The organism is Streptomyces sp. NK08204 (assembly GCF_020400585.1).
Classification (GTDB): Bacteria; Actinomycetota; Actinomycetes; order Streptomycetales; family Streptomycetaceae; genus Streptomyces.
In genome coordinates, this window is the sequence record NZ_JAINVF010000016.1 from 1 (window position 1) to 55,937 (window position 55,937).

General features: G+C 71.3%; 54 protein-coding genes and 2 pseudogenes. 28 read left to right on the forward strand and 28 right to left on the reverse strand.

Annotated features, from left to right (window positions below):
* Nucleotides 1-119 precede the first annotated feature (119 nt).
* Nucleotides 120-326: pseudogene (locus K7G59_RS22735) on the forward strand (transposase); the annotation flags it as partial.
* 71 nt (nt 327-397) lie between these two features.
* Here the strand turns inward: K7G59_RS22735 and K7G59_RS22745 are convergent.
* Nucleotides 398-613 carry a Scr1 family TA system antitoxin-like transcriptional regulator gene (locus K7G59_RS22745; protein ID WP_374114260.1) on the reverse strand — a complete coding sequence of 72 codons (216 nt, stop codon included), beginning with the start codon at nt 611-613 and terminating at the stop codon, nt 398-400.
* A gap of 277 nt (nt 614-890) precedes the next feature.
* On the opposite strand from K7G59_RS22745, the gene K7G59_RS22750 reads away from it, so the two are divergent.
* A complete protein-coding gene (locus tag K7G59_RS22750; protein WP_225837331.1) occupies nt 891-2,705 on the forward strand; it encodes a serine/threonine-protein kinase in 1,815 nt (604 codons plus the stop codon).
* A gap of 7 nt (nt 2,706-2,712) precedes the next feature.
* Here the strand turns inward: K7G59_RS22750 and K7G59_RS22755 are convergent, their stop codons facing one another.
* On the reverse strand, nt 2,713-3,369 hold the full coding sequence (locus tag K7G59_RS22755) for a class I SAM-dependent methyltransferase (protein WP_225837082.1): 657 nt from the start codon (nt 3,367-3,369) through the stop codon (nt 2,713-2,715).
* 351 nt (nt 3,370-3,720) lie between these two features.
* On the opposite strand from K7G59_RS22755, the gene K7G59_RS22760 reads away from it, so the two are divergent.
* From K7G59_RS22760 to K7G59_RS22795, 8 genes and pseudogenes are all read left to right on the forward strand, one after another.
* Nucleotides 3,721-4,956: a M20 family metallopeptidase gene (locus tag K7G59_RS22760; RefSeq protein WP_225837084.1), complete on the forward strand. Its 1,236-nt coding sequence runs from the start codon at nt 3,721-3,723 to the stop codon at nt 4,954-4,956.
* A gap of 319 nt (nt 4,957-5,275) precedes the next feature.
* The gene (locus K7G59_RS22765) at nt 5,276-6,334 is read left to right on the forward strand and encodes a BMP family protein (RefSeq protein ID WP_225837086.1); all 1,059 of its coding nucleotides are present in this window, start codon (nt 5,276-5,278) and stop codon (nt 6,332-6,334) included.
* Between the two features lie 200 nt (nt 6,335-6,534).
* Complete coding sequence (locus tag K7G59_RS22770; RefSeq protein WP_225837333.1) at nt 6,535-8,061, forward strand: ABC transporter ATP-binding protein; 1,527 nt, start codon at nt 6,535-6,537, stop codon at nt 8,059-8,061.
* The gene (locus K7G59_RS22775) at nt 8,058-9,185 is read left to right on the forward strand and encodes an ABC transporter permease (RefSeq protein WP_225837088.1); all 1,128 of its coding nucleotides are present in this window, start codon (nt 8,058-8,060) and stop codon (nt 9,183-9,185) included. Before K7G59_RS22770 ends, K7G59_RS22775 begins: the two co-directional genes overlap by 4 nt.
* Nucleotides 9,185-10,471, forward strand: coding sequence for an ABC transporter permease (locus K7G59_RS22780; RefSeq protein WP_225837090.1), 1,287 nt, complete (start codon nt 9,185-9,187; stop codon nt 10,469-10,471). Before K7G59_RS22775 ends, K7G59_RS22780 begins: the two co-directional genes overlap by 1 nt.
* Entirely contained in the window at nt 10,468-10,872 is a 405-nt protein-coding gene (locus K7G59_RS22785; protein ID WP_225837092.1) for a cytidine deaminase, read from the forward strand. The genes K7G59_RS22780 and K7G59_RS22785 overlap by 4 nt, the downstream gene beginning before the upstream one ends.
* Nucleotides 10,873-10,952: 80 nt before the next feature.
* Nucleotides 10,953-12,230, forward strand: coding sequence for a thymidine phosphorylase (locus K7G59_RS22790; RefSeq protein ID WP_225837335.1), 1,278 nt, complete (start codon nt 10,953-10,955; stop codon nt 12,228-12,230).
* A 96-nt stretch (nt 12,231-12,326) separates the two neighbouring features.
* A pseudogene (locus tag K7G59_RS22795) lies at nt 12,327-12,816 on the forward strand (Uma2 family endonuclease).
* Nucleotides 12,817-12,823: 7 nt separating this feature from the next.
* Here the strand turns inward: K7G59_RS22795 and K7G59_RS22800 are convergent.
* Both K7G59_RS22800 and K7G59_RS22805 read right to left on the reverse strand, forming a co-directional pair.
* Entirely contained in the window at nt 12,824-13,744 is a 921-nt protein-coding gene (locus K7G59_RS22800) for an AEC family transporter (protein WP_225837093.1), read from the reverse strand.
* Nucleotides 13,745-13,778: 34 nt separating this feature from the next.
* Entirely contained in the window at nt 13,779-14,489 is a 711-nt protein-coding gene (locus tag K7G59_RS22805) for a hypothetical protein (protein WP_225837096.1), read from the reverse strand.
* Nucleotides 14,490-14,565: 76 nt separating this feature from the next.
* Here K7G59_RS22805 and K7G59_RS22810 point away from each other — a divergent pair, with 76 nt between their 5' ends.
* The gene (locus K7G59_RS22810) at nt 14,566-14,952 is read left to right on the forward strand and encodes an STAS domain-containing protein (protein WP_225837098.1); all 387 of its coding nucleotides are present in this window, start codon (nt 14,566-14,568) and stop codon (nt 14,950-14,952) included.
* On the opposite strand, the gene K7G59_RS22815 is transcribed toward K7G59_RS22810, so the two are convergent.
* From K7G59_RS22815 to K7G59_RS22825, 3 genes are all read right to left on the reverse strand, one after another.
* Nucleotides 14,836-15,849 carry a sigma-70 family RNA polymerase sigma factor gene (locus K7G59_RS22815; protein WP_225837100.1) on the reverse strand — a complete coding sequence of 338 codons (1,014 nt, stop codon included), beginning with the start codon at nt 15,847-15,849 and terminating at the stop codon, nt 14,836-14,838. The two genes, K7G59_RS22810 and K7G59_RS22815, sit on opposite strands and share 117 nt — an antisense overlap.
* A gap of 104 nt (nt 15,850-15,953) precedes the next feature.
* Entirely contained in the window at nt 15,954-17,069 is a 1,116-nt protein-coding gene (gene dnaN, locus K7G59_RS22820) for a DNA polymerase III subunit beta (RefSeq protein WP_225837102.1), read from the reverse strand.
* A 112-nt stretch (nt 17,070-17,181) separates the two neighbouring features.
* Nucleotides 17,182-18,459, reverse strand: coding sequence for an MFS transporter (locus K7G59_RS22825; protein WP_225837104.1), 1,278 nt, complete (start codon nt 18,457-18,459; stop codon nt 17,182-17,184).
* Nucleotides 18,460-18,522: 63 nt separating this feature from the next.
* Here K7G59_RS22825 and K7G59_RS22830 point away from each other — a divergent pair, with 63 nt between their 5' ends.
* On the forward strand, nt 18,523-19,482 hold the full coding sequence (locus K7G59_RS22830) for a LysR family transcriptional regulator (RefSeq protein ID WP_225837106.1): 960 nt from the start codon (nt 18,523-18,525) through the stop codon (nt 19,480-19,482).
* A 118-nt stretch (nt 19,483-19,600) separates the two neighbouring features.
* Here the strand turns inward: K7G59_RS22830 and K7G59_RS22835 are convergent, their stop codons facing one another.
* Nucleotides 19,601-20,383: an alpha/beta hydrolase gene (locus K7G59_RS22835; protein ID WP_225837108.1), complete on the reverse strand. Its 783-nt coding sequence runs from the start codon at nt 20,381-20,383 to the stop codon at nt 19,601-19,603.
* Between the two features lie 134 nt (nt 20,384-20,517).
* On the opposite strand from K7G59_RS22835, the gene K7G59_RS22840 reads away from it, so the two are divergent.
* Together K7G59_RS22840 and K7G59_RS22845 are read left to right on the forward strand one after the other, a co-directional pair.
* Nucleotides 20,518-21,693 carry an adenosine deaminase gene (locus K7G59_RS22840; protein WP_225837110.1) on the forward strand — a complete coding sequence of 392 codons (1,176 nt, stop codon included), beginning with the start codon at nt 20,518-20,520 and terminating at the stop codon, nt 21,691-21,693.
* A gap of 149 nt (nt 21,694-21,842) precedes the next feature.
* A complete protein-coding gene (locus K7G59_RS22845; RefSeq protein ID WP_225837112.1) occupies nt 21,843-22,199 on the forward strand; it encodes an ATP-binding protein in 357 nt (118 codons plus the stop codon).
* Nucleotides 22,200-22,291: 92 nt separating this feature from the next.
* Here the strand turns inward: K7G59_RS22845 and K7G59_RS22850 are convergent, their stop codons facing one another.
* The 5 genes from K7G59_RS22850 to afsQ1 form a co-directional block, all read right to left on the reverse strand.
* Nucleotides 22,292-22,492 (reverse strand): PspC domain-containing protein, encoded by a 201-nt coding sequence (locus tag K7G59_RS22850; RefSeq protein ID WP_225837113.1) that lies wholly within the window; start codon nt 22,490-22,492, stop codon nt 22,292-22,294.
* A gap of 112 nt (nt 22,493-22,604) precedes the next feature.
* Nucleotides 22,605-23,177, reverse strand: coding sequence for a VanZ family protein (locus tag K7G59_RS22855; RefSeq protein ID WP_225837116.1), 573 nt, complete (start codon nt 23,175-23,177; stop codon nt 22,605-22,607).
* 164 nt (nt 23,178-23,341) lie between these two features.
* Nucleotides 23,342-23,989: a hypothetical protein gene (locus tag K7G59_RS22860; RefSeq protein WP_225837117.1), complete on the reverse strand. Its 648-nt coding sequence runs from the start codon at nt 23,987-23,989 to the stop codon at nt 23,342-23,344.
* Nucleotides 23,989-25,608, reverse strand: a complete 1,620-nt coding sequence (locus K7G59_RS22865; RefSeq protein WP_225837120.1) for a HAMP domain-containing sensor histidine kinase — start codon at nt 25,606-25,608, stop codon at nt 23,989-23,991. Before K7G59_RS22865 ends, K7G59_RS22860 begins: the two co-directional genes overlap by 1 nt.
* Nucleotides 25,605-26,282, reverse strand: a complete 678-nt coding sequence (gene afsQ1 / locus K7G59_RS22870) for a two-component system response regulator AfsQ1 (protein ID WP_106980762.1) — start codon at nt 26,280-26,282, stop codon at nt 25,605-25,607. Before afsQ1 ends, K7G59_RS22865 begins: the two co-directional genes overlap by 4 nt.
* Before the next feature lie 366 nt (nt 26,283-26,648).
* Between afsQ1 and K7G59_RS22875 the strand changes: the two genes are divergently transcribed.
* The gene (locus K7G59_RS22875) at nt 26,649-27,386 is read left to right on the forward strand and encodes a SigE family RNA polymerase sigma factor (RefSeq protein ID WP_225837122.1); all 738 of its coding nucleotides are present in this window, start codon (nt 26,649-26,651) and stop codon (nt 27,384-27,386) included.
* Nucleotides 27,387-27,557: 171 nt separating this feature from the next.
* Here the strand turns inward: K7G59_RS22875 and K7G59_RS22880 are convergent, their stop codons facing one another.
* Nucleotides 27,558-28,202, reverse strand: a complete 645-nt coding sequence (locus K7G59_RS22880) for a uridine kinase (RefSeq protein WP_374114261.1) — start codon at nt 28,200-28,202, stop codon at nt 27,558-27,560.
* Nucleotides 28,203-28,417: 215 nt separating this feature from the next.
* Here K7G59_RS22880 and K7G59_RS22885 point away from each other — a divergent pair, with 215 nt between their 5' ends.
* The gene (locus tag K7G59_RS22885) at nt 28,418-28,753 is read left to right on the forward strand and encodes a hypothetical protein (protein WP_225837124.1); all 336 of its coding nucleotides are present in this window, start codon (nt 28,418-28,420) and stop codon (nt 28,751-28,753) included.
* 90 nt (nt 28,754-28,843) lie between these two features.
* On the opposite strand, the gene K7G59_RS22890 is transcribed toward K7G59_RS22885, so the two are convergent.
* Genes K7G59_RS22890 through deoC form a run of 3 tightly spaced genes read right to left on the reverse strand, consistent with a single transcriptional unit; the run spans nt 28,844 to nt 32,143 of the window.
* Nucleotides 28,844-29,749 (reverse strand): aldehyde dehydrogenase family protein, encoded by a 906-nt coding sequence (locus tag K7G59_RS22890; protein ID WP_225837126.1) that lies wholly within the window; start codon nt 29,747-29,749, stop codon nt 28,844-28,846.
* A complete protein-coding gene (locus tag K7G59_RS22895) occupies nt 29,742-31,178 on the reverse strand; it encodes an aldehyde dehydrogenase family protein (RefSeq protein ID WP_225837128.1) in 1,437 nt (478 codons plus the stop codon). The genes K7G59_RS22890 and K7G59_RS22895 overlap by 8 nt, the downstream gene beginning before the upstream one ends.
* Nucleotides 31,179-31,183: 5 nt before the next feature.
* On the reverse strand, nt 31,184-32,143 hold the full coding sequence (gene deoC / locus K7G59_RS22900) for a deoxyribose-phosphate aldolase (protein WP_225837340.1): 960 nt from the start codon (nt 32,141-32,143) through the stop codon (nt 31,184-31,186).
* Nucleotides 32,144-32,255: 112 nt separating this feature from the next.
* Between deoC and K7G59_RS22905 the strand changes: the two genes are divergently transcribed.
* Nucleotides 32,256-32,945 (forward strand): PH domain-containing protein, encoded by a 690-nt coding sequence (locus tag K7G59_RS22905; RefSeq protein WP_225837130.1) that lies wholly within the window; start codon nt 32,256-32,258, stop codon nt 32,943-32,945.
* Between the two features lie 160 nt (nt 32,946-33,105).
* Here the strand turns inward: K7G59_RS22905 and K7G59_RS22910 are convergent, their stop codons facing one another.
* From K7G59_RS22910 to K7G59_RS22920, 3 genes are all read right to left on the reverse strand, one after another.
* Nucleotides 33,106-34,752 (reverse strand): phospho-sugar mutase, encoded by a 1,647-nt coding sequence (locus K7G59_RS22910; RefSeq protein ID WP_225837132.1) that lies wholly within the window; start codon nt 34,750-34,752, stop codon nt 33,106-33,108.
* A 65-nt stretch (nt 34,753-34,817) separates the two neighbouring features.
* On the reverse strand, nt 34,818-35,642 hold the full coding sequence (locus K7G59_RS22915; protein WP_225837134.1) for a purine-nucleoside phosphorylase: 825 nt from the start codon (nt 35,640-35,642) through the stop codon (nt 34,818-34,820).
* Nucleotides 35,643-35,834: 192 nt separating this feature from the next.
* Nucleotides 35,835-36,272 (reverse strand): gamma-glutamylcyclotransferase, encoded by a 438-nt coding sequence (locus tag K7G59_RS22920; RefSeq protein WP_225837136.1) that lies wholly within the window; start codon nt 36,270-36,272, stop codon nt 35,835-35,837.
* Nucleotides 36,273-36,357: 85 nt separating this feature from the next.
* Between K7G59_RS22920 and K7G59_RS22925 the strand changes: the two genes are divergently transcribed.
* Both K7G59_RS22925 and K7G59_RS22930 read left to right on the forward strand, forming a co-directional pair.
* Nucleotides 36,358-37,806: an NAD(P)H-quinone dehydrogenase gene (locus K7G59_RS22925; protein WP_225837137.1), complete on the forward strand. Its 1,449-nt coding sequence runs from the start codon at nt 36,358-36,360 to the stop codon at nt 37,804-37,806.
* Between the two features lie 613 nt (nt 37,807-38,419).
* Nucleotides 38,420-39,358: a DeoR/GlpR family DNA-binding transcription regulator gene (locus K7G59_RS22930; protein WP_225837139.1), complete on the forward strand. Its 939-nt coding sequence runs from the start codon at nt 38,420-38,422 to the stop codon at nt 39,356-39,358.
* Nucleotides 39,359-39,525: 167 nt separating this feature from the next.
* Here the strand turns inward: K7G59_RS22930 and K7G59_RS22935 are convergent, their stop codons facing one another.
* Nucleotides 39,526-41,298, reverse strand: a complete 1,773-nt coding sequence (locus K7G59_RS22935; protein WP_225837142.1) for a biotin carboxylase N-terminal domain-containing protein — start codon at nt 41,296-41,298, stop codon at nt 39,526-39,528.
* A 402-nt stretch (nt 41,299-41,700) separates the two neighbouring features.
* Between K7G59_RS22935 and K7G59_RS22940 the strand changes: the two genes are divergently transcribed.
* Complete coding sequence (locus K7G59_RS22940; protein WP_374114262.1) at nt 41,701-42,312, forward strand: hypothetical protein; 612 nt, start codon at nt 41,701-41,703, stop codon at nt 42,310-42,312.
* Here the strand turns inward: K7G59_RS22940 and K7G59_RS22945 are convergent.
* The 4 genes from K7G59_RS22945 to K7G59_RS22955 all read right to left on the reverse strand — a co-directional run bounded on the left by K7G59_RS22945 (nt 42,284) and on the right by K7G59_RS22955 (nt 45,210).
* Nucleotides 42,284-42,901: a nucleoside triphosphate pyrophosphatase gene (locus tag K7G59_RS22945; RefSeq protein ID WP_225837148.1), complete on the reverse strand. Its 618-nt coding sequence runs from the start codon at nt 42,899-42,901 to the stop codon at nt 42,284-42,286. The genes K7G59_RS22940 and K7G59_RS22945 overlap by 29 nt on opposite strands.
* 265 nt (nt 42,902-43,166) lie before the next feature.
* Nucleotides 43,167-43,301, reverse strand: coding sequence for a morphogenic membrane protein MmpB (mmpB, locus tag K7G59_RS34760; protein WP_263976653.1), 135 nt, complete (start codon nt 43,299-43,301; stop codon nt 43,167-43,169).
* Between the two features lie 71 nt (nt 43,302-43,372).
* Complete coding sequence (locus tag K7G59_RS22950) at nt 43,373-43,582, reverse strand: acyl-CoA carboxylase epsilon subunit (RefSeq protein ID WP_225837149.1); 210 nt, start codon at nt 43,580-43,582, stop codon at nt 43,373-43,375.
* A gap of 32 nt (nt 43,583-43,614) precedes the next feature.
* Entirely contained in the window at nt 43,615-45,210 is a 1,596-nt protein-coding gene (locus K7G59_RS22955) for an acyl-CoA carboxylase subunit beta (protein ID WP_225837152.1), read from the reverse strand.
* Between the two features lie 111 nt (nt 45,211-45,321).
* Here K7G59_RS22955 and K7G59_RS22960 point away from each other — a divergent pair, with 111 nt between their 5' ends.
* Both K7G59_RS22960 and K7G59_RS22965 read left to right on the forward strand, forming a co-directional pair.
* On the forward strand, nt 45,322-46,182 hold the full coding sequence (locus K7G59_RS22960; protein ID WP_225837154.1) for a biotin--[acetyl-CoA-carboxylase] ligase: 861 nt from the start codon (nt 45,322-45,324) through the stop codon (nt 46,180-46,182).
* A gap of 534 nt (nt 46,183-46,716) precedes the next feature.
* Nucleotides 46,717-47,823 carry an adenylate/guanylate cyclase domain-containing protein gene (locus tag K7G59_RS22965; protein ID WP_225837156.1) on the forward strand — a complete coding sequence of 369 codons (1,107 nt, stop codon included), beginning with the start codon at nt 46,717-46,719 and terminating at the stop codon, nt 47,821-47,823.
* A 15-nt stretch (nt 47,824-47,838) separates the two neighbouring features.
* Here K7G59_RS22965 and K7G59_RS22970 read toward each other — a convergent pair whose 3' ends face one another.
* Nucleotides 47,839-48,453 (reverse strand): hypothetical protein, encoded by a 615-nt coding sequence (locus K7G59_RS22970; RefSeq protein WP_225837158.1) that lies wholly within the window; start codon nt 48,451-48,453, stop codon nt 47,839-47,841.
* 202 nt (nt 48,454-48,655) lie between these two features.
* On the opposite strand from K7G59_RS22970, the gene K7G59_RS22975 reads away from it, so the two are divergent.
* The 4 genes from K7G59_RS22975 to K7G59_RS22990 all read left to right on the forward strand — a co-directional run bounded on the left by K7G59_RS22975 (nt 48,656) and on the right by K7G59_RS22990 (nt 52,792).
* A complete protein-coding gene (locus K7G59_RS22975; protein ID WP_225837160.1) occupies nt 48,656-49,450 on the forward strand; it encodes an enoyl-CoA hydratase/isomerase family protein in 795 nt (264 codons plus the stop codon).
* A gap of 91 nt (nt 49,451-49,541) precedes the next feature.
* On the forward strand, nt 49,542-50,684 hold the full coding sequence (locus K7G59_RS22980; protein ID WP_225837162.1) for a GGDEF domain-containing protein: 1,143 nt from the start codon (nt 49,542-49,544) through the stop codon (nt 50,682-50,684).
* Nucleotides 50,685-50,772: 88 nt separating this feature from the next.
* On the forward strand, nt 50,773-52,311 hold the full coding sequence (hutH, locus tag K7G59_RS22985) for a histidine ammonia-lyase (RefSeq protein WP_225837342.1): 1,539 nt from the start codon (nt 50,773-50,775) through the stop codon (nt 52,309-52,311).
* 94 nt (nt 52,312-52,405) lie between these two features.
* Entirely contained in the window at nt 52,406-52,792 is a 387-nt protein-coding gene (locus K7G59_RS22990) for a hypothetical protein (protein ID WP_225837164.1), read from the forward strand.
* Here the strand turns inward: K7G59_RS22990 and K7G59_RS22995 are convergent.
* Nucleotides 52,741-53,538 carry a hypothetical protein gene (locus tag K7G59_RS22995; protein ID WP_225837166.1) on the reverse strand — a complete coding sequence of 266 codons (798 nt, stop codon included), beginning with the start codon at nt 53,536-53,538 and terminating at the stop codon, nt 52,741-52,743. The two genes, K7G59_RS22990 and K7G59_RS22995, sit on opposite strands and share 52 nt — an antisense overlap.
* A gap of 52 nt (nt 53,539-53,590) precedes the next feature.
* Nucleotides 53,591-53,917 carry a hypothetical protein gene (locus tag K7G59_RS23000; RefSeq protein WP_225837168.1) on the reverse strand — a complete coding sequence of 109 codons (327 nt, stop codon included), beginning with the start codon at nt 53,915-53,917 and terminating at the stop codon, nt 53,591-53,593.
* Between the two features lie 109 nt (nt 53,918-54,026).
* Between K7G59_RS23000 and K7G59_RS23005 the strand changes: the two genes are divergently transcribed.
* Nucleotides 54,027-54,374: a hypothetical protein gene (locus K7G59_RS23005; protein ID WP_225837170.1), complete on the forward strand. Its 348-nt coding sequence runs from the start codon at nt 54,027-54,029 to the stop codon at nt 54,372-54,374.
* 227 nt (nt 54,375-54,601) lie between these two features.
* Nucleotides 54,602-55,849, forward strand: a complete 1,248-nt coding sequence (locus K7G59_RS23010; protein ID WP_225837172.1) for an Ig-like domain-containing protein — start codon at nt 54,602-54,604, stop codon at nt 55,847-55,849.
* Nucleotides 55,850-55,937: the final 88 nt, after the last annotated feature.

A 55,937-nucleotide genomic window follows, 5' to 3' on the forward strand; every position in this document is an offset into this window, starting at 1 on the left:
TGTCGCCCGTCCACGTCGTCCGCCCGAAGGGCGGGCCCCGCGGGCGGCGATGGGGGTGCCCCCACGCGAGCGTGTGCGAGCGTGGGGGAGTAGTCACGTGGGCGCTCCGGGCGGCGCGGCTGGCGGAGCTGTTCCAGCGGGTAGAGGCCCCATTGCGGCATCAGAGGTGGCCGGCGTCGACATGGTGACCGGAGGTGCTGGCGGCGAAGGTGTTCGTCGCCACCTCGGGCTGCACGTGGCAGCAGTTGCCGTCCGCATCGTGCGGGCCGCCGGGGGCAACGGCTCACCGGCCCTTCGCCGAGTGGACGAAGGTTAGGGTCTGGGCCGCCCGCCAAGCTCCCTGCAGACAAGGGCTACGACTACGCCCACCTGCGTAGACGGTCACGTCAGTGCGCCATCAAGCACCGCATCGCCCGCCTCCGGCATACGTCATGGCGCTTGCGGCACCAGCGAACCCCTCCAGGTGGAAGGGGATGACGCGTACGGTGACGTCCACTGCTTCAGAGCGCTGCACCAGGTGTGCACGTTGGGCCCGCGAGGCGGTGCGGTCGCTGACCGTGATGCGCAGCTCTCGGCGCGGTTCGGGAACCGGGGGAAGTTCGTGTGGTGCCAACTTCTTGCTGCGTAGCTCGTTGCATCCTTGGATGGCGTGCCGTCCCGGTGCCCGATGACGTCCGCGAGCGGGTAATGGCCTGCACGGATCTGGACCAGCTGGATGTCTGGGCCCAGCGCGAGGTGCACGCCACGGACGCGGCGGAGCTGTTCACCGAGGGGTGAGGGACCGGCGTCGGGGGCGTGGTCCGGCGTCTTCTGACTTGATCTGGTCGCCGCGTTAAGATCCCTGCGCCACAGATGAGTTGATCGACGGGGGAACAGTGAACGGCGACGCCATGCCCGAGGGGGCCTTCCAGTCGCTGGGCGAGGACGATCCGCGGGTGATCGGCGGGTACCGGATCGCCGCGCGACTCGGGGCCGGCGGGATGGGGAAGGTGTATCTGTCCCACACGCCGGGCGGCAGGCCCGTCGCCATCAAGGTGATCCGGCCGGAGTTCGCCGAAGACCCCGAGTTCCGGCGGCGGTTCGCGCAGGAGGTACGGGCGGCCGAACGGGTCCAGGGGCTCTACACCGCTCCGGTGATCGACAGTGACACCGAGGGACCGCGGCCCTGGCTGGCCACCGCCTACGTCTCCGGGCCCTCGCTCGCCGCGGCCGTCGCCGAGCACGGGCCGCTGCCCACGTCCACGGTGCTGCTGCTCGCCGCGGGGGTGGCCGAGGCCCTCCAGGTGGTGCACGGCGCGGGCATCGTGCACCGGGACCTGAAACCGTCCAATGTGCTGCTCGCCGCCGACGGACCCCGAGTGATCGACTTCGGTATCGCCCGCGCCGCCGACACCACCGCGCTGACCGGCAGCGGGGTCACGGTCGGCACTCCCGCCTTCATGTCGCCGGAGCAGGCGGCGGGGCGGGCCGTGGGGCCGAAGTCCGACGTGTTCGCGCTCGGGCAGGTGGCCGCGTTCGCGGCGCTGGGCCGGTCGGCCCACGGGGACGGGCCGTCCCACGCCGTGCTCTACCGGATCGTGCACGAGGAGGCGGACCTCACCGGACTGCCCGCCGAGCTCACCGAACTCGTACGCCGGTGCCTCGCGAAGGACCCGGACGCGCGCCCGGAACTGAGCGAGGTGCTCGCCCTGTGCAGCGCGGCATCCGGCGACACCCAGCTGCGCCGCCCAGAGGACTGGCTGCCGGGCGCGGTCACCACGGCCATCGCCGACCGCTACCGGGCGCCGATGCCAGGTCAGGCGCCGGGACCGGTTCCGCCCCAGCACCCGCCTACGGCCGTGGCCGACGCCGCCCCGCAGCAGCCGGCCGCACCCCCGCAGCCCGGATACGCGCCGACCCAGATGGCTCAGTCCGTGCAGTGGGCACAGTCGGCGTACGCGCCGACCCAGATGGCTCAGCCCGTGCATTCGGCACAGTCGGCGTACGCGCCGACCCAGATGGCTCAACCCCTTCAGACCGCTCAGCCCTTCCCGTCCGCGACCCCGTACCCCGGTCCGCCGCCCGTGGTCGTGGGACAGCCCGGCCGGCCCGGTCGGCGCCGGCGGACGGGGCTCGTCCTGGGGTGTGTGACGGGGGCCCTCCTGCTCGGTCTCGGTGTCATCGGCTATGTGACCGACAACAGCGTCGACAGCAGCGGCACGACGAGCACCGGCACGGCGAAACCCTCCGGCGGGAAGAACGGCGGTGCACGACCCTCGGGCGGGACGACCGCGAGCAGGCAGCCCGGCGCCTCCGCGAGCAGCAGCCCCACGCCCACGGTCTACAAGAACTTCAACCTGACCGACGGCTACCACGTCCAGTTCGGCGACCAGCCCCTGACACCGCACCGGGACAGCAACGACGACCTGTACCTGATCTGCCCCGACGTCACTTCGTGCGACTTCGGGTCCTACAACGACAAGCTCGTCCTGCTCGACCAGGGCGAGACGGGCTCGCTGGACACCTGCAAGCAGGACACCCGGTACCTGCCCCAGGAGGTCTCCCTGAACCGGTTCTCCAGGGGCAGGCAGCTGTGCGTGACCACCGACGACGGCACCGTCGCCCTGGTGACCTTCCAGGGCCAGTCGCCCAGTACCAGTGCCAGCCGTTACGTCACCCTGGACATCAGCATCTGGCGCGACGCGATACCGGCGACACAGGACTAGACACGGCTCAGCCGGGCCGCCGGGCCAGCAGGAACGCCCGTGGGCGGGTCTCCTCCCCGGCCGGTTCCCGCAGCACCGTCGCCACCTGCTCCAGGCCCGCCCGGTTGAGCAGCGTGTTGACCTGCGCCGGCGTACGCCAGTGGTAGTCGAGGGCGATCTCGTGGCCGAAGCGTTCGGTCAGGTGCAGTCCGCCGGGCTCGGCGCCGGACTGGAAGGCCAGCAGGACGGGAGCGCCGGGGGCCAGGGTGCGGTGGAATTCCGCGAACGCCGTCGGCAGGTGCTCGTCCGGAACGTGGATCGTCGAGTACAGGGCCAGGATGCCGCCGAGGGCCGTGTCCGGGAGGTCCAGGGACGTCATCGAGCCCACGTGGAATCGGAGCTGCGGGTGGGCCTCGCGGGCCAGGGACACCATCGCGGGCGAGAGGTCTACTCCGAAGGCCGGGACGCCGAGGCCGTGCAGCAGGGCGGTGACGTGGCCGGGGCCGCTGCCGAGGTCGGCCACGGGGGCCGGGCCGTTTGCCTTGACCAGTTCGGCGAAGGCGGTGACCAGGGAGCGGTCCAGGGGGTGGGAGAGGCCGGACGGGTAGCGGGCCGTGTAGTCCTCGGCGATCGCGTCGTAGGACGTGCGGGTGGTCCGGAGGAAGGCCGGGGTCGAATCGCTCACGGCCGGGCACCCTAGCGGCCCACGCTCGTGCTCCCCTGGTGGCTCAGATCCGTGTCCTCCCAGCGGACACCGCTTGTGTCCTCCCAGCGGCTCGGACCTGCGCCCTCCCAGCGGATCACACCTGTGCCACCTAGCGGATCCCGACCCGCGCCGGGTCCCGGCGCGTGGACAAATCGAGCGTGACTGTGGTGCGGCGTGGTATCCGTGGAAGGGAAAGAAGTGTTTTACCCAGCAGAGTCCTCCGTCAAGCGTCCGCCGGTCGGATTTTCTTCCCCTAACGGGCTGAACTTTTGTTGATCGAGGGGTAGTTGATCAGTCAGGCGTCCTACCCTTCAGAGGGTGAACCAATTGATGTCCCTTGAGTCCGAGGCCGATCTCCCCGTAGATGTGCTCCCTGGCGTGCTCAGTGAGAGCTTGCATGCCGAACTCGTCGCCTTCCGCCGCGACTTGCACATGCACCCCGAGCTGGGCAACCAGGAGTTCCGCACGACCGCCGCGATCAAGGAGCGGCTCCAGCAGGCCGGTCTGCGCCCCCGCGTCCTGTCCACCGGAACCGGACTCGTGTGCGACATCGGACTCCAGGAGGGGGAGCGGCCTGCCGTACCGCTGCTCGCGCTGCGTGCGGACATCGACGCACTGCCCATCCCGGACACGAAGACCGAGTGCCCGTACCGGTCCACCGTGCCGGACCGCGCCCACGCCTGCGGGCATGACGTGCACACCACCGTCGTCCTCGGCGCCGGCCTCGTCTTCGCCGAGCTGCACGCGCTCGGCCTGCTCCCGCGCCCCGTGCGGCTGATCTTCCAGCCCGCCGAGGAGGTGCTGCCCGGCGGCGCCCTGGACGCCATCGAGGACGGGGTGCTGGCCGGCGTCGGCCGGATCCTCGCCGTGCACTGCGACCCCAGGGTCGACGCGGGGAAGGTCGGGCTGCGGCACGGGCCCATCACGAGTGCGTGCGACCGGCTGGAGATCGCACTGGACGGGCCCGGCGGCCACACCGCCCGGCCCCACCTGACGACCGACATGGTCACCGCCGCCGCCCGCGTCGCCGTCGACGTGCCCGCGCTGATCGCCCGCCGGGTCGACACCCGGGCCGGTCTCGTCGTGACCTGGGGTCGGATCGAGTCGGGGCACGCCCCGAACGTGATCCCGCAGCACGCCGAGCTGTCCGGGACCGTACGCTGCCTGGACCTGGACGCCTGGCGGCAGGCGCCGGACATCGTGCACGCGGCGATCGACGAGGTCGCGACCCTGCACCGGGCCAAGTCCGAGATCAACTACGTGCGGGGCGTGCCGCCCGTCGTCAACGAACGGGAGTCCATCGATCTGCTGCGCCGCTCGATGGTCGCCCGGCGCGGCATGGCCTCCGTCGAGAGCACCGAGCAGAGCCTTGGGGGCGAGGACTTCTCCTGGTACCTGGAGCACGTTCCGGGCGCGATGGCCCGGCTCGGCGTGCGGCGGCCCGGCGAGCGGACCGTACGCGATCTGCACCAGGGTGACTTCGACGCCGACGAGCACGCGATCACGGTCGGTGTGGAGATGTTCACCGCGGCGGCCCTCCTGGACGCGAACTCGACGGAGCTGTGAGCGGAGCGGCCCAGCGGGGCCGCTCCCCGGTCAGCCCCCGTGTTCTTCCCCTGTCCGGCGTAACGCACCCGGTCCGGCGCAACAGACCCGCAAGCCATTCGTGCATTGAGCGCAACAGTGCCGTAGCAGGCCCAAGATCCCGAGTTCAGACACTGTTTGCCTCGAATCGATAACGGCTTCGCGAGAGGTGTTTTTCTGACATCTACGCGCGTTACGATGCCGCGAAGCCGACGCCGCCGGGGCGTCTCGGCTGGAGCACTGGCATGGTGCTCACATCAAGCGCCGACATGGCGCTCAGGTCAGGTGAAGGAGCCTTCCCGTGCGCCGGGTAGCCAAGCTTTCCGCTGCGTGTATCGCGACCGCAGCTCTCGCCGTGACTGCCACTGCCTGTGGCAGCACCTCCTCGGACAACAACTCCAGCTCGTCCGCCTCCTCGGGCGGCGGCAAGGGTGTCAAGATCGGCCTGGCCTTCGACGTCGGCGGCCGTGGCGACCGGTCCTTCAACGACTCCGCCGCGCGCGGTGCCGACAAGGCCAAGAGCGAGTTCGGCGGCGACATCAAGGAGCTGACCGCCAAGACCTCGGACACCGAGGCCGACCGCGAGCAGCGCCTGTCGGACCTGGCGGACGCCGGCTACAACCCCGTCATCGGTGTCGGCTTCTCCTACGCCGCCTCCATGACCAAGGTCGCCGCGAAGTACCCGAAGACCAGCTTCGGCATCGTCGACTCGGTCGTGGACGCCAAGAACGTCGACAGCATCACCTTCACCGAGGAGCAGGGCTCCTACCTGGCCGGTGTCGCCGCGGCGCTGAAGTCCAAGGACCACCACGTCGGCTTCATCGGCGGTGTCGACGTTCCGCTGATCAAGAAGTTCGAGGCGGGTTACGTCCAGGGCGCCAAGGCCACCGACAAGAAGATCAAGGTCGACGTCCAGTACCTGTCCCACGGCTCGGACATGTCCGGCTTCGCCAGCCCCGACAAGGGCAAGGAAGCCGCGCAGGGCATGCTGGACAACGGCGCGGACGTCATCTACACGGCGGCCGGCTCCTCCGGCAACGGCGCGATCGAGGCCGTCAGCGGCAAGAAGGGCGCCTGGGCCATCGGCGTCGACTCGGACCAGTACAACATCCCGGGTCTCGCCAAGTACAAGAACGCGATCCTGACCTCGATGGTCAAGAACGTCGATGTCGGTGTCTACGACTTCATCAAGTCCGTCCACGACGGCAAGCCGCTGACCGGCGTCAACGCCTACTCGCTCGCCAAGGGCGGTGTGTCGCTCGCCACGAGTGGTGGCTTCATCGACGACATCCAGGGCAAGCTGGATGCGGCGAAGAAGCAGATCGTCGACGGCACCATCAAGGTCAAGACCACCCCGTGACCTGATGGGTCCAGCTCGGACCCCGGCTCGGCGCGGGGGCTACCGCAGCCCCCCGCCGAGCCATAACAATGTGTCAACTCTACGCGTGTAGCGCGGAGTTGCCGCGCTAGCGTCGCCGACGCCCAAGCCCTCCCCTACGCAGCCCCTTTCCCCGAGGAGAGTGCGCCATCAACGCGTCCAGCCCTCCCGCTGCCGTCGAACTGCGCGGCATCACCAAGCGTTTCCCCGGCGTCGTCGCCAACCGCGACATCAATCTCACGGTCCGTACCGGCACGGTGCACGCCCTGTGCGGCGAGAACGGCGCCGGCAAGTCCACCCTGATGAAGATCCTCTACGGCATGCAGCAGCCGGACGAGGGCACCATCACCGTGAACGGCGAGCAGGTCACGTTCCACAACCCCGGCGACGCCATCGCGCGCGGCATCGGCATGGTGCACCAGCACTTCATGCTGGCCGACAACCTCACCGTCCTGGAGAACGTCGTCCTCGGCGCGGAGAAGCTGTACGGCATCGGCGCCAAGGCCCGCGCGAAGATCAAGGAGATCTCCGACGCGTACGGGCTGAACGTCCGGCCCGACGTCCTCGTCGAGCAGCTCGGCGTCGCCGACCGCCAGCGCGTGGAGATCCTCAAGGTCCTCTACCGCGGCGCCAAGACCCTCATCCTGGACGAGCCCACCGCCGTCCTCGTGCCGCAGGAGGTCGAGGCGCTCTTCGACAACCTGCGTGAGCTGAAGGCCGAGGGGCTCACCGTCATCTTCATCTCCCACAAGCTGGGCGAGGTGCTGTCGGTCGCCGACGAGATCACCGTCATCCGCCGCGGCACCACCGTCGGCACCGCCGAGCCGCGCTCGACCACGCCCAAGCAGCTGGCCGAGATGATGGTCGGCAGCGAGCTGCCCACGCCGGAGACCCAGGAGTCCACCGTCACGGACGTCCCGATGCTGAAGGTGGACGGTCTGCACCTCGCGCAGACCGACCTCGAAGGCATCGAGCGGATCATCCTGGACCAGATCTCCTTCACCATCCACAAGGGCGAGGTCCTCGGCATCGCCGGCGTGGAGGGCAACGGCCAGTCCGAGCTGGTCGAGGCGATCATGGGCATGCGGCACCCGGACGCCGGTGTCATCACCCTCGACGGCACCGACATCTCCCGCGCCGCCACCCGCCACCGCCGCGAGGCCGGCATCGGCTACATCCCCGAGGACCGCCACCGCCACGGCCTGCTCCTCGAGGCGCCGCTGTGGGAGAACCGCATCCTCGGCCACGTCACCGAGAAGCCGAACTCGCGCGGCGGACTGCTCGACCTCAAGGCCGCCCGCGTCGACACCGAGCGCATCGTCGAGGCCTACGACGTCCGCACGCCCGGCATCGACGTGACCGCCGCGTCGCTGTCCGGCGGCAACCAGCAGAAGCTGATCGTCGGCCGCGAGATGAGCCACAACCCCAAGATCCTCATCGCCGCCCACCCCACCCGTGGCGTGGACGTCGGCGCGCAGGCCGCGATCTGGGACTACATCCGCGAGGCCCGCCGCGAGGGCCTGGCCGTGCTGCTGATCTCCGCCGACCTGGACGAGCTGATCGGGCTCTCCGACACCCTGCGGGTGATGTACCGCGGCCGTCTGGTCGCCGACGCCGACCCCGCCACGATCACCCCCGAGGAGCTGGGCTCCGCCATGACGGGTGCCGCCAGCGGCCACCTGGAGCACACAGAGGACGACGAGCGATGAACAAGCTGACCTCACGGATCGACAAGGAGCGGCTGCTCCTCGGCATCGCGGCGCCGCTGCTGGCGGTCGCCGCCGCGCTCGTCGTCACCACCCTGGTGATCCTCGCCACCGGCAAGAACCCCGGCGCCGCCTTCAGCGACATGACGACCTACGGCTTCGCCAGCGACAGCCAGGTCTACATCCTGAACAAGGCGACGACGTACTACCTCGCCGGTGTCGCGGTGGCCATCGGCTTCCGCATGAACCTGTTCAACATCGGTGTCGACGGCCAGTACCGGCTCGCCGCGTTCATGGCCGCCGTCCTCGGCGGCGCGCTCACGGTGCCCGGCTGGATCGCCATTCCGCTGATCATCCTGTGCGCCATGGCGACCGGTGCCCTGTGGGCGGCCATCGCCGGCATCCTCAAGGTGACCCGGGGTGTCAGCGAGGTCATCTCGACGATCATGCTGAACTCGATCGCCACCGCGATCATCGCCTACCTGCTCCAGCCTGGAAGGCTGGGCGAGCTGCTGCAGGGCGGCACCGTCATCTCCACCAAGCCGCTGCCGTCGTCGTCGTACTTCTTCAGCATCGACACGGGCCCGGCCGGCGAGCTGTGGGGCTTCATCGTCATCGCCGTTCTCGTCGGCCTCGCGTACTGGTTCGTGCTCGGCCGCACCCGGTTCGGCTTCGATCTGCGCACCGTCGGCCTGTCCGAGTCCGCCGCCTCCGCGAGCGGTGTGTCGGTGAAGAAGATGGTCGCCACCAGCATGCTCATCTCGGGCGCGGTGGCCGGTCTCATCGGCATGCCGACGCTCCTCAACGACAGCCACGGATTCAGCAACGACTTCCCCACGGGCATCGGCTTCACCGGCATCGCCATCGCGCTGCTCGGCCGCAACCACCCGGTCGGGATCGCGCTCGGCGCCCTGCTGTGGGGCTTCCTGGAGCGCACCACCAACCACCTGGAGTTCCAGGGGTACGACAAGGAGATCCTCGGCGTCATCCAGGGCGTCATCGTCCTGTGCGTCGTCATCGCCTACGAGGTCGTACGCCGCTACGGCCTGAAGCGTCAGCAGCAGAAGGTCGGCGCAGAACTGGCCGCCCAGGCCGCCGCTCGGAACGAGAAGCAGGAGGTGGCGTGATGACTGCCACGATGACCGACGCGCCGCCGCCCGCGGCGCCCAAGGCGGCCACCGCGGCCAAGCCCTCGGGCCGTTCGCTCGGCCAGATCCTCATGCTCGTCGCCGGTGCCCTGCTGCTCCTGGCCGCGGTCCGTGTGATCACCGACGCGAACCAGCTCGACTCCGCCGGACAGGTGAGCGCCGCGATCGGCCTCGCCGTACCGATCGGCCTCGCGGGTCTCGCCGGCCTGTGGTCCGAGCGTTCCGGCGTGGTCAACATCGGCCTCGAAGGCATGATGATCCTCGGCACCTTCGGCGCGGGCTGGGTCGGCTGGCAGTCCAGCCCCTGGCTCGGCCTGCTGGCCGGCATCGGCTTCGGTGTCCTCGGCGGCCTGGTGCACGCCGTCGCGACCGTCACCTTCGGCGTCGACCACATCGTCTCCGGTGTCGCGGTCAACCTGCTCGCACTCGGCGCGACCCAGTACCTGGCCAAGCTGTTCTTCGCCGGAGGCAAGGCGGCGGACGCGGGCGGCAACCCCAAGCAGTCGCCGCCCGTGGACTCGCTGCCCGACGTCACCATCCCGGGTCTGTCGGACGGCCTGTCCTCCATCGAGAAGCACCACTGGTTCCTGGTCTCCGACGTCGCGGGCATCCTCGGCGGTCTGGTCACCAACCTGTCCGTCGTGACGATCCTCGCCGTGCTGCTGTTCGTCGGCAGCTGGTGGGTGCTGTGGCGCACCCCGTTCGGTCTGCGGCTGCGCTCCTGTGGTGAGAACCCGACCGCCGCGGAGTCCCTCGGCGTCAACGTCTACAAGTACAAGTACGCGGCCGTGGCCGTCTCCGGCGGCCTCGCCGGGCTCGGCGGCGCCTTCCTCGCGCTGGTCACCTCGCACACCTACCTCGAGGGCCAGACCGGCGGACGCGGCTACATCGGCCTCGCGGCGATGATCTTCGGCAACTGGCGTCCGGGCGGACTCGCGATGGGTGCGGGCCTGTTCGGTTACTCCGACGCGCTCCAGCTGCGCAACGGCGGCGTGACCGTCCACGCCCTGCTCCTCCTCCTGGTCATCCTCCTCGCGGGCCTGGCCGGCTGGAAGCTGTACAAGAAGGCCCTGTGGCAGGGCGTCGCCAGCGCCGTCATGGCCGCGCTCGTCCTGGTCTGGTACCTGGCCACGGACGAGGTGCCCAGCGACTTCGTCGGCGCCACCCCGTACGTCGTCACCCTGCTCGTGCTGTCGCTGTCCGCGCAGCGCCTGCGGATGCCGAAGGCGGACGGCATGCGGTACCGGAAGGGTCAGGGCAAGTGACGACGCCGGCCGCCGGGTTCGACTGGGAGGCGCTGCGGGCGGCGGCGCGGGAGGCGATGTGCCACGCCTACGCCCCCTACTCCGGCTTCCCGGTCGGCGTGGCGGCCCGGGTCGACGACGGTCGCACGGTCACCGGCTGCAACGTCGAGAACGCCTCCTACGGACTCGGCCTGTGCGCCGAGTGCGGTCTGGTCTCGGACCTGCAGCGCACGGGTGGCGGCCGACTGACCCACTTCACCTGCGTCGACGGCACCGGCGCCCTGCTGGTCCCGTGCGGGCGCTGCCGGCAGCTGCTGTACGAGTTCGGCGGGCCCCAGCTGCTCCTGGACACCCCGGCGGGCATCCTCCCGCTCTCCGAGATGCTGCCCCAGGCCTTCGGCCCGGACCATCTCGCCAAGTAACTCCCGTACGGCCCCCCTGACCCGCTCGCAGGGGGGCCGTCCACTTCGCACCTCCCGGAAGGAAGCCACCAGCCATGGCCATGGACGCCATCTCCGTCATCCGCACCAAGCGGGACCGCGGTGAACTGACCGACGAGCAGATCGACTGGGTCATCGACGCGTACACCCGCGGCGAGGTCGCCGACGAGCAGATGTCCGCGCTCGCCATGGCGATCCTGCTCAACGGCATGAATCGCCGGGAGATCGCCCGCTGGACGGCGGCCATGATCGCTTCCGGTGAGCGCATGGACTTCTCGTCGCTGTCCCGCCCGACGGCCGACAAGCACTCCACGGGCGGCGTGGGCGACAAGATCACGCTCCCGCTGGCCCCGCTCGTGGCGGCGTGCGGCGCGGCGGTCCCGCAGCTCTCCGGCCGCGGCCTCGGCCACACCGGCGGCACCCTGGACAAGCTGGAGTCGATCCCCGGCTGGCGCGCCCTGCTCTCCAACGAGGAGATGCTGCACGTGCTCGACACCACGGGCGCGGTGATCTGCGCGGCGGGCGACGGCCTGGCCCCGGCGGACAAGAAGCTGTACGCCCTGCGCGACGTGACGGGCACGGTCGAGGCGATCCCGCTGATCGCGTCCTCGATCATGTCGAAGAAGATCGCCGAGGGCACCGGCTCCCTGGTCCTGGACGTGAAGGTCGGCACCGGCGCCTTCATGAAGACGATCGAGGACGCCCGGGAACTGGCGTCCACGATGGTCGGCCTCGGCACCGACCACGGGGTGAAGACGGTCGCGCTCCTGACGGACATGTCCACCCCGCTCGGCCTCACGGCGGGCAACGCCCTGGAGGTCCGCGAGTCGGTCGAGGTCCTGGCGGGCGGCGGCCCCGCGGACGTCGTGGAACTGACCATCGCCCTGGCCCGCGAGATGCTCGACGCGGCGGGCATCAAGGACGCCGACCCGGCGAAGGCGCTGGCGGACGGCTCGGCGATGGACGTCTGGCGTCGCATGATCGCGGCGCAGGGCGGCGACCCGGACGCGCCGCTGCCGACGTCGAAGGAACAGCACGTGGTGAAGGCCCCGTCCTCCGGTGTCCTGACCCGCCTCGACGCCTACGACATCGGCATCGCGGCCTGGCGCCTGGGCGCCGGGCGGGCCCGCAAGGAGGACCCCGTCCAGGCGGGGGCGGGTGTGGAGATGCACGCCAAGCCGGGCGACACCGTGACCGAGGGCCAGCCCCTGCTCACCCTCCACACGGACACCCCCGAGCGCTTCGAGTACGCCCTCCAGGCGGTGGAGGGTTCGTACGGCATCGAGGCCGCGGGGACTGAGTTCCCGGCTACGCCAGTGGTGCTGGAACGTATCGCCTGACCAGGTGTTTTCTTCTTTCGAGTGAACGGGACCGGTGGACCTCCGCCGGTCCCGTTCGGCATGCTGGCATTGGTGACGCCCCGATAGGAGACCGCCGTGAGCGCACTCACCGTCAGCCAGGACCCCGACCAGAACTGGGACGATCTCGTCCGGTACTGGGAGGAGATGGAATGGCCCGAGGGCAGCAAGGTGGAGATCATCGAGGGGATCATCACCGTGTCACCTGCTCCCGCGTTTCGTCACAACGTGATCGCGGCCCGAATCCGTGGTGGTGACACCCGTGCCCGAACGCCCGGAGGCGGAGTCGCACGTCCCAGCCGCCCTCGCCGAGCTCGTCGTCGAGGTGACCTCCCAGTCCAATGCCCGTCACGACCGCGTCAGCAAGCCCGCCGCCTACGCCACCGCGGGGATCCCGCTCTGCCTGCTCGTCGACCGCTGGGCCCCCGGAGGCCCCACCGTGACGCTGTACGACGAGCCGAAGGGGGATGTCTACCGGGTCCTCAGCGCTGCCAAGTTCGGCGATCCCGTCAGGTTGCCGGAGCCGTTCGACCTGACGATCGACACCAGCGAATTCCCCGTCGACTGATCCCGCTTCACCCCAGCACCGCGGCCACCCCCACCAGCACCGGCACCGACACCACCGTCGACAGCAGGATCGACTCGCGGGCCAGGGACTCGGCCACCCGGTAGCGGCTGGCATAGGTGAAGAGGTTCTGGGCGGAGGGGAGGGCCGAGGTCACCACCACGTCCAGCAGGGGGGCGCCGTGCAGGCCGAAGACGTACGCCGCCAGGGCCCAGGCCGCCGCCGGCTGGCCGAGGGACTTCAACGCCACGGAGAGCAGAACCAGTTGACGGTCCTGTCCCGGGCTGAGGGCCGCGTTCCCGTGCAACGACATGCCGAAGGCGAGCAGGGCCGCCGGGACCGACATGTTGCCGATCAGCATGAGGGGGTTCAGCACCGGGCCGGGGACCCGTAAGCCCGCCGCCGACACCAGGACACCCGAGATCGAGCCCACCGCCACCGGATTGCGCAGCGGCGTCAGCAGGCGCCGCCCCAACGTGCCCTTCTCGCCCATGCGGGACAGGTCCAGGATCGTCACCGCGGCGGGCGCGACCAGGACGACCTGGAAGAGCAGCACCGGTGCCACCAGAGAGGCGTCGCCCAGCACGTACGCGGCGATCGGGATGCCGAGGTTGCCCGAGTTGACGTAACCGGAGCACAGGGCGCCGATCGTGGTGCGGCCCACCCCCCAGCGCCGTACCGCGCCGACCGCCACGAAAACACCGGAGACGGCCGCCGTGCTCAACGCCGTCACCAGCAGGCGGCTGGAGAACAGCACCGAGAGGTCGGCCTTGGCCAGGGTCGTGAAGAGAAGCGCCGGGGTCGCCACCGCGAACGTCAGCCCGGTGAGCACCTCCTGGCCCTGCTCGCCGAGCGACCCGCGCCGCCCGAGCACATAGCCCACCCCGATGACGACGGCGATCACCGCGAACCCGCTGAGTACCCCCTGCACGGGACACAACCCTCCGGCGCACCCGGCGCCCGGGTCAATGTGATGTCTGTCGGGAGTGCCTGAAGCCGCTTAGCTGCCAGGGCAGTTGCTGGGGCGGGAGCGGGACCTCTCCCGTCTCGTCGACGGCGGTGCCCTGGGGAACGCGGGCGCAGTCCGCGGAGGCGGACACCTCCAGGCGGTCGCGCGGGTAGGTGACGAGACGTACGGTCGCCCCGCCGTCCGGCGGGGTCGCCGACAGATCGATGTCCTTGTCGGCGGCCGTGTACGTGGTGACGTGCCAGCCCTTGCGCCGCAGTGCGCTCCTGGCCCGCCGCAGCGCCGCCTGCCCCGTCTGCGCGGGGACACCCTTCAGCGCCCACACGGTGCGTACGACGACCACCCCGGGCACACTCGGCGGCGAGTCGCTCAGCTGGTCCTCGAGGTGGTTCAGCCCGCGGTAGGAGCAACTGCCCTCCTCCGCCGTCCGGCCGCTGTCGGACCACTCGGTGTCCAGCCGCGCGTCCGGCAGGCCGAGGGCGTCGTAGGCCTGCTGGGTGTCCTCGTCCAGCCGCTGTGCGGTGGCGGCCGGATCGGTGACCGGGAAGGGGGTGCCCTCCCAGAGCGACCACGCCTGCTGCCCCAGCCAGACGGACACCGCGGTGGCCCCGGCCAGGGCCAGGGCCACCACCGCCCGCCGCGCTCTCGGCCTGCGGCGGGAGAGGGCCGGAACCGGCTGGAGGCCGGGCGCATGCGGTCCTTGTCTCATGCAGAGCATCCTGCGCCGCCGGGCGGGCGCAGGGCCTGAGCGCTCGTACTCAGCGGCCGTACTCAGAATCCCCGCGATGAGTTACGCCCCTGCCGCCCGTCTACCGCACGTGGATGCCAAGACACCGCCCGTGCTCATGCTGTCCGGCCCCGTGGACCGCGACGCGGTACCGGGGCTGTGCGCCGCCGTGCAGGCGAGGATGGAGGCGGGCGGGGCCGGGGTGGTGGTGTGCGACGCGGGCGGGCTGGGGCCGCCGGGGCTGGGGGCCGTCGATCTGCTGGCGCGGCTCGAGCTGGCCGCCCGCCGGGCCGGCGGGCGGATCCGGCTGCGCGATCCCGACCCGGCGCTACTCGCCCTTCTCGACCTCGTCGGCCTCCGCTTCCAGGTGGAGGGGCAGACCGAACAGCGGGAACGAGCGCGGGGCGTCCAGGAAACAGTGCAACCCGGTGATCCGGCCGTCTGAGATCTCCAGCACCTGCACCGCCCAGGGGCTGAAACCGCCCTTCTCCTCGTCCGGCTTGTAGTGCGCGAAGCCCGGCAGGCCGTTGACCTGGACCGGCAGCAGCCGGGACCCGGCGCAGGAGGCACCCATGGTGGTCATGAAGCCGGTGATGTCGGCCGTGCCGCGCAGCCACAGGTCGAACGGCGGCATCGTCATGACGGCGTCCTCGTGGAGCAGGGCCGTCAGCGCCGTCATGTCGTAGCCCTCGAACGCCTTGACGTACCGCTCCAGCAGCTTCTGCTGCTCCTCGTCCAGCGGGTCGGACACTCCGCCCTCGGGGTCCCTGTCCGCGCGCTCCGCGAGCGTCGCCCGCGCTCGCTGCAGCGCGCTGTTGACCGCCGCGACCGAGATGTCCAGCAGCTCGGCCACCTCGCTCGCCCTCCACGCCAGCACCTCGCGCAGGATCAGCACCGCCCGCTGCTTGGGCGGCAGCTGCTGCAGCGCGGCCATGAAGGCGAGCCGGACCGACTCCTTGGCGACCGCGGCCTCCGCCGGGTCCGCCACCGACGGCAGCACCAGCGCGTCCGGCACCGGCTCCAGCCACGTGTTGTCCGGGCGGGGGGAGAGCGCCGCCTGCGCGAGCGGGGTCGAATCCGTCAGGTCCATCGGTCTGGCCCGCTTGTTGCCCGCCGCCAGCATGTCCAGGCACACGTTCGTCGCGATCCGGTAGAGCCACGAGCGCAGGCTGGACCGGCCCTCGAACTTCTCGTAGCTCCGCCAGGCCCGCACCAGGGTGTCCTGCACCGCGTCCTCTGCCTCGAAGGAGGAGCCGAGCATCCGGTAGCAGTACCCCGTCAGCTCGGTCCGGTGCTTCTCCAGTACGACGTCGAGTTCCGCCGTCGTAGTGCCGCCGCCCATCGCCCACCCACCCCTGTGAGGCCGTTCCGTCCACGCTCCATCGCGCACTTCGGAAGCTACCGCAGCCCACTGACAATGACCTCCGGAGCATGGACAAGCGCAGGTCAGACCAGTTGCTTCAGGGACATGAGCAGATGCCGGTGCGCATCCTGCCCCAGCAGCACGCGCTGCCCCGCCTCCAGCAGCTCCATGCGCAGCCGCGCCCCCTCGAAGGAGTTCAGCGCTTCCAGCAGATAGACCGGGTTGAAGGCCACGGCGACCTCCTGCGCGCCGCTCAGCACGGCCGGCAGCCGCTGCGCCGCGACATCGTCCCCGTACCCGGCCCGCACCAGCACGGAGCCCTCCGCGCCGGAGAACTCCAGCTGCACCGGGCTGTTCGCCTCCGTCACCACCGCCACCCGGCGCACCGCCTCCGCGAGCGCCGGGCGGTCCACCTCGGCGACAGAGGCATCCGGCAGCGCGAACAACGACCCGTACCCCGGCAGTCGTCCCTCCAGCCGTCGCAGGGCCGTCCGGGCCCGCCCGCCCTCGAAGGCGACCACGCCCCCGCCCGCCTCCCCCGACGGGTCGAGCCCGATCCGTACGGTCGTGCGGCGGGCCAGCGAGCGCGCCGTGTCGAGCAGCCTGCGGGCGGGCAGCAGCACGTCCACGGGTGCGGTGCCGTCGGCCTGCGGCCTCCACTCCAGCCGCCGCACGGCGTAGCGGTACCGGTCCGTCGCCGACAGGGTCATCTCCTCGCCCTCCAGGCGCAGCTGGACCCCGGTGAGCACCGGCAGCGTGTCGTCGCGGCCGGCGGCCAGGGCCACCTGCCCGACGGCCGCCGCGAACTCACCCGCGTCCACATCGCCGTACACCGGGGGGCTCTCGGGGAGCGCGGGATACTCGTCGTACGCAAGCGTCGACAGGCCGAAGTGCGTGCCGCCCGCCTCCACCGTGAACCGTGATCCCTCCAGCGCGCAACGCACCGGCCCCTCGGGCAGTACCCGGCAGATGTCCAGCAGCCTGCGCCCGAGGACCAGCACCTGTCCCTCGGCCGTCGTCTCGGCGTCCGTCTCGATGCGTGCGGCCGTCTCGAAGTCGAACCCCGCCACGGTCAGCCGTCCCGCCCCGGCCGTCAGCAGCAGCCCGCCCAGTACCGGCAGAGGAGTCCGCGCCGGCAACGCCCGCGCCGCCCACGCCACTGCCTCGGTGAGATCGTCGCGTGTGATCCGCAACTCCATACGGCAAACCCCCTGCTCGAACGTCCGGTCGACCCGGTGGACGCTATCCGCGCCCACTGACAACCGGCCCCGAGCAAGGGGAATGCGAGAAGTGAACCCAGGGCCGCGAGGCTCAGTGCGCCGGCACCGGTTCCCGCAGGGCCGCCACGCGGGCCGCCCGGGTGCCCAGGACCGTGATCGTGACGACGCCCAGCACGGCGAGGAGGCCGACGGTGACCGTGCCGGTCCAGCCGTTCGCGTGGAAGGCGATGGCGCCCACCGTGCTGCCCACGCTGGAGCCGACGTAGTAGGCGGACTGGTAGAGCGCCGAGGCCTGGGCGCGGCCGTGCGTGGCCGTCTTGCTGACCGCCGAGGCGGCGACCGCGTGGCCCGCGAAGAAGCCCGCCGTGATGAGGACCAGGCCGAGCAGGACCAGGGGGAGAGAGGCGGCCAGGGAGAGGAGCAGGCCCGCGGCCGTCGTGCCGCCCGCCAGGTACAGCGCCCCCCGGCGGCCGAGGCGGCCCACCAGACGGCCCGCAGTCGACGCCGAGACCGTGCCGACCAGGTAGACGAGGAAGAGGGAGCCGACGATGCCCTGGGGGAGTGAGAAGGGGGCCTCTGTCAGGCGGTAGCCGATCACCGTGTAGACGCCGCCGAACACCGTCATGAACAGCGCGCCGATCGCGTACAGGCGGCGCAGCAGCGGGTCAGAGAGGTGGTCGCGGACCGTGCCGAGCAGGACGCGCGGGCGCAGCGAGCCGGGCTTGAAGTGCCGTGGAGCGGGCAGCAGCAGGCGGAACGCCAGCGTGCAGGCCACCGCGATCACGCCGATCACCCCGACGGCGACCCGCCAGCCCCACTCCTGTGCCACCCAGCCGGTGATCACCCGGCCGCTCATCCCGCCGATGCTGTTGCCCGCGACGAACAGGCCGATCGCCGTGATCAGCGCCTTCGGCCGGACCTCCTCGGCCAGGTACGCCGTCGCCGAGGCGGGCAGACCGGCCAGAGCCGCGCCCTGCACCGCCCGCAGCACCACCAGCGTGCCGATGGACGGTGCGAACGGCACCAGCAGGCCGACGGCCACCGCGACCGCCAGCGAGCCCGTCATCACCGCGCGGCGCCCGAAGCGCTCCGACAGGGCGCTCATCGGCAGCACGCACAGCGCCAGGCCGCCCGTCGCGGCGGCCACCGTCCAGCTCGCCTCGCTCGCCGCGACCCCGAACTCGCCGGAGATCAGCGGCAGCAGGGCCTGCGTGGAGTAGAGGAGGGCGAAGGTCGCGACACCGGCGAGGAAGAGGGCGAAGCTCATCCGGCGGTAACCGGGGCTGCCCGGAGCCATGCGGGAGTCGGAGGAACGGACGGGCGCAACGGCGTCCACGGTGGTGGACGCCCCGGTACTGGCGGGAGACATGCCTCGAAGCTATGGACGCCATGGCTCATCCGTCCAATGCATGGAATTGCCATAATCGTTCCCATGGTGCATCAGCAGAGGTCACAGCGGCGGCTGTCACCGTACAGTGACACAGAAGTAACGTCCGAGATGTCGATGGTGCTCGCGCCCCGCCTCGCGTACTTCGCCGGCGTGGCCCGTACCGAGCACGTCACCCGGGCCGCCCAGGAGATGAACGTCCCCCAGTCGACCCTCTCGCGGGCGATGGCCCGTCTGGAGCAGGACCTGGGTGTCGACCTGTTCGCCCGGCACGGCCGCACGGTCTCCCTCACCCCCGCCGGCCGCACCTTCCTCGGGTCCGTCGAGCGCGCCCTCGCGGAGATCCAGCGTGCCGCGGAGGAGGTCCGCGCCGATGCCGACGCGGCCACCGGCAAGGTCGCCTTCGGTTTCCTGCACACCATGGGCGCCGAGACGGTGCCGGGCCTGCTGCACGCCTTCCGCGCCGACCATCCGCGCGTGCGCTTCAGCCTCGTCCAGAACTACGGCGAGGCGATGCTGGAGGGTCTCCGGGCGGGCGAACTGGACCTGTGCCTGACCTCACCGGTGCCGGACGCCCCCGACCTCGTCGCGCGCCGCCTGGACGAGCAGAAGCTCCGCCTGGTCGTCCCCGCCGACCACCGCCTCGCCGCCCGCCGCCGCATCCGCCTGGCCGAGGCCGCCGAGGAGACCTTCGTGACCCTGGAACCGGGGTACGGCTTGCGTCGCATCACCGACGCCCTGTGCCGGGAGGCGGGCTTCAAGCCCCGCGTCGCCTTCGAGGGTGAGGAGGCGGAGACGCTGCGGGGCCTGGTGGCGGCGGGTCTCGGGGTGGCCCTGCTGCCCCCGCCGACGGTGCCGAGGCCAGGGGTCGTGGAGCTGACGGTGACGGCCCCCAGGGCGGTGCGGGAGATCGGTGTGGCGTGGCTGGCCGACCGTCCGGACACCCCGCCGGTGGCGGCCTTCAAGAAGTTCCTGCTGTCGCGCAGGGGAAGCCTCCTGCCCTGACCCTCGCGAAGCCTCCGAGCCCCGCCAGGCCTCTGCCGCTGCCAGGCCGGCGACCCTGCCAGGCCTCTGCCGCTGCCAGGCCGGCGACCCTGTCAGGCCTGTGCTCCCTGGGAAGCCGCTAACCCCTGACGAGCCCCTGTCTCTTGCGGAGGGATCGCCCGAACCCCGCCGCCAGCGGCATCCGCAACCCGATCGGCGGCGGAGCGGCCAGCGCGTCCTCGACCGGGCGGGACAGCGGGCGGCCGAACAGCGCGCCCATGGCGAAGTCGGCCACCAGACAGACGACTTCCTCCCGGTATGCGTGCAAGCCGTGTCCGTCGGTGTGCACTTCGAAGCGGCACACCTCGCGGTTGGCCTTCTTCGCCCGTGCCGCCAGCCGGAACGACAGTTCGGGGTCGGTCCGTTCGTCGTTCGTGCCGTGCACGATCAGCACCCGCCGCCCCGCCAGCTGTTTCACCGGTTCGTCGGGGGCGGCCACGTCGTCCTCCGGCAGCCAGGGGGCCAGCGCCACCACGGAGTTGACGGTCTCGTGGCCGCCGGCCCGCAGGGCGGCCCGTCCGCCCATGTCCTGCCCGACGAGGCACACGGTGATGTCACCGTACCGCCGTTGGACCTCGTCGGCGGCCCAGGACGCGTCCGCCGCGAGATGTGCCTCGCTGCCGTTCCAGCCCCGGTAGCGGTAGTGGACGGGGTGCACGACGAGCCCGTCCGCGCGGCCCGCGCGGGCGAGCCGGCGGCCGACGGACCGGAGGAGAGCCGTCGCCTGTACGGGGGACGGCCTGCGGGCGGAGACCTCCTCCCCGCCGGGGAGCAGCAGCACCGCCCCGCTCACGGCGGTCGGTTCCTGGCCGACCGCCTTTCCCAGCCTGGCCGATCGGGCCGGCGTCGCTTGCTGTCCCATGACAGAACAGTGTCAGAAGGCGCGGTGTACGAAACCCGTCGTGGCGGTCACCGTTGGGTATCGACGTGAAAACACGTGTCGCGAGCTGGGGCACAAGGGAAGCGATCTACGCGCGTAGGCGTTACAGTGCGGAGATGACGAGCCAGACTGCTTCGACTGGGACCGTCCCGACGCATGTTCCGACGCCGGACCAGATCCGCCGGGCGCCCAAGGTTCTGCTGCACGATCACCTCGACGGCGGGCTCCGCCCCGCGACCGTCGTCGAACTGGCACGGGAGACGGGCTACACCCAGCTCCCCGAGACCGAACCCGACAAGCTGGGCATCTGGTTCCACGAGGCCGCCGACTCCGGCTCGTTGGAACGGTACCTGGAGACCTTCTCGCACACCGTCGCCGTGATGCAGACCCGGGAGGCGCTGATCCGGGTCGCCCGGGAGTGCGCCGAGGACCTCGCCGAGGACGGGGTCGTCTACGCCGAGGTGCGGTACGCGCCCGAGCAGCACCTGGAGGGCGGGCTGAGCCTCGAAGAGGTGGTCGAGGCCGTCAACGAGGGCTTCCGGCAAGGGGAGCGGCTCGCTCGGGAGAAGGGCCACCGCATCCGGGTCGGCGCCCTGCTCACCGCCATGCGGCATGCGGCCCGCGCGCTGGAGATCGCCGAACTCGCCAACCGCTACCGCGACGCGGGCGTGGTCGGCTTCGACATCGCCGGTGCCGAGGCCGGCTACCCGCCCACCCGGCACCTGGACGCGTTCGAGTACCTCAAGCGCGAGAACAACCACTTCACGATCCACGCCGGCGAGGCCTTCGGACTGCCGTCGATCTGGCAGGCGCTGCAGTGGTGCGGCGCCGACCGGCTCGGGCACGGCGTGCGGATCATCGACGACATCGAGGTCCGTGAGGACGGTTCGGTGCGGCTCGGGCGGCTGGCGTCGTACGTCCGGGACAAGCGGATCCCGCTGGAGCTGTGCCCCAGCTCCAACCTGCAGACCGGGGCCGCGTCCTCGTACGCCGAGCACCCGATCGGGCTGTTGCGCCGGCTGCACTTCCGGGCCACGGTGAACACCGACAACCGGCTGATGTCGCACACCACCATGAGCCAGGAATTCGAGCGCCTTGTCGAGGCGTTCGGCTACACGCTCGATGACCTGCAGTGGTTCTCCGTCAATGCGATGAAATCAGCGTTCATTCCTTTCGATGAACGACTCGCCATGATCAATGACGTCATCAAGCCCGGATATTCGGAGCTGAAAGCCGAATGGCTGTTCCAGCAGACCGCCTCTACCAGCAGTTACGGCGGCCCGCAGGGGTGACGGCAGCTCGATGACGGCGCGGAATGCGGACACTCTTCCACGAGCCGTCCGCATTTCGGTGTTTGCGGCGAGAGCCTCGGCATGTTTACGGTCATGAACCGCTCAGATCGTTTTTGATCTCCGTCTCCGTATTCAAGGACGCATTCACCATGAAGCAGTCTGCTGCCAAGACCCTCGGCGTCGCCGCCCTCGGTGCCGCCTTCGCCGCCGTCGGCGCGGGCGCGGCCAACGCGGCCCCGGCAGTACCGGACGCCCCCCAGGCCTTGGAGGGCGTCACCAGGACGCTGCCGGCCGAGAACGTCGGCAAGGCGCTGCCGGGTGCCGGTGAAGCGCTCGCTCAGGGGCGGGGTTCCATCGGTTCCGGGACGACCACCGCGCAGCCGGTCTCCGGGAAGGTCCTCGCCGACGGGCCGACGGCGCCGGTCGCCGGGCTGCTCGGCGGCCTGCCTGCGGGCAAGGGGCTGCCCGCCCACGGTCTGCCGGTGAACGGGGTCCCGCTCGGCTGACGCACCCGCTACGCCACCGTTGGGGCGCACCGGCGCCGTCCGGGAGCGCCCCAGCGGCGTTCACGGGCCCGCAGCGCGCCCGGCCCGGGAGGTCACCAGGCGGGGCGGGCCTTGTCCTCGGACGGCAGCAGGATCCACAGCGCTATGTAGAGCAGGAACTGCGGGCCAGGCAGCAGGCAGGACAGCACGAAGATCACCCGCATCGTCCTCGCGGAGGTGCCGAAGCGCCGGGCCAGCGCTGCGCACACTCCGCCGATCACGCGTCCGTGGGTGGGACGGGCAAGAGCGGTCATCTCGGCTCCTTCGTGGTCGTCGGCCCGCTGCTGAGCCGCGTGTTCGGGGCCGCCCGTGTGGCCGACCCGACTGTCTTCCACGGTAAGGAGACGAACGGGACGAAGCATCCCTCTAGGGAGCTATTCCAACCCTGGGAATCGTCGGGGTGCGACCCTGATGAGGGCGGTCCTCGTGGACGGTGACCGGCTCGCCCTCCCGGCCGTCCCGCTCCTCGCGCTCGCCCCGCCGGCGCAGCCAGGCGCGGCCCGCGGGCACCACGGCGGCATGGGCCAGCAGCACACCCGTCGTGTTCAGCAGCAGCGAGTCGACGTCCACGACCCGGCCGGGCACCCCCGTCTGCAGCAGGGCGATGCCCACGGAGAGCAGGGCGCCCGCGGCCGTCGTACGGATCAGGGAGGACAGCCGGGACACGGCGAGCCTGCCGTGCGCCATCGGCAGCAGCACGCCCAGCGGCGCGAGCAGCGCCAGCCCCTCGCCGATCCGCCGGGCCGCCTCCGGCCAGCCCAACGCCAGGTCGGCGCGGATGCCGGCCAGCGGATGCAGGTTGGCGGGCATCACCCAGGGGACGTCCAGGGGCCGCAGCATCAGCCAGCCGACGAGCGCGAGATGGGCGACGAGGAGGACACCCCCTGTCGCACGGACGCGGAACGCGGCGTTGCCGCCGATGGAGCCTTGACGCTGCACGCCCCCCTAGACGCCTCCCTGCACACAAACGGTTCCCCGCCGGTCACGCAAGAGCACCCGAAGGCATCCGCCACAGCCACGACGACGGCCGCGACCCCAGCCACCACGGCTGTGACGGCCGCCGCTGCCGGCCTCGTGCGCGCCCCCGCGGCCCGCGTGATCCGCTAGCTCTTCGTGACCCCGCTCGACGGCGGCGGGGTGTTGCCGGGGCGGCTGCGGACGTCGTCCGTGCACTCGTAGCGCCGCAGCGGACCGGCGTCCGGGCCGCCCAGGATCACCGAGCCGTCACCTTCGGCAGCCGCCGAGTCGGACAGGGTGCACACCAGCTGGGCGAGGGCGTAGGAGGCGAGCCGGCCGGGGGCGGTGCTCAGCCGCAGCGTGTCCTCGGGGTCCGTTGGGCCCGGGCCGGTCACGCTCATACCGCCCGGCACGTACGTGCTGTATCCCGCGGCCTTCTCCGCGGCCGACGGGGACGCCGCCAGCTGGTCCAGCAGGCCCTGTGCCACGATCACCCGGCGCCGGGCGTCCGGGGTGCCGTCCGGGACCTGCACGGTCCGGTCGACCGTCACCAGGGACGAGGCGCACAGCAGGAACACCTGCACCGGCACCCCGTGCGAGGACTGCGTCGACAGGTCGGGGCCCGCCAGCGAACACGGGACCCGTGAGGGCGCCCCGCCGAAGTCGGTCGGCACCTGAGTGGCCCTGATCCCGCAGCCGGCGAGCAGTACGCCCAGGAGGGGCAGGGCCAGCAGCCGTCGTACGCGTCCAGCGGTGCGTCCGACCGTCCCTCCGGCCGTGTGTGCAGTGGTCATCACCCCTCCTTTCCCTTTCCTTGCTGTCCCTTGCCGTCCGTGACGGCCTGACCTTCCTGGCTGCCCTTGCCGTCCTTGTCCTGCTCCCCGTCGTCCTCGGCCACCTGCGAAGTGTCCCGCGGCAGTCGCAGGGTGAACACCGCGCCCCCCTCGGGGGAATTGGCCGCCGTGATCTCGCCGCCGTGGATGTGGGCGTTCTCCAGGGCGATGGACAGGCCCAGGCCGCTGCCCTCGGAGCGCGGCCGGGAGGCGCTCGCCTTGTAGAAGCGGTCGAAGACGTGCGGCAGGACGTCCTCGGGGATGCCGGGCCCGTGGTCGCGTACCGCGATGACCACGTCGTCGCCCTCGATGCACACCGACACCCGCACCGGCGAGCCGCCGTGCTTGAGCGCGTTGCCGATCAGGTTGGCGAGTATGACGTCCAGGCGGCGCGGGTCGAGGACGGCGTGGATGCCCCGCTCGGCGTCCAGCTCCACCGCGTCCAGCCAGGCGCGGGCGTCGATGCACGCGGTGATCTGGTCGGCGACGTCGACGTCGTCCAGGACCAGCCGGGCGGTGCCCGCGTCGAAGCGGGTGACTTCCATCAGGTTCTCGACCAGGTCGTTCAGGCGGCGGGTCTCGCTGACCACCAGCCGTACGGCGGGCTCGATCATCGGGTCGATGCCGCCGGCCTCCGAGTCCAGCTCCTCCTCCAGCACCTCCGTGACCGCGGTGATGGCGGTCAGCGGCGTACGCAGCTCATGGCTCATGTCGGCGACGAACCGCCGGGACGCCTCGTCCCGCGCGGCCATCTCCGCGACCCGCTGCTCCAGCGCCTCGGCAGCGTTGTTGAACGTCCGTGACAGGTCCGCGAGTTCGTCGGTCCCGGACACCCGCAGCCGGGTGTCCAGCCTGCCCTCGCCGAGCCGCCGGGCGGCCACGCCCAGCCGGTGCACCGGCTTGAGGACGGTCGTGGCGGCGGCCTGCGCGAGCAGCGCGGCGCCGATCAGCGCGAGTCCGGTGGCGATCCCCAGCGACCAGGCGAGGGAATTGAGGTCCTTGGCCTCCGGCTCCAGCGACTTCGCCATGTAGCCCGTCGGACCGCCGCCGATCAGCCGCGTACCGGCGACGAGATAGGGCGTGCCGTGGTTGTCGACCCGCTGCCAGTACAGGTGGTACGGCGAGTTGTCGTCGTCGGTCACCTTCTGCCGCCGGTCCACCGCCGTGCGCAGGGACGCGGGTACGTCCTCCAGCGCGAAGCCGTTGATGCCGCCCGAGTTGCCGTACACCGTCCTGCCGTCCGCCTCCTGTCCGACGAGCAGCACACTGAAGTGCTGGCTGCCGGCGGCCATCTGGCCCGCCGTGCGCTGGAGTTCGTCCTGGGTGGGGTGGACGGGTAGGGCACCGGCCCGGTTCTGCATCTCCTGCTGGAAGTCGCGCAGCACCGCGTCCTGCGCGCGGGTGAGCACGGCCTCCCGGTTCAGCCAGTAGGCGATGCCCGAGGCCGACACCGCGGCCGTGAGGGCGACCAGCCCGAAGACCACCACCAGCCGCAGTCGCAGGCTGGTCAGACGCAGCCGCGCCAGACTCCCCTTACGCCCCGCGGCCCAGCCGCGCAGCCCTCCTTGCCCGTCGGTCACTGAGGCGCGTCCAGGCGGTAGCCGACACCACGGACGGTACGGATCAGGGTCGGGGACGACGGTACGTCCTCCACCTTGGCGCGCAGCCGTTGCACACACGCGTCCACCAGGCGTGAGTCGCCCAGGTAGTCGTGCTCCCACACCAGCCGCAGCAGTTGCTGCCGCGACAGCGCCTGGCCGGGCCGGCGGCTCAGCTCCAGCAGCAGCCGCAGTTCGGTCGGCGTCAGCTGCAGGTCCTCGCCGTTCTTCGTCACGGTCATCGCGGACCGGTCGATGACCAGGTTCCCGAAGGTCGCCGAGTCACTGGACTCGCGTTCCCCGCGTCGCAGCACGGCCCGGATCCGGGCGTCCAGCACCCGTCCCTGCACCGGCTTGACGACATAGTCGTCGGCACCGGACTCCAGTCCGACCACCACGTCGATGTCATCGCTGCGCGCGGTCAGCAGAATGATCGGCAGCTGGTCGGTGCGCCGGATGCGCCGGCACACCTCGAACCCGTCGATGCCGGGCAGCATCACGTCCAGCACGATCAGATCCGGCCGCTGTTCGCGCAGCAGCTTCAGTCCGTCCTCACCGCTGGCAGCGGTGGCCACCCGGTGTCCCTGGCGCGTCAGGGAGAGCTCCAGGGCCGTACGGATGGCGTCGTCGTCCTCGATCAGCAACAGGGAAGGCACGAGGCTCATTCTGGCCCATGGAGGGGCTGTCGTACGACCTGGTGACACCAGGCCTTCGCTACCGGAACCGGCTGTACGTTTTCTGTGACCGCATCGGTGGCGGTGTCCGTGCCACATGTGTGACCGCGTCGCCGGCGGTGTCCGCGTCGCAGCCGCGACCGCGTCGCCGCGCATCTCCGTTGCCCCTTCGCGACCGCGCCTGTGACCTCCTCGTACCCGACCCCTGTGACACGTCTGTGACAGTCGACGGACATGGCCATGAAGTCACCCCGGCAGTCTTTTGGGCACAGGCGGGGCAGCGAAACCGAGCGAGCGGGTCCGGCCTGGCAAGCCGAAATTCCGGACGTCCACGACGGGGAGCGCGAGATGAACACGCTGCACAGCATGAGCACCAGCGCAGTTGTCACGCGTCTGCACGACGTGCACCGGGTTTCCGAGAAGTCCGGTGTCGTGAGCGGGCGGGGGTGCGCTCGCGGCACCGGGCGTCAGCACACCGCGATCATGACGGTGGTTGACGGCTTCACGGGGGAGAAGCACGGGGGAGCCGCGTACAGGGAGGAATCGGGGGAGCGTCGCTCGCTGACGGAGGCGGAGTTCACCGCCTACGTCCAGGAGCGCCGCGCCTCCCTGTACGCCACCGCCTACCACCTGACCGGCGACCGCTTCGAGGCCGAGGACCTGCTGCAGAGCGCGCTGTTCTCGACGTACAAGGCGTGGGACCGGATCAGTGACAAGGCCGCGGTCGGCGGATACCTGCGCCGCACCATGACGAACCTGCACATCAGCGCATGGCGGCGCCGCAAGCTCAACGAGTACCCGACCGAGGAACTGCCGGAGACGCCCGGCGAGACGGACGCGATGCGCGGCACCGAACTGCGCGCCGTCCTGTGGCAGGCGCTGGCCCGGCTGCCCGAACTCCAGCGCACCATGCTGGTCCTGCGCTACTACGAGGGCCGCACGGACCCGGAGATCGCAGAGATACTCGGCATCAGTGTCGGCACGGTGAAGTCCAGCATCTGGCGGTCGCTGCGCCGGCTGCGTGAGGACGAGGTCCTCAGCTTCGGCCGTGACGAGGAGGACGCCTTCGGCGAACTGGTCGCCTGAAGGTCAGGGGGCCGCTGGGGGGGTGGCCCTACGGGGGAGAACACGGGGGACACGGGGGAGATACGGGGGACACGGGGGAGACACGGGGGGAGCAACAGAAGCGGGACTGGGGGGCCGGGGGGTCCGTCCAGTCCCGTTTCGTGCTTTTCCGCCCGAACCGGTTCCTCTTCTTCAGTGCATGGTCGCGCCGCTCTTCGCAGGCGCATGACGCCCCACCGCGGCAGCGGCCAGCCGGCCAAGTGCCTCGTCCCGGTCGCAGGGATGAGCGCCCAGGGAAACCTGCCGGGACACGATCGACCGCTCCGCGCGCATCAGCCGCCAGCCGCGGCGCAGCAGGAACGGCACCGACTTGCGGCCCTCCTTCAGGTCCCGCATGAAGCGCCGCCGGAAGGTGGTGACCGCCCCCCGGGACAGGCACAGCGCGTCGGCGAGCACGCCCAGTTCCCGGCACCGCGCCACGATCTCCGCGGCGAAGATGCCCTCCGCGATGAACAGCCGGGTACGGCCGATGTGCAGGGTCTCCTCGCCGGTACGGGCGCTCAGCGCGATGTCGTACACCGGCACCGGCGTCGACCCGCTCGCGCACAGCCTGACGATGGCCTCGACGGCGACATCCGCGTCCCACGACGCCGGGTGGTCCCAGTCGATGTCCGAACTCCCCTCCACCAGGGGCAGAGTCGGGTCGTCGCCCTCCTTGTAGAAGTCGTCCAGGCGCAGCACGGGGAGCCCGGAACGGGCGGCGACGAGGGACTTGCCCGAGCCCGAGGGGCCGCACAGCAGCACGACGCGGGCGGGGGAGGGGGGATGAATGCTCACGGAACACCAGTTTGACGTATGGGGGACCGCCTGCCGACCCCGCGGGTCGGCTTTTGAGCGTGACGCGCACCTCAACTACTCTGCGCATCGGTGTCATCGCGTTGCGCATTCGAAGGCGGCGCCAGTGATGGCCCGATACGCCTCCCCGGCACCACACCGCGCAGCGCTCTCTGATCGCCCTCGCGACCGCCGGAGCGGCCCTGTGCGCGGGTGCGGTGACGGCCCGTGCGGACGCCGCCGCGCCGCTCGTGGACGTGCCGTCACGGCACACCGCGCTCGGCAAGGCCGGCCCGCGGACGGGCCTGGCGGCCCTCACCGGCGCGGTCGGCCATGTCACCGGTCCGGTCGCCGACCTCAAGCCCAACCCGCTCGCGGGCACGGGGGCAGACCTGCTGGACGACGGCGTGAGCACGCAGCTCGCCGACTCCAAGCCGGTGAACTCCCGGACGCAGACGGGCCCGGTGGCGCAGGCGCGGTCGCTCAGGGCGGTGCCGGTGGCAAGGCCGGCGACGCGGCTGCCCGGCACCGGACAGGGCGCCTCGCCGGGCTGAGGGCCGCACGCACGCCAAGAGCCGCGCCGCCCCCGGACGTCAGGGGCGGCACCGCTCGTTCGCGTGCGGGTCCGGTACAGCCGTGACGGCTCAGTACGACGAACCCGACGCGCCCAGCGACCCGGTGGGGTGCCAGACTGTCTTGGTCTCCAGGAACGCCGTCATGCGGTCGGTGCCCGGCGTCGCCCACCAGTCGTCCACAGGCTGTGGACGCAGCACGCGCTTCAGGTTGTCCGCCGCCGCGATCTCCAGCTCCTTCGCCAGCACCTCGTCGGCGCCCGCGAGGTCGATCGCGTTGACGTCCTGGTGCGCGGCCAGCGGGGCAGCCATTTCCGCCGTGCGGCCGGACAGGACGTTGACGACACCGCCCGGCACGTCGGAGGTGGCCAGCACCTCCCCCAGGGAGAGGGCCGGGAGCGGGGCCTTCTCGCTCGCGACCACGACCGCCGTGTTGCCCGTGGCGATCACCGGGGCGAGCACCGAGACCAGGCCCAGGAACGACGACTCCTGCGGGGCCAGGACGGCGACCACGCCGGTCGGCTCGGGGGAGGAGAGGTTGAAGTACGGGCCCGCGACCGGGTTGGCGCCGCCGATCACCTGGGCGATCTTGTCGGTCCAGCCCGCGTACCAGACCCAGCGGTCGACGGTCGCGTCCACGACCGCGGCGGCCTTCGGCTTCGACAGGCCCTCGGCGTCGGCCACCTCGCGGACGAACTGCTCCCTGCGGCCCTCCAGCATCTCCGCGACGCGGTACAGGACCTGGCCGCGGTTGTACGCCGTCGCCCCCGACCAGCCGCCGAACGCCTTGCGCGCCGCCACGACCGCGTCACGGGCGTCCTTGCGGGAGGACAGCGGTGCGTTGGCCAGCCAGTTGCCCTTTGAGTCGGTCACCTCGTACACCCGGCCGCTCTCGGAACGCGGGAACTTCCCGCCGACGTACAGCTTGTAGGTCTTGAAGACGGCGAGTCGCTCAGTCTTTTCGGTCTTGTCAGACATCGAGGTACGCCTCCAGGCCGTGACGACCGCCCTCGCGGCCGAAGCCCGACTCCTTGTAACCGCCGAACGGCGAGGTCGGGTCGAACTTGTTGTACGTGTTGGACCAGATCACGCCCGCGCGGAGCTTGCTCGCCACCGCCAGGATGCGGGAGCCCTTCTCCGTCCAGATGCCCGCCGACAGGCCGTACGGGGTGTTGTTGGCCTTGGCGACCGCCTCGTCGGGCGTGCGGAAGGTGAGGACCGACAGCACCGGGCCGAAGATCTCGTCGCGGGCGACGGTGTGGGCCTGGGTGACGTTCGTGAACAGCGTCGGGGCGAACCAGTAGCCGGAGGACGGCAGTTCGCAGGCCGGCGACCAGCGCTCGGCGCCCTCGGCCTCGCCCTGCTCGGCCAGCGCGGTGATCCGCGCCAGCTGCTCGGCGGAGTTGATCGCGCCGAGGTCGGTGTTCTTGTCGAGCGGGTCGCCGACGCGGAGCGTGCCGATCCTGCGCTTGAGGGACTCCAGCAGCTCGTCCTGGATCGACTCCTGGACGAGGAGGCGCGAGCCGGCGCAGCACACATGGCCCTGGTTGAAGAAGACACCGTTGACGATGCCCTCGACGGCCTGGTCGATCGGGGCGTCGTCGAAGACGATGTTGGCGCCCTTGCCGCCCAGTTCCAGGGTGAGCTTCTTCTTCGTGCCCGCGACCGTGCGGGCGATCTCCTTGCCCACGTCCGTGGAGCCGGTGAAGGCGACCTTGTCGACGTCCGGGTGCGCGACGAGTGCCGCCCCCGCGTCGCCGTAGCCGGGAAGGATGTTGACGACACCCTTGGGCAGGCCCGCCTGGCGGCAGATGTCGGCGAAGAACAGGGCGGACAGGGGAGTGGTCTCCGCCGGCTTCAGGACGACCGTGTTGCCGGTCGCCAGGGCCGGGGCGATCTTCCACGCCAGCATCAGGAGGGGGAAGTTCCAGGGGATGACCTGGCCGGCGACGCCGAGGGGCCGCGGGGTCCGCCCGAAACCGGCGTGGTCGAGCTTGTCCGCCCAGCCCGCGTAGTAGAAGAAGTGCGCGGCGACCAGCGGGAGGTCCGCGTCGCGGGTCTCCTTGATCGGCTTGCCGTTGTCCAGCGTCTCCAGGACCGCCAGCTCACGGCTGCGCTCCTGGATGATCCGGGCGATCCGGAACAGGTACTTGGCGCGCTCGGAGCCGGGCAGCGCCGACCACTTCCCGAACGCCTTCCGGGCGGCCTTCACCGCGCGGTCGACGTCCTCGGCGCCGGCCTGGGCGACCTCGGAGAGGACCTCCTCGGTCGACGGGGAGACCGTCTTGAAGACCTTGCCGTCGGCCGCCTCGGTGAACTCTCCGTCGATGAACAGGCCGTAGGAGGGGGCGATGTCGACGACCGAGCGGGACTCGGGCGCCGGTGCGTACTCGAATGCGGATGCCATGGTGATCAGTCCACCGTTACGTAGTCGGGGCCGGAGTAGCGGCCGGTGGCCAGCTTCTGACGCTGCATCAGCAGATCGTTCAGCAGCGAGGAGGCGCCGAAGCGGAACCAGTGGTTGTCCAGCCAGTCCTCGCCCACGGTCTCGTTGACCAGGACCAGGAACTTGATGGCGTCCTTGGAGGTGCGGATGCCGCCGGCCGGCTTCACGCCGACCTGGACGCCGGTCTGCGCACGGAAGTCGCGCACCGCCTCCAGCATCAGCAGGGTGTTGGCGGGGGTGGCGTTGACCGCGACCTTGCCGGTGGACGTCTTGATGAAGTCCGCGCCCGCCAGCATGCCCAGCCAGCTCGCCCGGCGGATGTTGTCGTACGTCGACAGCTCGCCGGTCTCGAAGATGACCTTCAGCCGGGCGCCGGTCCCGCAGGCTTCCTTCACGGCGACGATCTCGTCGTGGACCTTCAGGTACTTGCCCGCGAGGAACGCGCCACGGTCGATGACCATGTCGATCTCGTCGGCGCCCGCCGCGACGGCGTCCCGGACGTCGGCCAGCTTCACGTCGAGCGCGGCACGGCCGGCCGGGAAGGCGGTGGCCACCGAGGCGACCTTGACGCCCGAGCCGGCGACGGCCTCCTTGGCGACGGCCACCATGTCGGGGTAGACGCAGACGGCCGCCGTGGCCGGGGCCGTGCGGTCCGTCGGGTCGGGGCGGACTGCCTTGGCGCCGAGTGCCCGGACCTTGCCCGGGGTGTCCGCGCCTTCCAGCGTCGTCAGGTCGACCATCGAGATGGCGAGGTCGATGGCGTACGCCTTCGCGGTGGTCTTGATGGAACGGGTGCCGAGAGACGCGGCGCGCGCCTCCAGGCCGACCGCGTCGACGCCGGGCAGCCCGTGGAGGAAGCGGCGCAGCGTGCTGTCGGACGCGGTGACGTCTGAGAGCCGGTGTGCGATGGGTGCAGTACGGGGCATGGTCACCACACGAGCATATCTACGCGCGTAGCGGCTGTACACCCCGGGTTCTTCCTCTGTCGTCGGGCACCGCGTATGAGCGTCTGCCCGGGCGTCGGGCACAATCGGCCCCATGACGACCCCGGACCACCAGTCACCCGAGCCACAGTCGCCCGCGCCTGCCTCCCAGGACCGGATCTACCGCTCGCCCATGGCCCTTGTGGGCGGCGTGCTGCTGCTCGCACTCGTGGGCTGGCTGGGCTTCGACGCACTGTTCAGGGGGCATGGGCGGACGCCGTGGCTGGCGCTCGCCGGGATGATCCTGCTCGTGCCGCTGACCACCGCCTTCACACTGCGTCCGGCGGTCTTCGCGAACGAGGAGCGGCTGCGGATCCGCAACCCCTTCCGCATCATCACGCTGCCCTGGGGCGAGGTCTCCTCCCTGCGCTCGGGCTACTCCAACGAGGTCGTCGCCAAGTCCGGCGCCAAGTACCAGCTGTGGTCCATCCCAGTCTCCCTGCGGGGCCGAAAGAAGGCGGCCGACCGCGCGGCCCGCGCGGCGGCGGAGGCGGCCCGTGGCGGCCCCGCCCGGCGTATGGGTTTCGGCGGTCCGGGCCTCGGCGCCCTGGGTTCCGGCACGGTCCCGGCGGGCCGCACGCGGGCCACGAGCGACCAGATCATGGCCGACTTGCGGGACCTGCAGGAACGCCGCGCCCAGGCGGGGTCCGCGCAGGGAGAGGTCACGGTCCGCTGGGCCTACGAGGTGATCGCGCCCGCCGTGGCCGGCGCGGTGCTGCTGGCGATCCTGCTCATGGTGGGGTGAGGGCAGCACCCACCGGAATGCCGTTGGGGGTGCCCCCGGAACCAGGGAGCACCCCCAACGGCATCTCTGTCTGCGACGGGACCGCTGCGTCGGCAATCCCTGCGGGACCGCTGCTACGCAGCTCCACGAGCCTTCCGAGCACACCCTCCGAGGCGGAGCCTCAGATGCCCGCCGCGGCGGACAGGTCGCGCTTGACGGCCGCCAGCAGCTCGGCCGCGCGGGCGCGGGCGGACGGCAGATCGGCGTGCGCGGCGACCGGCACGACGACCTCCAGGTAGCACTTCAGCTTGGGCTCGGTGCCGCTGGGCCGGACGATGACGCGGGCCCCGTCCAGGGTGTAGCGCAGGCCGTCCGTGGGCGGCAGCCTGTCGGTGCCCTGGGTGAGGTCCTCGGCGCGGGTGACGGCCAGCCCCGCCAGCTCGGTCGGCGGCTGCTCGCGCAGCCTCCGCATCGCGTCGGCGATCAGGGAGAGGTCCTGGACGCGGACCGACAGCTGGTCGGTGGCGTGCAGTCCGTGCTCCACGGCCAGGTCGTCGAGGAGGTCGAGGAGGGTGCGGCCCTCCTCCTTCAGCACGGACGCCAGCTCGGTGATCAGGAGCGCGGCGGTGATGCCGTCCTTGTCACGGACGCCCTCCGGGTCCACGCAATAGCCGAGGGCCTCCTCGTAGCCGTAGCGCAGGCGCTCCACACGGGCGATCCACTTGAAGCCGGTCAGGGTCTCCTCGTACGGCACGCCCGCCTTCTCGGCGATCCGGCCGAGCAGGGAGGAGGAGACGATCGACTCGGCGAAGGTGCCCCTCGCCCCGCGCCGGACCAGGTGGGCGGCGAGCAGCACGCCGACCTCGTCGCCGCGCAGCATCCGCCAGCCGTCCCCGTCCCTGACGGCGACGGCACAGCGGTCGGCGTCGGGGTCGTTGGCGATCACCAGGTCCGGGCCGGTCACGCGGGCCTGCGCGAACGCCAGGTCCATCGCGCCCGGCTCCTCGGGGTTGGGGAAGGCGACCGTCGGGAAGTCCGGGTCCGGGTCGGCCTGCTCGGCGACCGGTACCGGCTCGGGGAAGCCGGCGCGGGCGAAGGCGGCGAGGAGCACGTCCTTGCCGACGCCGTGCATCGCCGTGTAGACGGTGCGGGCCGTGCGCGGGGAGCCGGCGGCCAGGACGGCGTCCGTACGGGCCAGATAGGCCTCCAGGACGGTGTCGTCCAGGATCTCCCAGCCGGCGTCCGGGCGGGGCACGTCGTGCAGCGAGGCGATCGCGTCGATCTCGGCGGCGATCTCCGCGTCGGCGGGCGGGACGATCTGGGAGCCGTCACCGAGGTAGACCTTGTAGCCGTTGTCCCGGGGCGGGTTGTGGCTGGCGGTGACCTCCACGCCCGCGACCGCGCCCAGGTGCCTTATCGCGAACGCCAGGACCGGCGTGGGCAGCGGACGGGGGAGTACGGCGGCACGCAGGCCGGCGCCGGTCATCACGGCGGCGGTGTCCCGGGCGAAGTCGGCGGACTTGTGACGGGCGTCGTAGCCGATGACGACGAGGCCGGCTCCCCCGTCCCCGTCGCGGGGCGCGTTCTTCTTCAGGTACGCGGCGAGACCCGCGGCGGCGCGGATGACGACGCTGCGGTTCATGCGCATGGGGCCGGCACCGAGTTCGCCCCGCAGGCCGGCGGTGCCGAACTGGAGGGTGCCCCTGAAACGGGCCGACAGTTCCTTCACGTCACCGGCGTCGATCAGCCCGGCCAGTTCCTCACGGGTCTCCGCGTCGGGGTCCTCGGCGAGCCATGCCTTGGCCCTGGCGATGAGATCGTCGTGCACGTCGTGGTCAACCTCTCTTTGGTCGTGCCCACCTGCCCACCGGTCAGGTGGACCGGAAAGCTCGCTCACAGCCTGCCGAGCACCTGCGCCAGCAGCTGTCCCATGCGCGCCGCCGAGTCACGGCCCGCCTGGAGGACCTCCTCGTGGTTGAGCGGCTCGCCCGTCATGCCCGCCGCGAGGTTGGTGACGAGGGAGATACCGAGGACCTCGGCGCCCGCCTCGCGCGCGGCGATCGCTTCCAGGACCGTGGACATGCCGACCAGGTCCGCGCCGATGACGCGGGCCATGCGGATCTCGGCCGGGGTCTCGTAGTGCGGGCCGGGGAACTGCGCGTAGACGCCCTCCTCCAGGGAGGGGTCGATCTCCTTGCACAGGGTGCGCAGCCGCGGGGAGTAGAGGTCCGTCAGGTCGACGAAGTTGGCGCCGACGATCGGGGAGGTCGCCGTCAGGTTGATGTGGTCGCTGATCAGGACCGGCTGACCCGGGCGCATGCCCTCGCGCAGGCCGCCGCAGCCGTTGGTGAGGACCACGGTCTTGCAGCCCGCGGCCACGGCCGTACGGACGCCGTGCGCGACGGCGGCCACACCGCGGCCCTCGTAGTAGTGCGTGCGGCCCAGGAAGACCAGCGCGCGCTTGTCACCGAAGGCGTAGGAGCGGATCTTGCCGCCGTGGCCCTCGACGGCCGGCGGCGGGAAGCCGGGCAGCTCGGTGACCTGGAACTCGGCCTCGGGGGCGCCGAGGGCGTCGACGGCCGGAGCCCAGCCGGAGCCCATCACGAGGGCGACGTCGTGGGTCTCGGCGCCGGTGAGTGCGCGCAGGCGCGCGGCGGCGGCGTCGGCGGCGGCGTACGGGTCGCCCTGGATGTCGTCCGGAAGAAGAGATGCGTTCACGTGGACGAGAGTAACCGCTCTTCGCCTACGCGCGTAGATGACAGAGCCGACGGGATTGCGATCGTCGTCTCGTCGTTACCGACAAAGAGATCCGTGAGCAGGGGCGCAGGCAGTTCGTGAACGGGTTCGTCCACCGGCCGTGAGCAGGCCCGTCAGCACGTTGTCAGCAGATCGTCAGCGGGCCGCGGGCCGTCAGCAGGGGCGCTTGCGCAGTTCCATCACATAGTCGTGCGGTGCCCCCGCGGACTCGGCCGCGTCCGCGATCTCACCGAGGTAGCGGGCCGAGGGCAGGCCGCCCTCGTAGCCGTTGAGGACGTACGCCCACGCCGCCTCCTCGCCGTCCAGGGTGTGGGCGCGGACCCGGACCCGGCGGTAGACGCCGAGGGCCACGCCCTCCCACCGGTCGAGCGACTCCTCGTCCATGGGTGCGATGTCGTACAGGCCGACGAACACCTGGGCCGAGGGCTCCTCGACGATCGTCGCCAGCGCGCCCTCCCAGCCCAGCTGCTCGCCGCCGAACGTCAGCCGCCAGCCGTTCAGCCAGCCCGTGGCGCGCAGCGGGGAGTGCGGGGCCCGGCGGGACATCAGCCGTGCGTCGAGGTTGCCGGCGTACGCGGCATAGAGCGACATGGGGAGAGGGTACGGCAGCGGAAACTCCCGCCCCACCCGTTCCACCAGCGCCCCCGGGCAGTAGCACCTTGAGGGGTGCGGGACAATGGGGTACGTGACTCGGATCGTGATCATCGGTGGCGGACCTGGCGGATACGAGGCGGCCCTGGTAGCCGCCCAGCTAGGTGCGGAGGTGACCGTCGTCGACTGCGACGGTCTGGGCGGAGCGTCGGTGCTGACCGACTGCGTGCCGTCGAAGACCCTGATCGCCACGGCCGAGGTGATGACCACCTTCGACTCCTCCTACGAGGAGCTGGGCATCATCGTCGCCGACGACACCCCGCCGCTGGAGCAGGCCGCCCGGGTGGTCGGCGTGGACCTGGGCAAGGTCAACCGCCGTGTGAAGCGGCTGGCGCTCGCCCAGTCCCACGACATCACCGCGTCCGTGACGCGCGCCGGCGCCCGGGTCATGCGCGGTCGCGGCCGGCTGGAGGGCATGCAGGCCCTCGACGGCTCCCGGAAGGTCGTCGTCACCGCCGCCGACGGCACCGAGGAGACCCTCACCGCCGACGCCGTGCTCATCGCCACCGGCGGTCACCCGCGCGAGCTGCCCGACGCCCAGCCCGACGGCGAGCGCATCCTCAACTGGACCCAGGTCTACGACCTCACCGAGCTGCCGGAAGAGCTGATCGTGGTCGGCTCCGGTGTGACCGGTGCCGAGTTCGCCGGTGCCTACCAGGCGCTGGGGTCCAAGGTCACGCTCGTGTCGTCCCGCGACCGCGTGCTGCCGGGCGAGGACCCGGACGCCGCGGCCGTGCTGGAGGACGTGTTCCGGCGCCGTGGCATGAACGTCATGGCCCGCTCCCGTGCGCAGTCCGCCAAGCGCGTCGGCGACCGGGTCGAGGTGACGCTGGCCGACGGGCGCGTCATCAGCGGCACGCACTGCCTCATGGCGGTCGGCGCCGTCCCGAACAGCGCGGGGCTCGGCCTGGAGGGGGCCGGCGTCAGGCTGCGCGACTCGGGTCACATCTGGACCGACCGGGTCTCGCGCACGACCGCGCCGGGCGTGTACGCCGCCGGTGACGTCACCGGCGTCTTCGCGCTCGCCTCGGTGGCCGCGATGCAGGGACGTATCGCCATGTACCACTTCCTCGGCGAGACGGTGGCCCCGCTGGACCTGAAGACGGTCTCGTCCAACGTCTTCACGGACCCCGAGATCGCCACCGTCGGCTACACGCAGTCGGACGTGGACGCGGGCAAGATCGACGCGCGCGTCGTCAAGCTTCCGCTGCTGCGCAACCCGCGCGCCAAGATGCAGGGCATCCGGGACGGCTTCGTCAAGATCTTCTGCCGGCCGGGCACCGGCATCGTCGTGGGCGGTGTCGTGGTGGCGCCGCGTGCCTCGGAGCTCATCCACCCCATCTCGATCGCCGTCGACAACAATCTGACGGTCGAACAGATCGCGAACGCGTTCACCGTGTACCCCTCGCTGTCGGGGTCGATCGCGGAGGTGGCGCGGCAGCTCCACACCCGCAAGGCGACCGGCGAGGGATAAAGGCCGCACGCCCTCTCAGGTGCGCGCCGGGACACCAGGCAGGGCGTCCCGGCGCGGTGCGCGGCTCGGTCCTTCTCTCGGACGTACTTGTCGATGTTCACAGGCGTCCAGCCGTCCTGGCCGCAGGACGTTGCCCTCGGGATCCAGCCGGGGGAAGGAGCTGCCCTCGCGCGAGGCTCGTACGGTGGCCATGAGCTGCCGGATGCCCCACTCTTCGCTCATCGCAGCCATGTGCCTGCGACAGGCTCAACAGGGCTGGCGTCTCGCAGAGTTGCCCCGCTGCGCGTGCCGGAGGAGGAGTTCGACCAGGCGGACATCGGTCATCCGTGGCGGGACGCCTCCACGCGAATGGGGCAGTCGATCCAGTGGTGTTGCTGTGGCCAAGCAGCCTATAACCGGGACGACTTGACGCACAATCGGATCCAACGAGCTTGAGAAAGCGTTGAATCGAGGCCCGAACGCGCACCGCGAGGCGACCGGCGAGGCCTGGTGCGGCCGGGACGGGCAGGGGCGGGGCGGTCGTATACCATCTCCCGCGCCGCCATGCGAACAACTTCTGTTATTCGGCGCAAACTGCTGAAAGCAGACGGTCGTCGGGGTTACTGTCAGTTTCGTGTTCGCTGCTGAACGTCGCCAATTGATCCTCGAAATGGTGCGAGCGAACGGAGCCGTGTCGCTCCGTGAGCTCGCCCGCGTCGTCCAGACCTCCGAAGTGACCGTACGGCGGGACGTGCGGGCACTGGAGGCAGAAGGACTCCTCGACCGCCGGCACGGCGGTGCGGTACTGCCGGGCGGATTCACGCGGGAGTCCGGCTTTCCGCAGAAGTCACATCTCGCGACCGCCGAGAAGACGGCCATCGCCGACCTCGCCGCGGGCCTCGTCGAAGAAGGCGAGGCCATCGTGGTCGGGGCGGGCACCACCACGCAGGAGCTGGCCCGCCGGCTCGCACGGGTGCCCGGACTGACCGTGGTCACCAACTCACTGCTGGTGGCCCAGGCGCTGGCCCACGCCAACCGGGTGGAGGTCGTCATGACCGGCGGCACCCTGCGCGGCTCCAACTACGCCCTGGTCGGCTCCGGTGCGGAGCAGTCCCTGCAGGGCCTGCGGGTCTCCAAGGCGTTCCTGTCCGGGAGCGGGCTCACCGCCGAGCGCGGGCTGTCCACGTCCAACATGCTCTCGGCGTCCGTCGACCGCGCCCTGGTGCAGGCCGCCGCCGAGGTCGTGGTCCTCGCCGACCACACCAAGCTCGGCACGGACACCATGTTCCAGACGGTGCCGACGGACGTCATCACGCGGCTCGTGACCGACGAACCACCGGCCCACGACGACCGTGCCGCCACCGAACTGCAGGCCCTCGCCGATCAGGGGGTGCAGATCGCCGTGGCCGGGGCGGGGACCCCTCCGGGCGAGCAGGGGACCACGGCGCGCCGTGCGTCCGCGCTGCCGGGGCCCAGGCGGGGGCAGGTACCCGGCGGCGGGCTGCGGGGGATGCTGGGGGAGCCGTCGGGCGGGGCCGAGCGGGGCCGCGTCGCCGATCTTCGTCGGCGCTGAGGCTGTCTGGTCGCCGTAGGGCTTCGGGTCGTTGCCGGGTGCGCGTGGTGTGGCTGCCCGCCAGTTCCCGCGCCCCGCGAGGGTGCTGTGGCGTGCCTGCGCCGGAAGACGAAGCGCCCGGCAGACCGAAGCGGTCCACCGGGCGTGTCGTGTCGTAGAAGACGACGTCAGTCCTTGATCTCGCAGATCACCGCGCCGGACGTGACCGAGGCGCCCACCTCGGCGGTCAGGCCCTTGATGGTGCCCGCCTTGTGAGCGTTCAGCGGCTGCTCCATCTTCATGGCCTCCAGGACGACGATCAGCTCGCCCTCCTTGACCTCCTGGCCCTCCTCGACCGCGATCTTCACGATCGTGCCCTGCATCGGGGAGGCGAGGGCGTCACCGGACGCCACCGGGCCGGACTTCTTCGCCGCGCGGCGCTTGGGCTTGGCGCCCGCCGCGAGACCCGTGCGGGCCAGGCTCATGCCCAGGGACGACGGGAGGGAGACCTCGAGGCGCTTGCCGCCGACCTCGACGACGACCGTCTCGCGGCCCAGCTCCTCCTCCGCCTCGATGTCGGAGGGAGCGGTGAACGGCTTGATCTCGTTGACGAACTCCGTCTCGATCCACCGGGTGTGGACCGCGAAGGGCTCCTCGGAACCGGTCAGCTCAGGAGCGAACGCCGGGTCCCTGACCACCACACGGTGGAAGGGGATCGCCGTGGCCATGCCCTCGACCTGGAACTCGTCCAGGGCACGGGCGGCCCGCTCCAGGGCCTCCTTGCGGGTGCGGCCGGTGACGATCAGCTTGGCCAGCAGCGAGTCCCAGGCGGGGCCGATGACCGAGCCGGACTCCACGCCCGCGTCCAGGCGGACACCGGGACCGGCCGGCGGATCGAACCTCGTCACCGTGCCGGGCGCCGGGAGGAAGTTGCGGCCCGGGTCCTCGCCGTTGATGCGGAACTCGAAGGAGTGACCGCGCAGCGCCGGGTCGTCGTACCCCAGCTCCTCGCCGTCGGCGATGCGGAACATCTCACGGACCAGGTCGATGCCGGCGACCTCCTCGGTCACCGGGTGCTCCACCTGCAGACGCGTGTTGACCTCCAGGAAGGAGATCGTGCCGTCCTGGCCGACCAGGAACTCACAGGTACCGGCGCCCTCGTAGCCGGCCTCCTTCAGGATGGCCTTGGAAGCGCGGTACAGCTCGGCGACCTGCTCCTCGGAGAGGAACGGCGCCGGGGCCTCCTCGACCAGCTTCTGGTGGCGGCGCTGGAGAGAGCAGTCACGGGTGGAGACCACGACCACGTTGCCGTGCTTGTCGGCCAGGCACTGCGTCTCCACGTGACGCGGACGGTCCAGGTAGCGCTCGACGAAGCACTCGCCACGGCCGAAGGCGGCGACCGCCTCGCGCACCGCGGACTCGTACAGCTCCGGAACCTCTTCCAGGGTCCGGGCGACCTTCAGGCCGCGGCCACCGCCACCGAAGGCGGCCTTGATGGCGATCGGCAGGCCGTGCTCTTCGGCGAACGCGACGACCTCGTCGGCTCCCGAGACGGGGTCGGGCGTGCCGGCCACCAGGGGCGCGCCGGCGCGCTGGGCGATGTGCCGGGCGGCGACCTTGTCACCCAGGTCGCGGATGGCCTGCGGCGGCGGACCGATCCAGATCAGTCCCGCGTCCAGCACCGCCTGCGCGAAGTCGGCGTTCTCCGAGAGGAAGCCGTAGCCGGGGTGGATGGCGTCCGCGCCCGACTCACGGGCGGCGTTCAGGACTTTCCCGATGTCCAGGTAGCTGGTGGCGGGAGTGTCACCGCCCAGGGCGAACGCCTCATCCGCGGCCCGGACGTGCAGAGCGTCCCGGTCCGGGTCGGCGTAGACGGCCACGCTCGCGATCCCGGCATCCCGGCAGGCCCGGGCAACGCGGACAGCGATTTCGCCACGGTTGGCGATGAGCACCTTGCGCACGATTGAGGCTCCCTCCTTGAAACAAGGCGAGTTTAGGGACAGCCGACACGGCGCATCGACCCATCCCCAATGGTGAGCTTGCCCACACGCAGTGTGATTCGAGGCTCGCTCGACCCGCGAAAGCCCTTGTCGCACCGCAGTGCGCAGGACTCCTCCGGGAAACCCTAGCCCGCTCATGTGGCCAAGGTCTCTGTGAGAGCGTGCCGCGCCCCACTCGGTTTCTTTGTCGAGTCCCTACGAATGGCCCAATGATTCTTTGCCGCGGTACGGACCCTTGTCCCCGGGTTTACCCGTTAGTAGCGTTCACGATGAGGCGAACGTACTTCAGGTAACAGCAGCTCTGCTCGGGCTGAGGGCGAAGGTGGGTGGGGGCCGGTGGTACGCAGACCGGTGGCGTGGGTCGTGGCAGTCGTCCTCCTGGCGGAGGCCCTCGGCGTCGCCGCGCTGAACTGGTTCCTCGGAGTGGTCGTGGACCGGCAGCAGATGTCGCTGGCGGGCCTCGACCCGGACGTGATGTCGATGTCCTCGAAGATCGGCGGGGTCGTCTTCGGGCTCTACTTCGCGCTGTGCGCCCTGGTGGCCGTGCTGGTCGCGATCCGCGACCGCGCGCCCGCCGGCTTCGGGCGCATCCTGCTGATCAGCATGGCGGTGGTGCACGGCCTGCTCGGCGCGTTCGTCTGGGGCCTGGTCGGCTGGACGGCGTTCTCGTTCATGGTGGTCGTGCTCGGGCTGATCGTGCTGCTCCTGATGACGTACGACCGCGCGGCCGGCCCGGAACAGGCCGCCGACGGCGGTGCCCCGGACGCGGGCGGCACCCCGCAGGCCGGGACCGAGCCGGTGGCGCCGGCCGGGGCCACGGGCGGGGCCGGCGCGCCGGAGGGCCGTACGGAGGAACCCCAGGACGGGGACGACGAGCCGCAGGACTCCGGCCCCGCCCAGACCGCGTCCACCGGGGCCGCCCCCGCGGGGGCCGCTCCCGCCCAGGTCACTCAGCCGGTGCCCACAACTCCGTGATCCGGACCCCCAGTTCGGCCAGCAGCCGCCGAACGAGGGGCAGGCTGATGCCGATCACGTTGCCGTGGTCGCCGTCGATGCCCTCGATGAACGGCGCGGAACGGCCGTCCAGCGTGAAGGCCCCGGCGACGTAGAGGGGCTCGCCGGAGGCGACGTACGCGGCGATCTCCTCGTCGGAGGGCTCACCGAAGTGGACGACGGTGGAGGCGACCCCGGCGACGTACCGCTTGGCGGCCGTGTCCCAGATGCAGTGCCCCGTCTGGAGGGTGCCCGCCCGCCCGCGCATCGCCTTCCAGCGGGCGGTGGCCTCCTCCGCGTCGGCGGGCTTGCCGAGCGCCTGGCCGTCCAGCTCCAGCACGGAGTCGCAGCCGATCACCAGGGCGCCCTGCACCTCGGGTTTCGCCGCCACGACGGAGGCCTTCGCCTCGGCCAGGGCGAGCGCCAGCTCCGCCGGGGTGGGTGCGGTGACGGCGTCCTCGTCGACCCCGCTCACGATCACCTCGGGCGTGAGTCCGGCCTGCCTGAGCAGGCCCAGCCGGGCGGGGGACGCGGAGGCGAGGACGAGACGGCGGCGCGGGTGGTCAGTCATGCGGTCAGGGTAGCGGCGGGGCGCCGCCGGGCGCTCACCTCGAGCCGCCCACCTCGGGTTGCCGACCGGTGGCCGCCCCTCTTGGGTCGCCGACCGCGGGTCGGCCGCTCACCACTAGACCGCCCGTCTCCGGCAGCTGCGCACCCCGGGCTGCCGGTCTTGGGCTGCCGACCGGGGGCCGCCCACCGTGGACCGATCGTCGTGGACCGATCGTCGTGGACCGATCGCCGTGGACCCATCGCCGTGAACGCTCACCGCTCACCGATCACCGCTCACCGAGACCGATCACGAGCATGGCCAGGATCATGGCCATGGCCATGAGAAGGCCGAGCCGCCCCAGCATCTCCTGCGCGTCGCGCAGTTCCTCGGGCGGCTCGTCCTCGGGGTCTGACCACAGCATCCCCCCAGCGTGGCCGGAGGGAGGGCCGGGTGCCTGAGTACGCGTACTCAGGTTGTCGCAGTGCCGGTCCGTCAGCTGGGCCAGTACGTCCGCGACCAGGAGGCCGGGCCCGGCGTGGGCAGGTGCGCGGCGGCGATGCGGGACGGGTCGGACCACGCGTCACGCGGCCCCGCCGCGCCGGGCGGCGTCACCGCTGCCGCCGCGGCGCGGGCGCGGACCACCGCCAGGGCGGCGGCCAGCTCCTCCGGGGTGGGATTGCCTCGTACGACCTTGATCGTCATGACGGCTTCCTCTCGATCGGCCGGGGCCAGGGCTAGAGCGGGATGTTGCCGTGCTTCTTCGGAGGCAGGGATTCCCGCTTGGTGCGCAGCTGACGCAGGCCGCGGACGATGTGGGAACGGGTCTCCGACGGCAGGATCACCGCGTCGATGTAGCCGCGCTCGGCCGCGACGTACGGGTTGAGGAGGGTGTCCTCGTACTCCTGGATGAGGCGGGCGCGCACGGCCTCCACGTCCTCGCCGTTCGCCTCCGCCTCGGCGATGGTCCGCCGGTGCAGGATGTTGACGGCGCCCTGGGCGCCCATGACGGCGATCTGGGCGGTGGGCCAGGCGAGGTTGATGTCGGCGCCCAGGTGCTTGGAGCCCATGACGTCGTAGGCGCCGCCGAAGGCCTTGCGGGTGATGACCGTGATCAGCGGGACCGTCGCCTCGGCGTAGGCGTAGATCAGCTTGGCGCCGCGGCGGATGATGCCGGTGTGCTCCTGGCCGACGCCGGGCAGGAAGCCGGGCACGTCGACGAAGGTGAGCACGGGGATGTTGAAGGCGTCGCAGGTGCGCACGAACCGGGCGGCCTTCTCGGACGCGTCGATGTCCAGGCAGCCGGCGAACTGCATGGGCTGGTTGGCGACGATGCCGACCGGGTGACCCTCGACCCGCCCGAAGCCGGTGACGATGTTCGGTGCGAACAGCGCCTGCGTCTCGAAGAACTCGCCGTCGTCGAGGATGTGCTCGATCACCGTGTGCATGTCGTACGGCTGGTTCGCGCTGTCCGGAACCAGCGTGTCCAGCTCGCGGTCCTCGTCGCTGGGGGAGAGGTCCGCCTCCTCCGGGAAGACCGGCGGTTCGGAGAGGTTGTTGGACGGCAGGTACGACAGCAGCTGCTTGATGTACTCGATGGCGTCCTTCTCGTCGCCCGCCATGTGGTGGGCGACACCGGACACGGCGTTGTGGGTGCGGGCGCCGCCCAGCTCCTCGAAGCCGACGTCCTCACCGGTGACGGTCTTGATGACGTCGGGCCCGGTGATGAACATGTGCGAGGTCTGGTCGACCATGACCGTGAAGTCGGTGATGGCCGGGGAGTAGACCGCACCGCCCGCGCAGGGGCCGACGACCAGGCTGATCTGCGGGATCACACCGGAGGCGTGCGTGTTGCGGCGGAAGATCTCGCCGTAGGCCCCAAGGGATGCGACGCCTTCCTGGATGCGCGCGCCGCCGGAGTCGTTGATCCCGATGACGGGGCATCCGGTCTTCAGCGCGAAGTCCATGACCTTGACGATCTTCTGGCCGTAGACCTCGCCGAGGGCCCCGCCGAAGACGGTGAAGTCCTGCGAGAACACGGCCACCGGGCGGCCGTCGACCATCCCGTACCCGGTGACGACACCGTCGCCGTACGGGCGGTTCTTCTCCAGCCCGAAGTGGGTGGAGCGGTGCTGGGCGAACGCGTCCAGCTCGACGAACGACCCCTCGTCGAGCAGCAGCTCGATGCGCTCACGCGCCGTCAGCTTGCCCTTGGCGTGCTGCTTTTCGACGGCGCGTTCCGAGCCGGCGTGCGTCGCCTCGTGGTTACGGCGCTGCAGATCCGCGAGTTTGCCCGCGGTCGTGTGAATGTCGATCTCTTCCGGCTCGGACATCAAGATCGCGGCTCCCTGCCTGCTCAAATGGGGGAACGGTTACTCAGCCGTAGAGTAGTGGTGCGCCTGCCGGTCGGCAGTGCGGCGTTTAACACACCTAGGGTGACTTGCATGACGCCGCACAATGCAGCAGACGACAGCCGTTGGTCCGACCTCGACCGCCCCCCGCTGAACGCCGCGGCACTGCGCCGTGCCTTGGTGCGGGAGGGCAGCATCTGGTCTCAGCTCGACGTGGTCCCGAGCACCGGCTCCACCAATTCGGACCTGGTGGCCCGCGCCGAGGCCGGTGAGGCGGGCGCGGGCACGGTCCTGGTCGCCGAGGAGCAGACCGCCGGGCGGGGGCGGCTGGAGCGCCAGTGGACCGCACCGGCCCGCTCGGGCCTGTTCTTCTCCGTCCTGTTGAAGCCCACCGGGGTACCGGTGGACCGCTGGGGCTGGCTGCCGCTGCTCACCGGCGTAGCGGTGGCGACGGGCCTGTCCCGGGCGGCCGGGGTCGACACGGCACTCAAGTGGCCCAACGACCTCCTCGTCACCGTCGGCGGTGAGGAGCGCAAGGCCGGGGGCATCCTCGCCGAGCGGGCCGGGGAGGACAGCGTGGTCGTCGGCGTCGGCATCAACGTCACCCTGCGCGCGCAGGAGCTGCCCGTCCCGCAGGCGGGCTCTCTGTCGCTGGCCGGCGCGGCGAGCACGGACCGGGACACGCTGCTCAGGGCGATCCTGCGCGAACTGGAGACCTGGTACGGCCGCTGGCGCGAGGCGGGCGGCGACCCGGCCTCGAGCGGCCTCCAGGAGACGTACGCGGCGGGCTGCGCCACGCTCGGACGCGCCGTGCGGGCCGAGCTGCCCGGGGACCGGACGATCGTCGGTGAGGCGGTGGCCGTCGACGGCGACGGCCGCCTGGTCATCAGCACGGGGGACGGCGTACGCGAGCCGGTGGGCGCGGGCGACATCGTCCACCTGCGCCCGGCGTGAGCGGGGCGGGCGTCCGGGGGTGAGTCCGGCGTCCAGCGTCCGGCGTCGGGGGTGGGCGCTCCTGGCGTCTGCCGTGGGGTGGCGGGCCTTGCGGTCTGCCGTGGGATGCGGGGCTCGCGGCTGGCCGGCCTCCTGCTTCCGCCGTGAGACGGGGCGTGAGACGGGGCGTGGGACGGGGCGGTGGGACGGGGCGTGCGACGACCGCGGGGGACCGTCGCCACGCGCGGTGAAGATACGTGGCGGCCGGCGCGGACGGCCCGTTGCGCCTGTGTCTGCGTGTGGCCCTGGTGTTCCGGTGAGCACCCCTGCGTCCGGCACGGGGGTGTCCCTCGCGTCCGGTGCGGGCGGAGCGGGCGACCGGCGTATGCGCAGCTTGCGTCCGGTGCGGCGCACTGTGTGACCGGTGTGCGGGCACTTCATGACCGGTGTGTGCGCAGCCGGCGCGACGCTCGCTCCCGGGAGTGAGCTAACCCACACCTGCCGTAGAGTTGAGGCCGGTCGATATGACCGCGGCAGATCGGAAGGGCAGCAGGCGTGACCGTCGACGACACGGGCTCCGGTGCGGGCGCGGACGCCGCCGACACCGGCGAGGACCCGCTGGCCCTGCGTCTCGAACAGCTCATCCTGGGCGCCGAGCGGCGCTACACCCCTTTCCAGGCCGCGCGCAGCGCAGGCGTCTCCATGGAACTGGCATCGCGGTTCTGGCGGGCCATGGGCTTCGCGGACATCGGCCAGGCCAAGGCCCTCACCGAGGCCGACGTACTGGCCCTGCGCCGGCTCGCCGGTCTGGTGGAGGCGGGTCTGCTGAGCGAGGCCATGGCGGTGCAGGTGGCCCGGTCCACGGGCCAGACCACCGCTCGGTTGGCCGAATGGCAGATCGATTCCTTCCTGGAGGGCCTGACCGAGCCGCCCGAGCCCGGCATGACCCGCACCGAGGTCACGTACCCCCTGGTCGAGCTGCTCCTGCCCGAGCTGGAGGAGTTCCTCGTCTACGTCTGGCGGCGTCAGCTCGCCGCCGCGACCGGCCGGGTCGTCCAGGCCGCGGACGACGAGGAGATGGTGGACCGGCGGCTGGCCGTCGGCTTCGCCGACCTCGTCGGGTTCACCCGGTTGACCCGGCGGATGGAGGAGGAGGAACTCGGCGAGCTGGTCGAGGCCTTCGAGACCACCGCCGCCGACCTGGTCGCCGCGCGCGGCGGCCGGCTCATCAAGACCCTGGGCGACGAGGTGCTGTACGCCGCGGACGACGCCGGTACGGCCGCGGACATCGCGCTGCGGCTGGTCGAGACGCTGGCGAACGACGAGACGATGCCGGAACTGCGCGTCGGCATGGCCTTCGGCACGGTGACCACCCGGATGGGTGATGTGTTCGGTACGACGGTGAACCTGGCCTCCCGGCTGACGTCCATAGCCCCGCGCGACGCCGTCCTCGTCGACAGCGCGTTCGCCGAGGAACTGATCCGCACGGGTGAGGCGCCCGCCTCGGAGACACAGGCGGCCGAGGCGGCGGCAGCCGCAGAGAAGGAGGGCGAGGAGCCGCCGGCGTACCGCTTCGCACTCCAGCCGATGTGGCAGCGCCCGGTGCGCGGTCTCGGCGTGGTGGAACCGTGGCTGCTGGCACGCCGTGAGGCGCAGCCGTAACGCGCCTGCCGCTGCCTACCTCAGCGGGCTTCCCAGCAGATCCACGCACAGCCCGATGAGCGGCAGGCACACGCCGCCCGGGTCGGGTGAGGTTGTGGACTGGCTCGGCGCCGGGGCAGGGCCCGGCGGCGCGGTGGCGGCGGGACTCGCCGGGGCCGGGCGCGGGGCGGACGTCGTCGCCGACGGCCGCGGTGCGGTCGTCGGGGCGGGCGGGACCCCGGGCGGGAGCGTGCTCGGTACGGCGCTGCCGGCGGGCGTGGCCGAGGCGGTGGGTGCGGCGCCGGTGCTGCCCGGGGTCGTGGGTTCGGCGCTCACGCCGCCCATGACGGACGCCGTGGAGGGCCGCGCCGAGGGCCCGGCGGTGACGCTGGCGGTGACGTCGGCGGTGGGGTTCGCCGAGTGGCCCGTGGCCCCGGTGTCCGGCCCGAGCCGCGACTCGGCCTCCGCGGTGCCGGGAGCGCCGAGCCCGCCATCCGGCGCGACCCGCACCAGGCTGAGCACACCCGCGGCCAGGGCGAGCCCGCCCGCGGCGATGAGCAGCCTCCGGCGCGAGGGCCTGCGGTGCCGCCCGCGCCGGACTGCCGGGCCCGCCTCGGACCGTGCCGCGGACTTGGTGCGTATCGGTGTCATGGTTCCCTCCCCGCCGCGCGCCCCGGGCGCGCCATGGCGCAGCGCACGCTATGCGGTCCCGTGGGCGGTGTGCGGTGAGAAGGCCAGGGATGTCACTCGAACGGGCGTAGCGGCAGTGACAGCGGCGGCTCTTCCGCGGGGTGGGGTACGGCTGCGATGATCGGGCCGACAGTTAGTTAACCTGCGTTAACCGGAGGGTGTCATGAGCGAGGAGCGGTTCGGGGAGTTCGTGCTGGTGCGGCGGCACGGACACGTCGCGGAGCTGGTGCTGGACCGGCCCAAGGCCATGAACGCGGTCTCGACGGAGATGGCCCGTTCCATCGCGGGCGCGTGCGCGGCGCTCGCCGCGGACCGGGACGCGCGGGTGGTCGTCCTGACGTCCTCGCACGAGCGGGCCTTCTGCGTCGGGGCTGACCTGAAGGAGCGGAACTCCTTCAGTGACGCGGACCTGGTGCGGCAGCGGCCGGTTGCCCGCGGCGCGTACACCGGGGTGCTGGAGCTGCCGATGCCGACGATCGCGGCCGTGCACGGCTTCGCGCTGGGCGGCGGTTTCGAACTGGCCCTGTCCTGCGACCTGATCGTGGCCGACCGTACGGCCGTGGTGGGGCTGCCGGAGGTGTCCGTGGGGGTGATTCCGGGCGGTGGCGGTACGCAGCTGCTGCCCCGGCGGGTCGGCGCGGCGCGCGCCGCCGAGCTGATCTTCTCCGCGCGGCGGCTGGAGGCCGAGGAGGCGCGCGAGCTGGGGCTGGTGGACCAGTTGGTGGACGCGGGCCGGGACCGGGAGGAGGCGCTGGCGCTGGGGGAGCGGATCGCCGGGAACTCGCCGGTGGGGCTGCGCGCGGCCAAGCGGGCGATGCGGCTCGGGCACGGGCTGGATCTGCGGGCGGGCCTGGAGGTCGAGGACGCGGCGTGGCGGTCGGTGGCGTTCTCGGGGGACCGGGCGGAGGGGGTGGCGGCGTTCAACGAGAAGCGTGCACCTCAGTGGCCGGGGGAGTGAGACGCCGCGCTGCGGACGGCCGGGACGAGGCGCGACTGCGCACAGCTGCGCAATATCCGCATTCATCTCATGTCATCCCTAACCTGGTGTGATGGGTGAGGACAAGCGGCTCGCCGCTGTGGTGGCGCTGGCGCAGGGGATGGCGGCGGCACACACTCCGCGGGAGTCGTGGCGGGCCGCCGCGCTCGGTGCGTGCCGGGCGCTGGACGGGAGCTTCGCCGCACTGTCGGCCTGGGAGCGGGAGCTGGGGCGGCTGCGGGTCCTCGTGAACGTCGGGGACCGGGCCCCGGACGAGGAGGAGTTCCCGGAGACGGAGGCCTACCCGGTGCACCAGTTCCCGGAGATCGCCGAGTTCCTGCACGAGCGCTGGGCGGGCGGCGGCGAGCCCCACGCATGGGTGGAGACCGCGGAGGGGACCGCGGCCGGGACCCCCGGCTACTTCCACCAGCGGGTCGCCGCCCTGCGCCGCAGGGGCCGCGGCTGCTGCGTGGTCGCGCCCGTCGTGCTGCACGGCCGGGCCTGGGGCGAACTGTATGTCGCCCGCGCGGCCGGCGAGCCGGTGTTCGAGCGGGCCGACGCCGACTTCGCCACCGTCCTGGCCGCCGTCGTCGCCGCGGGCATCGCGCAGACCGAGCGACTGGAAGAGGCCCGCCGGCTCGCGTACACCGACGCACTGACCGGCCTCGCCAACCGCCGTGCCGTCGACGTCCGCCTGGAGGAGGCCGTCGAGCGTCACCGCACCGAAGGGGTCGGCGTCACCCTCGTCGTCTGCGACCTCAACGGTCTCAAGCGGGTCAACGACACCCTCGGGCACGCCGTCGGCGACCGGCTCCTCGAACGCTTCGGCTCGGTACTGTCCCTGTGTGGCGCGATGGTGCCGGGAGCGCTCGCCGCGCGGCTGGGCGGCGACGAGTTCTGCCTGCTCGCAGTCGGCCCGCCCGTCGACGAGGTCGTCAAGGCGGCGGACGAACTGTGCCGCCGGGCAAGCGTGTTGGAGCTGGGGGAGGGGGTCGCCTGCGGGGTCGCCTCGACCGAGGACCCGATCGGCGACGTCCGCTCCGCGCGACGGCTGTTCCGGCTGGCGGACGCCGCGCAGTACCGGGCCAAGGCCCTGCGCGCCCGGCGGCCGGTGGTGGCCGGCCGGGAGGGTCCGGGCGATCCGGTCGTACGGCTGGCGGACGAGCCCTCGCCGGCACGAGCCGAGCGGCGCCGGTTCCGTGGCCGACAGCCGTGAGGCGAAGGCCACAGCCGGTGGTAAGGGGTGCCCCCGCTCCCCACTAGTGACATCTCCGCATTCAATGCGTACGCTCCTGAATATGGATATGCACACTGTGGTGGTGGGGACGTCCGGTGTCACGGCGTCCGACGTTCTCGCCGTGGCGCGCGGCGGCGCCCGCGTCGAGCTGTCGGCGGAGGCGGTCGCGGCGCTCACGGCCGCCCGGGAGATCGTGGACGCGCTGGCGGCCAAGCCGGACCCGGTCTACGGCGTCTCCACCGGTTTCGGAGCCCTCGCGACCCGGCACATCAGCCAGGAACTGCGCACCCAGCTGCAGCGCAACATCGTCCGCTCGCACGCCGCCGGGATGGGCCCGAGGGTCGAGCGGGAAGTCGTCCGCGCCCTGATGTTCCTCCGGCTCAAGACCGTCTGCTCCGGGCACACCGGCGTGCGGCCCGAGGTCGCCCAGACCATGGCCGACGTGCTCAACGCCGGGATCACCCCGGTCGTGCACGAGTACGGCTCCCTCGGCTGCTCCGGCGACCTGGCCCCGCTCTCCCACTGCGCCCTGACCCTCATGGGCGAGGGCGACGCGGAGGGCCCCGACGGAGCCGTGCGCCCCGCCGGCGAGCTGCTCGCCGAGCACGGCATCGAGGCCGTCGAGCTGCGCGAGAAGGAGGGTCTGGCCCTCCTCAACGGCACCGACGGCATGCTCGGCATGCTGATCATGGCCCTCGCCGACCTGGACACCCTGTACAAGTCCGCCGACGTCACCGCCGCCCTCTCCCTGGAGGCGCTGCTCGGCACCGACAAGGTCCTCGCGCCCGAGCTGCACGCCATCCGGCCGCACCCGGGTCAGGGCGACTCGGCCGCCAACATGCTGGCCGTGCTGAAGGGCTCGGGCCTGACCGGGCATCACCAGGACGACGCCCCCCGTGTGCAGGACGCCTACTCGGTGCGCTGCGCCCCGCAGGTCGCCGGCGCCGGCCGTGACACCCTCGCGCACGCCCGCCTGGTCGCCGAGCGCGAGCTGGCCTCCGCCGTCGACAACCCGGTCGTGCTGCCCGACGGACGCGTGGAGTCCAACGGCAACTTCCACGGTGCCCCGGTGGCCTATGTCCTGGACTTCCTCGCCATCGCCGCCGCCGACCTCGGCTCCATCGCCGAGCGCCGCACCGACCGGCTGCTGGACAAGAACCGCAGCCACGGCCTGCCGCCGTTCCTCGCCGACGACGCGGGTGTCGACTCCGGCCTGATGATCGCCCAGTACACGCAGGCCGCACTGGTCAGCGAGCTGAAGCGGCTCGCCGTACCGGCTTCCGCGGACTCCATCCCGTCCTCCGCGATGCAGGAGGACCACGTGTCCATGGGCTGGTCGGCCGCGCGCAAGCTGCGCACCGCCGTCGACAACCTCACCCGGGTCATCGCGATCGAGCTGTACGCCGCCGCGCGCGCCGTCGAGCTGCGCGAGGGCCTCACCCCGGCGCCCGCCTCCCAGGCCGTCATCGAGGCCGCGCGTGCCGCCGGCGTGGGCGGTCCGGGTCCGGACCGGTTCCTGGCGCCCGACCTGGCCGCCGCCGACGCCTTCGTGCGCGGGGGCGACCTCGTGGCGGCCGTGGAGAAGGTCACCGGCCCGCTGCGGTAAGACCCCGCACCGTGCGCACCGTGCGTACGAAGGGGCCCTGCCGGACGTTCCCGGGTTCTGGTGGTCGTCGCAACACCCCAGCTGAAGGGGTGCGATGGACTTCCGGATCCGTAAGGACCGGAGGCCGCAGGGACGGAAGAAGCTGACCCGTGAGCGGGCGGCATACTTCCAGCTCGTGCCGCAGGGCTGCAGCAGCAGGGAGGCCTGCCGGATCATGGGTATCGACGTCCGGACCGGCAGGAAGTGGCGCAACGGCCGCCACGCCCACCAAGGCCGCGAGAAGGCGGCGCCTCCGACCTACCAGGAGGCGCCGCCTTCATCCGTTCCGTCCCGCGACCTGGGTGAGGCCGACCGCATCCGCATGGCCGGCCGGCTGCGGGAGAAGGCCGCCGCCCGTGCGATCGCCGCCGAGCGGGGCCGCAGCCCTTGCTACTTCAGCTTCGCCGCCTGGGCCTTGACGACCGGCGCCGACACCGCGTAGGGCTTCTTGCCCATCATCGCGCCGATGTTGATCGTGGTGTACGACACGAGCGTGTTCCCGTACCGGGCGACCTCGGCGTGCACCGGGGCCGTGTCCCCGTCCTCCATGTCGCTGGTCGCGGCGAAGGCGACCGACGCATCGCCGGTGCCGGAGGACTTCTCCTCGGCGACCTTCGTGAACGTGGCCTTCGTGCCGCCCTGGGAGCCCTTGAAGCCGCCCGCGCAGGCCTGCACCGCGTCCGAGACGGACTTCAGGGCCTGCTCGGCGCCGTCCCCGTCGTACGAGGACAGGACGACCACCGTGGTGTCCCGGTCCATGGACTTGTTGATCGCGTCCTCGAGCTTGCCGTCGGCCATGTCGTCCAGGGACGTCGCGTCGTCCGTGGGGTCCTTCTTCTTCTCCTCCATGGCCATGCGGTTGGTCTCCGCCGGCGCGTCGACCGGCGCCTGGCCGGTCAGGACGTGGAGCAGCGGGTCGCACCGGGAGTCGGCGGCCTTCACCTCGCTCCGGCCGGGGGTGCCGCCGGTGACGGCCTGGACCTGGTATCCGCTGACCTCGCCCTTGGCGATGATCAGTTGCTTCAGCTCCGCGGCGCTCAGCGCCTTCGCGGCGGGCTTGGCCGCGTTCGTGTCCTTGGCGTTCCCGGAGTCCTTCGAACCCCCGTCGGAACAGCCGGTGATGAGGGCGAGCGACAGCGCGCTCACAGCTGCGGTGGCGCACAGCCGCACGCCCGATGATCTCTTCATGATCGGACTATGCGCGGTCCGTCAAAGGATAGTCAAGAGAAACTAAGAGAGGCTAAAAACCCAGGCGCTCCCGGCGTACCGAATACGTCACGAATCCGGCTCCGAGGGCGAGGAAAACGGTGCCGCCGACGATGTACGGAGTGGTGTCGAAGGCTCCGGTGTCGGCGAGTTCGGTACCCGCGGCGGCACCTGTAGCCCCTTCGGCGGTCACCGTCGACACCGCCTGGGCCTGCTGGGTGACCTGCGTCGACGCGACTTCCCGCACCGCGGCTCTCGCCGGGGCGCCCGGTGAGGCGTTGGCGGAGGGGACGAACCACAGGGCGCACAGCAGGGTGCCGGCGGCAGTGGCGGTCAGCAGCGGGCGGCGAGCGGATGACACGGAATATCGATCCCCTTGTGACGCTGGTGAATTGGCCGTGTGGGGCGATGTTAGTGAAAGGCGCGGGTCACGGGAAAGTCACAAGAGGTTTCAGTCGTACGCTCGCGCCATGAGCACTGAAGAGACATCACGATTTGTACGGCTTCGTGTGGAGCTGGTCCTCGAAGTGCAGGACGTGGAGGAGGTGACCAAGGCGGCGCTGCGCAGGCTCGCCGCGGATCCGGACGTGCCGGCGGAGGAGCGGACGCACGCCGAGAGCACTGTGACCGAAGACACTGCGGAGGCCCTCGCCTATCTCGTGGATCCGTTCGACCTGGTCAGTGAGGTGCCCGGAACGGAACTCCAGCAGGCGTCCTGGTCCAGTGAGCACATCGAGTACGACCCCGACTCACCCGACTGGGACATGGACGGGGATGATGGGCAGGACGACGACGAAGAGGACGACGGCATCGGCTGAGCGTCGGGGGGACACCTCGCCCCGGACGGCAACCGCCGTCCGGGGTTTTGTCGTCTCAGGGACCGCACGGACGACTCCCGATCGCCGGCATCACCGGCCGCGCCGCGGACGTGGTGTGCCCCACAGCACAGCGGGGTGTGGAAGCGGACGAATCGTTCGTAGCGTTGAAGGCTCGTAACGGGGGCTTTCGAGGTTTTCGCGACTCGGCAATGATGGAGAAGCTTGTGATGACGGACAGTAAGCGGCGCAGGGGTCTCATGGCCGCGTCCGCACTGCTCGGTGGTGTGCTCGTGCTCACGGCCTGCTCCGGCGGCGATGACGCCAAGGGGGCTGACCACGGCGACACCTCGCAGGCCAAGGTCGACGAGGCCGCGGCGAAGAAGTCGTCCGAGGCGCAGATCACGATCACGCCGAAGGACGGCTCGAACAACGCCTCCATCAACAACTCGGCCGCCGTCACGGTCAGCAAGGGCACGCTCACCGGCGTCACGATGACCACGTCGGACGGCAAGGCCGTCGCCGGTCAGCTGTCCGCCGACAGGACGAGCTGGAAGCCCAGCGTCCAGCTGGAGCGGTCCACCACCTACAAGGTCGCCGCCGAGGCCAAGGACTCCGCGGGCCGCACGGCCCACGAGAACGCCTCCTTCACCACGGTCTCCCCGGCCAACAGCTTCATAGGCAGCTTCACCCCGGACAACGGCGCCACCGTCGGCGTGGGCATGCCGGTGTCGATCAACTTCGACAAGGCGATCGCCAACAAGGTGGCCGTGCAGAAGGGCATCACGGTCACCTCCAGCAGCGGCCAGGAGGTCGTCTGCCACTGGTTCAACGCCAATCGCATGGACTGCCGCCCGGAGCAGTACTGGAAGGCGGGCTCCACCGTCACGCTGAAGCTCGCGCTCGACGGGGTCGAGGGCGCCTCCGGTGTCTATGGCGTGCAGCAGAAGACGGTCACCTTCCACATCGGCCGCAACCAGGTCTCCTACGTCGACGCGAAGACCAAGCAGATGAAGGTCACGCAGGACGGCAAGGTCATCAAGACCATCCCGATCTCCGCCGGCGCCCCCGAGCACACCACGTACGAGGGGCAGATGGTGATCTCGGAGAAGTTCAAGGAGACGCGCATGAACGGCGCGACGGTCGGGTTCACGGACGACGACGGCAAGGGCGAGTACGACATCAAGGACGTGCCGCACGCCATGCGCCTGACCAACTCCGGCACCTTCATCCACGGCAACTACTGGGGCGCCCCCTCGGTGTTCGGCAACGTCAACACCAGCCACGGCTGTGTCGGCCTGCAGGACAAGAAGGGCGCGGGCGACCCGAACATGCCGGCCGCGTGGTTCTTCAGCAACTCGCTCATCGGTGACGTGGTGGTCGTCCAGAACACCGGTGACAAGACCGTCTCCCCGGACAACGGCCTGAACGGCTGGAACATGGACTGGGCGCAGTGGAAGGCCGGTTCGGCCGTCTGACAGCCCGTTCACGAACTCTCCATGCCGCCCCCCCCGGGGGCGGCATCGGTGTTTTCCGGCGCCTTGCGGAATCGGCCTACGCCGAGCA

Bases quoted from the DNA above. Each gene is read 5' to 3' on its own strand.
- K7G59_RS22895 (WP_225837128.1), bottom strand. From the start codon at position 31,178: ATGGCATCCGCATTCGAGTACGCACCGGCGCCCGAGTCCCGCTCGGTC.
- K7G59_RS22805 (WP_225837096.1), bottom strand. From the start codon at position 14,489: ATGAGACAAGGACCGCATGCGCCCGGCCTCCAGCCGGTTCCGGCCCTC.
- K7G59_RS22905 (WP_225837130.1), top strand. From the start codon at position 32,256: ATGACGACCCCGGACCACCAGTCACCCGAGCCACAGTCGCCCGCGCCT.
- K7G59_RS22815 (WP_225837100.1), bottom strand. From the start codon at position 15,849: ATGGGCGGCGGCACTACGACGGCGGAACTCGACGTCGTACTGGAGAAG.
- K7G59_RS22775 (WP_225837088.1), top strand. From the start codon at position 8,058: ATGAACAAGCTGACCTCACGGATCGACAAGGAGCGGCTGCTCCTCGGC.
- K7G59_RS22860 (WP_225837117.1), bottom strand. From the start codon at position 23,989: ATGACCACTGCACACACGGCCGGAGGGACGGTCGGACGCACCGCTGGA.
- K7G59_RS22890 (WP_225837126.1), bottom strand. From the start codon at position 29,749: ATGTCTGACAAGACCGAAAAGACTGAGCGACTCGCCGTCTTCAAGACC.
- K7G59_RS22810 (WP_225837098.1), top strand. From the start codon at position 14,566: ATGAGTTACGCCCCTGCCGCCCGTCTACCGCACGTGGATGCCAAGACA.
- K7G59_RS22830 (WP_225837106.1), top strand. From the start codon at position 18,523: ATGGTGCATCAGCAGAGGTCACAGCGGCGGCTGTCACCGTACAGTGAC.
- hutH (WP_225837342.1), top strand. From the start codon at position 50,773: ATGCACACTGTGGTGGTGGGGACGTCCGGTGTCACGGCGTCCGACGTT.
- K7G59_RS22980 (WP_225837162.1), top strand. From the start codon at position 49,542: ATGGGTGAGGACAAGCGGCTCGCCGCTGTGGTGGCGCTGGCGCAGGGG.
- K7G59_RS23005 (WP_225837170.1), top strand. From the start codon at position 54,027: ATGAGCACTGAAGAGACATCACGATTTGTACGGCTTCGTGTGGAGCTG.
- deoC (WP_225837340.1), bottom strand. From the start codon at position 32,143: ATGCCCCGTACTGCACCCATCGCACACCGGCTCTCAGACGTCACCGCG.
- K7G59_RS22790 (WP_225837335.1), top strand. From the start codon at position 10,953: ATGGACGCCATCTCCGTCATCCGCACCAAGCGGGACCGCGGTGAACTG.
- K7G59_RS22995 (WP_225837166.1), bottom strand. From the start codon at position 53,538: ATGAAGAGATCATCGGGCGTGCGGCTGTGCGCCACCGCAGCTGTGAGC.
- K7G59_RS22955 (WP_225837152.1), bottom strand. From the start codon at position 45,210: ATGTCCGAGCCGGAAGAGATCGACATTCACACGACCGCGGGCAAACTC.
- K7G59_RS22975 (WP_225837160.1), top strand. From the start codon at position 48,656: ATGAGCGAGGAGCGGTTCGGGGAGTTCGTGCTGGTGCGGCGGCACGGA.
- K7G59_RS22945 (WP_225837148.1), bottom strand. From the start codon at position 42,901: ATGACTGACCACCCGCGCCGCCGTCTCGTCCTCGCCTCCGCGTCCCCC.
- K7G59_RS22835 (WP_225837108.1), bottom strand. From the start codon at position 20,383: ATGGGACAGCAAGCGACGCCGGCCCGATCGGCCAGGCTGGGAAAGGCG.
- K7G59_RS22920 (WP_225837136.1), bottom strand. From the start codon at position 36,272: ATGTCGCTCTATGCCGCGTACGCCGGCAACCTCGACGCACGGCTGATG.
- K7G59_RS22750 (WP_225837331.1), top strand. From the start codon at position 891: ATGCCCGAGGGGGCCTTCCAGTCGCTGGGCGAGGACGATCCGCGGGTG.
- K7G59_RS22925 (WP_225837137.1), top strand. From the start codon at position 36,358: ATGGGGTACGTGACTCGGATCGTGATCATCGGTGGCGGACCTGGCGGA.
- K7G59_RS23010 (WP_225837172.1), top strand. From the start codon at position 54,602: ATGACGGACAGTAAGCGGCGCAGGGGTCTCATGGCCGCGTCCGCACTG.
- mmpB (WP_263976653.1), bottom strand. From the start codon at position 43,301: ATGCTGTGGTCAGACCCCGAGGACGAGCCGCCCGAGGAACTGCGCGAC.
- K7G59_RS22990 (WP_225837164.1), top strand. From the start codon at position 52,406: ATGGACTTCCGGATCCGTAAGGACCGGAGGCCGCAGGGACGGAAGAAG.
- K7G59_RS22875 (WP_225837122.1), top strand. From the start codon at position 26,649: ATGAACACGCTGCACAGCATGAGCACCAGCGCAGTTGTCACGCGTCTG.
- K7G59_RS22845 (WP_225837112.1), top strand. From the start codon at position 21,843: ATGAAGCAGTCTGCTGCCAAGACCCTCGGCGTCGCCGCCCTCGGTGCC.
- K7G59_RS22780 (WP_225837090.1), top strand. From the start codon at position 9,185: ATGACTGCCACGATGACCGACGCGCCGCCGCCCGCGGCGCCCAAGGCG.
- K7G59_RS22760 (WP_225837084.1), top strand. From the start codon at position 3,721: ATGTCCCTTGAGTCCGAGGCCGATCTCCCCGTAGATGTGCTCCCTGGC.
- K7G59_RS22970 (WP_225837158.1), bottom strand. From the start codon at position 48,453: ATGACACCGATACGCACCAAGTCCGCGGCACGGTCCGAGGCGGGCCCG.
- K7G59_RS22850 (WP_225837113.1), bottom strand. From the start codon at position 22,492: ATGACCGCTCTTGCCCGTCCCACCCACGGACGCGTGATCGGCGGAGTG.
- K7G59_RS22960 (WP_225837154.1), top strand. From the start codon at position 45,322: ATGACGCCGCACAATGCAGCAGACGACAGCCGTTGGTCCGACCTCGAC.
- dnaN (WP_225837102.1), bottom strand. From the start codon at position 17,069: ATGGAGTTGCGGATCACACGCGACGATCTCACCGAGGCAGTGGCGTGG.
- K7G59_RS22950 (WP_225837149.1), bottom strand. From the start codon at position 43,582: ATGACGATCAAGGTCGTACGAGGCAATCCCACCCCGGAGGAGCTGGCC.
- K7G59_RS22825 (WP_225837104.1), bottom strand. From the start codon at position 18,459: ATGTCTCCCGCCAGTACCGGGGCGTCCACCACCGTGGACGCCGTTGCG.
- K7G59_RS22840 (WP_225837110.1), top strand. From the start codon at position 20,518: ATGACGAGCCAGACTGCTTCGACTGGGACCGTCCCGACGCATGTTCCG.